Origin of the sequence: Microbacterium sp., from assembly GCF_031180975.1 — a bacterium.
GTDB lineage: Bacteria > Actinomycetota > Actinomycetes > Actinomycetales > Microbacteriaceae > Microbacterium.
Window position 1 is genome coordinate 113030 of the sequence record NZ_JAPSLI010000010.1, and the last position, 44013, is coordinate 157042.

Here is a 44013-nt window from a genome sequence, read left to right on the forward strand (position 1 = left end):
TCGCGTCATCGAAGTCCGCGAAGCTCGTCACCGACAGCACCGGGCCGAAGATCTCCTCCTGGAAGATCCGCATGTCGTTGGTGCCCTCGAACACCGTCGGGGTGACGTAGTAGCCGTCGCTGAGGTCGCCGCCGAGGTCGGCCCGCTCGCCGCCGGTGAGCAGCTTCGCCCCGCCCTCCTTTCCGATCGCGATGTACGACAGGATCTTCTCCAGCTGGTCGTTCGACGCCTGCGCGCCGATCATCGTCTCGGGGTCCAGCGGGTTGCCCTGCTTGATCCGGGAGACCCGCTCAAGGCCGTCCGACAGGAACGAGTCGTAGATCGAGCGCTGGATGAGCGCCCGCGACGGGCAGGTGCACACCTCGCCCTGGTTGAGGGCGAACAGCGTGAAGCCCTCGAGTGTCTTGTCGTAGAACGGGTCGTCCGCTGCGGCGATGTCCTCGAAGAACACGTTCGGGCTCTTGCCGCCCAGTTCGAGGGTGACCGGGATGATGTTCTGCGACGCGTACTGCATGATCAGCCGGCCGGTGGTGGTCTCACCAGTGAAGGCGATCTTGCGGATGCGCTTGTGCTGCGCGAGCGGTGCACCCGCCTCGATCCCGAACCCGTTGACGATGTTCACCACGCCCGCCGGCAGCAGGTCGCCGATGATGTCGAACAGGAACATGATCGACGCCGGCGTCTGCTCGGCGGGCTTGATGACCACGCAGTTTCCCGCGGCGAGCGCCGGCGCCAGCTTCCACGTCGCCATGAGGATCGGGAAGTTCCACGGGATGATCTGACCGACCACACCCAGCGGCTCGTGGAAGTGATAGGCGACGGTGTTCTCGTCGAGCTGGCTGATGCCGCCCTCCTGCGCCCGCAGCACGCCGGCGAAGTAGCGGAAGTGGTCGATGGCCAGCGGGATGTCGGCGGCGAGCGTCTCGCGCACCGGCTTGCCGTTCTCCCACGTCTCGGCGACGGCCAGCTGTTCGAGGTTCTCCTCCATGCGGTCGGCGATGCGGTTGAGGATGACGGCGCGCTCGGCGGGGCTGGTACGGCCCCAGCTCTCGAACGCCTTCCAGGCGACATCGACGGCGCGATCGATGTCCTCGGCGGTGCCTCGCCCGACCTCGCAGAACGGCTTGCCGTTGACGGGGCTGATGTTCTCGAAGTACTGCCCCTTCGCCGGCTCGACGAACTCGCCGCCGATGTAGTGCCCGTAGCGCGACCGGTACTGCGCCGGCGAACCCGGCTGCCCCGGGGCGGCGTACGCGGTCGACACGCTCTCTTCGACGATGGTCATGTGCGTCTCCTTCGACAGTCCGCGGCCTCGATGCCGCGGGTTCGTGTGGGTCGAAGGTAGGACGGCGCACGTTGCACGTGGGTGCGCAACGTTGCATCCGGTTGCGGCCGCAGGCGGATGCCGGGGCCGCTCAGCCCCGCTCGAGCTTCTCGATGCGCGTGACCAGCGCCGCCCGTCGCGGCGATCGCGCGGGCAGCATCTCCAGGCAGAGCCGCAGCACCTCGAGGTCGTCGGCGCCTTCGGGGATGTCCGCATAGGCGAGCAGCACCTCGACGCTCGCCTCGGTCAGCATCGCCTCACGGAGGATGCCGCGGACGCTGTCCCGGAACTCCTCGACGCCGGGTGCCGTCGAGTCGGGCAGCACTGGTCCACGATAGGCGGACAGCGCGACGCGATGCGCGCCGCGGTCGAGCAAGGACAGCACGTTCTGCGCGTCGGTCTCCAGCGGCACGGGCAGCCGGTATGGCCGGGACTGGGGCGCCAGCTCGGGCGCGATGCGCTCCAGCACCTTGCGCAGCCGCACCATCTCGGGCCGCAGCGTGTCGGGTGACGAGCCCTCGCCGTACACCAGTTCGCTGAGCCGTTCCGCCGACAGCCCCTGCCGGTGGACGGCGAGCATGAGCAGGATCTCGGCGTGCCGGGCGGTCAGCTCGACCACGGTCTCCGAATCCTCTGCACCGGCCTCCAGCCGGGCGCGATCCCGGCCCAGCACGCGCAGCGTCGCCTGCCGCAGCGCCTGCGGCCGCCGGGCGGGCGCCCTGCGGGATGCCGGCTGCTCGGCGCGGGCGCGCAGCCGCGCTACGAGGAGCTCCGCCTCGACCGCCTTGACCGTCGCGTCGACCAGCATCCGTGCGTGCGGGGTCGCTGCCTCGTTGCCGCCGGTGACGTCGATGACGCCGAGGATCCGGCGCGTCTCGGGGTCGAGCACCGGTGCCGCCGTGCACGACCAGGGCTGCACCAGCCGGTTGTAGTGCTCTGCCTGGTGGATCTGCACCGGGGCGCCGAGGGCCAGCGCCGTGCCCGGAGCCGCGGTGCCGACGGTCGTCTCCGACCAGTTGGCGCCCTCCACGAAGCCCATCTCGCCCGACAGGACGCGCTGGTGCACGTCGCCCTCGACCCAGAGCAGTCGCCCGGCGTGGTCACCGACGGCCACGATGACGCCGGACTCCTCCGGCGCTCCGGGGAGCAGCAGGGTCCGGATCAGGTCCATCGCGCCGGCGAGCGGATGCGAGGTGCGATACTCCTCCAGCGCTTCGCGCGTGAAGTCCAGCGGCGGCAGCCCCTCGGCGCCGACGCGGTTCTGCCAGGCGCGTTGCCAGGACGCGCGCACCAGCGGGCGCACGTGCTGCAGCCGGGTGTCATCCAGGTTGCCGGCGACGAGTTCCTCGTGGGCGCGCTCGATGAGCAGGCGGGACGCCTCGGGCGAGACGTGACGCGACGAGGACCAGGGCGATGACACGGCGACTCCGTTCGGCGCTGAACGCGTGCCCCCAGTGTAGGTCGGCACACCGCGACGCGGGCATGAATCGTCTTTGGCACACTACTGCGCAAGGCGTGGTAGTGTGCACGACAACGCACCATCGTGGTGCGGGAGGGGGAGCGATGGACACCACGCAGTTGCTCAAGGGAGTGCTCGACCTCGCGGTCCTCGCCGTGGTGCGCGACGAGGACGGTTACGGCTACGACATCGTCCGCCGCCTGCGGGACGCCGGCATCGGCGATGTCGGCGACGCCTCCGTGTACGGCACCCTGCGCCGCCTGTACTCGGGCGGCGCGCTGTCGAGCTACGTGGTGCCGTCCGACGGCGGCCCGCACCGCAAGTACTACGCGATCAACCCCCAGGGCCGGCGGATGCTGGAGGAGCAGACCGACACCTGGATCCAGTTCGCCGTGGCGATGTCCGGACTGCTCAGTCCGCACGCCGCACCGGACCCACTCGTCAAGCCTCGACCGGAAGCTGGAGCGCAGCGATGAACGACACCACCCTTTCGCCCGCGGAGCGCATCCGCGTCTTCGCCGCCGCGGTGCGGTCGGAGCTCGCGGACCTCCCCGAGGACGACCTCGAAGACCTCGTCGGCGGTCTCGTCGGTGACCTCACCGATCAGGCGGCCGACAACGGCGGTGCCATCGACCTCGGTGATCCGATCGTGTACGCGCGGGAGCTGCGCGCCGCGGCCGGGCTGCCGGAACGAACGGATGCCATGGCACAGCCGCCGCTGAGACAGCGCCTGCGCGCGGGGGTCACCGGCTACGCCTCCGACATCCGCTCCTCGCGGTTCGGCTCCTGGCTGCTCGACCTGCTCGTCGCACTGCGGCCGGTGTGGTGGGTGCTGCGCGGTCTCGGGATGTACGGTGCCATCGCGTTCCTGGTGTTCCCAGAGGAGATCAGGGAGCAGTCGCCCGACCGCTGGCTGATACTCCTCGGACTCGTGCTGCTGAGCGTGCAGTGGGGCCGCGGATATTGGCTGCCGAAGAACTGGGTGCGGCACATCCGTACCGTCGCCGGCGCCGTCGCGATCGTCGCGCTTCCGGCCCTGGCGTCGGTCGTCCTGCAACCGCAGTACGTCGACGACGGCGGATACATCCCCGAGGGCCTGCTGCTCGACGGTGTTCAGGTGGAGAACCTCTTCGTGTACGACAGCGAAGGCAACCTCCTCGATGGCGCCCAGATCTACACGGGGCGCGGCACCCCGCTCAACCTCTACGGCGCGAACAGCGCAGAGCTCGAGTTCGGATGGCAGCAGGAGGAGGGCGTGGTCAGTCTTCCGGGCACGGATCTGCGGGGCGATCCGATCTGGAACGTGTACCCGCTGCAGGTTGCGCCGTTCGACCCCACGACCGGGCAACCCGACCGTAACGATGCGGAGTCGCCGACCCCGCCGTTCGTCCGGGCTCCGCAGCGCGCGACCGCTCCGACGCCGACGCCGTCACCTACCCCCGCCCCGGGGTCCGGAGAGCCGACGCCATGACTGAGCCGAAGATCGTCTCGATCGATATCACGCATCTCGTCATCGCGGCCCTGCACGGCGACGCCGATACGCGTCCCCCACTCACCAAGCCGCGGGATCCGCATCCCGGGCCTCCCGACGGCGACTGAATCGCGGGGACTGAATCGGTCAGACCCGCGCGGCCCACCACTCCCGGAGACGCTGCTCGGCGGCATCCGGGCCGATGACGCCCTCGTCGAGCCGCAGCTCCAGCAGGAACCGGTACGCCTCGCCGACCTCCCGGCCGGGCGTGATCCCCAGAATCTCCTGAATGCGGTTGCCGTCCAGCTCAGGGCGGATGCTGTCCAGTTCCTCCTGCTCGCGCAGCTCGACGATGCGCCGCTCGATGTCGTCGTAAGCGGATGCCAGCCGCGCGGCCTTGCGCTTGTTGCGGGTGGTCACGTCGGCGCGCACCAGGATGTGCAGCCGGTCAAGCTGGTCGCCGGCGTCGCGCACGTAACGGCGGACGGCGCTGTCGGTCCAGGCGCCCTCGGCATAACCGAAGAAGCGCAGGTGCAGCTCGATGAGCCGCGCGACGGCATCCGTCGTGTCCCCGTCGAACCGCAGGGCCTGCATGCGCTTGCGGGCCATGCGCGAGCCGACCACGTCGTGGTGGTGGAAGGTGACGGCCCCGCCGGGCTCCAGCTTGCGCGTGCGCGGCTTGCCGATGTCGTGCAACAGCGCGGCCAGGCGCAGAGCCACGTCGGGGGCGGCGCCCGGGTTGCGGGCCTGCTCGAGCTCGATCGCCTGGCGGACGACGGTGAGCGAGTGCTCGTAGACGTCCTTGTGGTGGTGGTGCTCGTCGACCTCGAGGCGCAGCGCGCTCACCTCTGGCAGGAACTCCTCGATGAGTCCCGTCTCGACGAGCAGGCGAATGCCGCGGACCGGATCATCCGTCTGCAGCAGTCGCACGAGCTCCCCCTGCACCCGCTCGGGGCTGACGATCTTGAGCGTCTCGCGGAGGTCCTCGATGGCGGCCCGGGTCGCGTCGTCGACGTCGAAGCCGAGCTGGGCGCTGAAGCGCGCGGCGCGCAGCATCCGCAGCGGGTCGTCGCCGAAGCTGACGGCGGGGTCGATCGGGGTGCGCAGGATGCCGGACAGCAGATCCTCCACACCGCCGGTGGGGTCGATCAGCTTGACCTCTGGGACGCGCAGCGCCATGGCGTTGACCGTGAAGTCGCGGCGCAGCAGGTCGCCGTCGATGCTGTCGCCGAACTCGACGACCGGCTTGCGGGTGGTGCCGTCGTAGCTGTCCGCGCGGTACGTGGTGATCTCGACCTGCTCGCCCTTGACGCGGGCGCCGATGGTGCCGAAGGCGCGGCCGATGTCCCACTGCGCGCTGGACACCGGAGTGACGATCTTGAGGATGTCGTCGGGGAGTGCGTTCGTCGTGAAGTCGAGGTCGTGAGTGGTGCGGCCGAGCAGCGCGTCGCGGACCGGTCCCCCGACGACGGCGAGCTCGAAGCCGGCTGCGGCGAAGGCATCCGCGAGGGTGCGGACGACCGGATGCTGGGCGAGCGCGCCGAGACGGGAGAGGCCTTCGGCCATGTTGAGCATGGGTTCCAGGGTACCGGGGGCGGCGTGCGCGGTTTCGTGCGGCGGGTGCGCGGCGGGGCGGAGGATGCCGGATGCCCGACACCCCGGGTTGGCGCCGACACCCCGCCCTGCGAGCGTCGCCACCCGGGGGTGTCGACGGCAGGGCGGGGTATCAGTGAAGCGCGCGGGCGCGGGCCCGGGTCAGAGCGGGTAGCCCTGCACCGGCCCCTCGGTGTTCGGCTTCCAACCCAAGGCCGGGGCGACGTGCTCGGCGAAGGCCTCCAGGACGTGCAGGTTGTAGGCCGGGCCCAGCTGGTTGGGGATGGTCAGCATCAGGGTGTCGGCGGCCATCACCGCCTCGTCGGCGCGGAGCTGCTCGATCAGCACGTCGGGCTCGGCGGCGTAGGTCTTGCCGAACGTGGAGCGGAATCCGTCGATGATGCCGATCTGGTCGTGGCTGTCCTCCGACCGAAGGCCGAAGTAGGCCCGGTCGATGTCGGACACCAGCGGGAACACGCTGCGGCTCACCGACACGCGTGGCGTGCCGGTGTGGTCGGCGTCTTTGTATGCGGCGCGGAACACGTCGATCTGCTCACGCTGCAACTCGTGGAACGGCACGCCGGTCGCCTCGGTGAGCAGCGTGGAGCTCATCATGTTGAGGCCCATGCGCCCGGTCGCCTCGGCGGTGGCACGCGAGCCGGAGCCCCACCAGATGTGGTCGCGCAGCGTCGGCGACTGCGGCTCGATGTGCAGGTACTGGCCGGGACCGACCATGCGCGGGTCGCCGGGCGCGATGCGCTCGCCGTCGATCGCGCGCAGGAACAGGTCGAACTTCTCGCGGGCCAGCACACTCCCGCGCTCCGCGTCCTCGGCATCCGTGTATCCGAACGCCTCGTACCCGCGCAGCGCCGTCTCGGGTGACCCGCGGCTCACGCCGAGCGCGATGCGGCCGTCGGCGATCAGGTCGAGGGCGGCCGCCTCCTCGGCGAACTGCAGCGGATTCTCATATCGCATGTCGATCACGCCGGTGCCCACCTCGATGCGCTGAGTGCGTGCCGCCATCGCCGACAGCAGCGGCATCGGCGACGCCGCCTGCCGGGCCCAGTGGTGCACGCGCACGTACGCGCCGTTGACGCCGAGCTCGTCGGCGCCCTCGGCGATCTCGATCGTCTGGCGCAGCATGTCGCCCGCAGTGCGGGTCACGGAACCGGGCACATCCGCGTAGTGCCCGAAGGAGAGGAAGCCGAAAGCCTTCATGCTGTATGCGAACGCATGGAGCCGGCGCGGTATTCCGGGCCGTCGACGTCCGGCATCCGCTCCTCAACCGCCCCCGTCCGCTCGTCAGCACCGGCATCCGCCGCTCAGGTCGCAGACGATGCCGCTTTCGCGCCTCCAGAACGGCAGAAATCGCGACCCGAGCGGGCGAGCCTGCCCCTGAACGGCAGAAATCGCGACCCGAAGCGCTCGACAGGACCGGCACGCCGAGCTCGCAGGCATCCGCCGCTCAGGTCGCAAAAAGTGCCGCCTTCCCGCGCCCAGAGCGGCAGATTTCGCGACCCGAGCGCCGTAGTCCGCCCGTAACCGGCAGATTTCGCGACCCGAGCGCCGCCGCGCGCCCTCGTGCCGACGGTCAGGCTGGCGGGACGAGGAAGCCGTCCACCACCAGGGCGCGGATGCGGGGCTCGAGGTCGGCCCACAGGTCGGCGAGCGGCACGTCGAAGAGGTCCGCGAGCGCGGCCACGATCTGCGACACGGTCAGTTCGCCGTCGCACGCTCCGACGAAGCCGGCGAGGCCGGGGTCGACCGACACCGTGCGCCCGAACCCGCCGCCCTGCCGCAGCTCGATGACGCGGGGGTCGTCGTCGCCGGGCATGAAGTGCCGCGCCTCGGTCACGTCCGGCGCGACCACCAGGGTCGACGGGATGCCGTCGGCGAGCCGATCGTGCGCGGCGAGGCCCGCGGCGAGCGCACGGCCGAGGTTCGACACCGGCTGGGCGATCCGCTCGAACCGGCGCAGCCGCTCACCGACTCCTCCGCGGGGCCCGGAGACTCCACCCCGCCGTAGCAGAATGTATCCGAACCCGACCGCTGTGACCTCCCGCTCGGCGAAGTCGTCGAGCCACGCCGACAGCATGCGCGTGAACGCAGCATCCCGGGGCAGCGTGCCTCCGTCGCGGATCCACAGCTCCGCGTAGCCGAGCGGCGTCAGCTGCTCGCGTTCGATCACCCAGGCGTCCAGGTCGTCGCGCACCCAGGACCGCAGCCGGTCGAGTCCGTCCTGACCGCCGCGGGACTCCCAGTTGCCGAGCAGCTGGGCGATCCCGCCCGACGCGAGATGCTCGGGCACGGTGCGGATGAACCGCTCCACCAGCGCGTCGCCGACCAGACCGCCGTCGCGGTACTCGTACTCCGGCACGCCGGCCACCCGCGGCGTGATCACGAACGGCGGGTTCGACACCACCAGGTCGAACGTCTCGCCGGCGACCGGCTCGAACAGGCTGCCGAGCCGGAACTCGATGTCGCGCACGCCGTTCAGCTGCGCGTTCAGCTCGGCGAAGGCGAGGGCCCGCTCCGAGATGTCGGTGGCGATCACGTGTCCCGCGTGCCGGGAGACGAGCAGAGCCTGGATGCCGCATCCGGTGCCCAGGTCGAGCGCGCGGTCCACCTCAGCGGGGACGACCAGCTCGGCGAGCGTCCGGGACGCGCCGCCGACGCCGAGCACGTGATCGGCGGGCAGGGATCCGCCCAGGGCCACCTCGTCGAGATCGCTCGCGATCCACCACTCGCCCACGCCGTCGGCATCCACGAACGACTGCGGCCGGATCAGCGCCTCCGGCACCACCTTCGCCCCGTCGATGCGGCCGAGTCCGAGCGCCAGCATCCCGTCCACGCCGAGACGCGGCAGCGCGCGCTCGACCGCGGGCAATGGCTGCGGCATCCCGAGCACCCACAGCCGTCCGAGCGTGGGAAGCGGGTCGTCGCGCAGGCCCAGCGCACGCAGCACCGGCTCCCACAGACCGCGCCCGAGCGCGTCGTCGGCCTCCTCACCCCACAGTCGGCGCAGGGGGTCCGAACGGAAGTCCGCAGCTCCGAGATCGGCGGCGAGCGCCTCCGCGAGGCGCGCGTCGGGGCGGGGGTGGGCTCGGTCCGGCACGGCCGTCACTCTACGCGCCTTCAGGGTTCGCCGCGGCCCGCGGCCTAGAATCAGGGGCGTCGGCGCACCCGCCATCCCCGGCGGCCGACCAGAACCTATGACTGCGTCCCTCCCCCGCATCGGCATCCGTCCGCGTGCGCAGCGGCTGCTGAGCCGGCTCGCCGCGGCGCTCGTCATCGGCGCACTCGCGTTCGGCGGGGCGGCTCCGGCCCACGGCGCGGCCGAGGAGGCGGCCGAGGATGCCGGTGCGGTCGAACTGACCGTCACGACCGGCAACGGAGCGCCCACGGCGCCGGGCGGTCCGCTCACCGGCGGCATCGACCTGACGAACCGCACCGAGTCGGCGCTCAGCGCGGGGGCGGTCACGGTCGAACTGAACCGCACGGCGATCACCGACAGCAGCGCCCTGGAGGCCTGGCTCGAGGGCGGCACGGCATCCGGGGTGTTCGAGACGATCGCCGTCCAGCCGACGCCGGCGGTCGAGTCGGGATCCTCCACGAGCGCCGACCTGCTGGTCAGCGCGCCCGAGCTGGGAGCCCTCCGCCCCGGCGTCTATCCGGTGCGGGCGCGGCTCTCCGGCGCGAGCATCGACGGGGAGGACGGCCCGGTCGCTCAGCACGCCGCCTCGACCACTGTGCTGGTGATCTCCGACGCGGTACGTCGCACAGGGGTGCTGATCCCGATCACGGCCACACCCGAGGACGGCGCCCTGCTCACCTCCGACGAGCTCGCCGAACTGACCGGCGACGGCGGGGCGCTCGCCGGCCAGCTCGACGCGGTCGCCGGCACGACGGCCATCCTCGCGGTCGACCCCGCGATCCCCACCGCGATCCGGATGCTGGGAACGCGCGCCCCGGCGTCGGCGGTCGACTGGCTCGAACGGCTCGAGTCGCTGCCCAACGACGTCTTCCTGCTGCAGTTCGGTGACGCGGATGCTGCGGTGCAGGCACACGCGGCGCAGCCGACGCTGCTCGCACCGCAGGACCTCTCGCCGCTTCTGCAGGAGTCGGACTTCCCCCCGCCCACGACCGCCCCGACCCCGTCGCCCTCGCCCAGCACCACCCCGGAGCCTGCCGTCCCCGACAACGCGGAGCTCGCCGCACTGCGGGGTGCGACCGACGGCATCCTCTGGCCGCGGGGCGAGGTCACCGCCGACGACCTGGCCACCTTCTCCGGCTACATCGGCGAGCGGCTCACCACCGTGCTGCCCTCCTCGTCGGTCGACGGAGCGACCGGCGCCCACGCGACCGCGGGTGAACACGACCTGCTGATCACCGACGCCCCGGCGTCGGCCCGGCTGTCGTCGGCGGTCGCGCAGCAGAACGGTGCGTCCCGCGACCGTGAGCTCACCGCCGTCACCGCGCATCTCATGCTCGGTGCACAGGGTCCGACCACGGTGCTGCTCGGCCTCGACCGTTCCGAGACCCGGTCGCCGGTGGCCCTGCGCGCCGCGCTCACCGCCTTCGCCGCCCCCGGCGTGACGCTGCCGGCGCTGCGCGGCGAGCCCGCCGCATCCGTCACAGTGCACGGGGAGCCCGACGCCGCCCGCGCCGAGGCGCTGACCGCGATGCTCGCCGACGAGCAGCGGCTGGTGACGTTCTCGACCGTGCTGGAGGAGCCGTCGCTGCTGCTGGCCCCGCACCGGATTCGCATGCTGCGGGCGATCGGCGCCGGCCTCGGCGAGGAGGAGTTCTCGGCCGCGAGCGCAAGGCTGGCGCAGCGCACGATCGACACGCTCAACGCCGTGAGCGTGCAGCAGCCGAAACCCGTGCAGCTGTTCACCTCGGCTGCCCCGCTGCCGGTGTGGGTGCGCAACGATCTGCCGTGGCCGGTGAAGGTCTCGCTGTCCAGCCAGCCGTCGGACCCCCGGCTCGACATCCAGCCGCTGACCGAGGTGGAGGCGCTGGAGTCGAGCAGCACCCGGGTGGACGTGCCGATCGAGGCGCGTGTCGCCAGCGGCGAGGTGCAGGTGACGTTCCGGCTGTTCAGTCCGACCGGGGTGCCGGTGGGGCAGCCGACGACGGCCGACGTCACGCTGCGCGCCGACTGGGAGGGCATCGGCCTGGTCATCCTGGGCGGGCTGATCAGCGTGCTGTTCGTGCTCGGCCTGGTGCGCACCGTGCTGCGCCGGCGCCGGGTGGATGCGGCGGCGACGAAGGGAAACGATGAGTAGTCTCGGCCGCGCCAGCGCCATCCTCGGCGCGGGGACGCTGGTTTCCCGCATCACCGGGCTGCTGCGCACCATCGTGCTGCTGGCGGCGATCGGCTCCCTCGGGCGGGCGAGCGACGCGTTCAGCGTGGCCAACCAGCTGCCGAACAACGTGTTCACGATCATCCAGACCGGCATCCTCACCGCGGTGATCATCCCGCAGATCGTGCGCTCCGCCGGCCACAAGGACGGCGGGCAGGCGTTCATCTCCAAGCTGTTCACGCTCGGCACCGTCGTCTTCCTGGGCGCCACCGCCGTTGCGGTGCTGGTCGCGCCCGGGCTGGTGTTCCTGTACGCCAAGGGGTTCACGCCCGACCAGCTCGCGCTGGCGACCGCGTTCGCGTACTGGTGTCTGCCGCAGATCCTGTTCTACGGGCTGTACGCGCTGATCGGCGAGACGCTCAACGCCAAACGGGTGTTCGGTCCGTACACCTGGGCGCCGATCGCGAACAACGTCATCTCGATCGCCGGCTTCCTGCTGTTCATCGCCCTGTTCGGCGACAACCGCAACCGCGTGGAGATGTGGGATCCGACCATGATCGCCGTGCTCGGCGGCACCGCGACCCTCGGCATCGCCGTGCAGGCGGGTCTGTTGTTGGTCGCCTGGCGGCGCACCGGTCTGCACCTGCGCCCCGACTTCGCCTGGAAAGGGGTCGGCCTGGGCGACATCGGCCGCCTCGCCGGCTGGACGTTCCTGATGGTGATGGCCGGGCAGCTGGCCGGTCTGGTTCAGTCGACCATCGTCTCCGAGGCGTCCGGTGACCACCCCGCCGGGACGATCATGATGGCGGCCTGGCTCGTGTTCATGCTGCCGTACTCGATCTTCGCGGTCTCGATCGGCACCCCCTATTTCACGCAGATCTCCGAGCATGCGTCGGCGGACAAACATGACGAGGTCCGCGGCGACGTGGCCCGCTGCATCCGTGCGGTCGCGCTGTTCATCGTCGTCTCCACGGTTGCGCTGGTGGCGGCATCCGTCCCCGCGACCCGCATCTTCACCGACAGCGGCGCGCAGGCGGTGCAGGCGGCACCCGTCCTCATCGCCAACCTCGTGGGCCTGCTGCCGCTCTCGGTGCTGTTCATCGTGCAGCGCACGTTCTACGCCTACGGCGACACCCGCACCCCGTTCTGGATCACCGTGGTGCAGTGCACGCTTATCGTGCTGTCCGCGCTGATCGCCCCGCTGATCGTCCCGCTCAGCCAGCTCGCCGCCGCGATCGCGCTCGGGCAGTCGCTGGCGTGCCTCGTTCAGACCCTCATCGCCATCTGGATGCTGCGCCGCCGGCTCGGCGGCCTCGAACTCCCGTCGATCCTGGTGTCGCTCGGCCGCTTCACCCTGGCCGCGATCCCGGCCTGCCTCGCGGGCTGGGGCGTGTACCTGCTGCTGGGCGGAGCGGACGGATGGATCGTCGCGGATCCGGGCGCCGTGGCGGGCCGTGTGTTCGGCGCGATCGGCACCGGGATCGTCGGCGGAGCGACCGTGCTGGTCTACCTCGCCGTGCTCGCCCTGCTGCGGGCACCCGAGATGAGCGTGGTCTCCGGGTTCGCGAAGAAGTTCCTGCCGGGCCGCTGAACACCTTCGGTAACGCGGAATGCGGCGCGGTTACCATGGGTTGAAGCAGTCGAGGCGTGCAGCCGCGCGTTCCGCTGCACCAGAGGGAGAAGAAATGCGCCAGGTCATCATCATCGGCTCCGGTCCCGCCGGATTCAGCGCCGCCATCTACGCGGCGCGCGCGAACCTGAAGCCGCTGCTGGTCGCCAGCACGGTCGAGGTCGGCGGCGAGTTGATGAACACGACCGAGGTGGAGAACTTCCCCGGCTTCCCGGAGGGCATCCAGGGGCCGGAGCTGATGGCGAAGCTGCAGGAGCAGGCCGAGAAGTTCGGCACCGAGGTGCTGTACGACGACGTCACCGCGCTCGAGGTCAGCGGCCCCGTCAAGAAGGTCACGCTCGGCAGCGGCGCCACGCACGAGGCATCCACCCTCATCTACGCCACCGGCTCGGCGTACCGCAAGCTGGGCGTCGAGGGCGAGGAGCGCCTGTCGGGCTACGGGGTGTCGTGGTGCGCCACCTGCGACGGGTTCTTCTTCCGCGAGAAGACGATCGCCGTCGTCGGCGGCGGCGACTCGGCGATGGAGGAGGCGACCTTCCTCACGCGCTTCGCCTCGAAGGTGTACGTGATCCACCGCAAGGACACCCTGCGCGCGTCCAAGATCATGCAGGAGCGTGCCTTCGCGAACGAGAAGATCGAGTTCCTGTGGAACAGCGAGGTCGAGGAGGTGCTGGGCGGCGACTCCGTCACCGGCGTCCGCCTGCGCTCGACCACGGACGGCTCGACGCGTGAGCTGGAGCTCGACGGACTGTTCGTCGCGATCGGCAACGACCCGCGCACCCACCTGGTGCACGACAAGCTCGAGCTGACGCCGGAGGGCACCATCTGGGTCGACGGCCGCTCCTCGCGCACCTCGGTGCCGGGCGTGTTCGCCGCCGGCGACGTGATCGATCCCACCTACCGGCAGGCCGCGACCGCCGCGGGATCCGGTGTGGTCGCCGCCCTCGACGCCGAGCACTTCCTCGCCGACCTCGAGGATGGCTCCGTCGAGCAGCCCGCCGCCGAGGCGGCCGAGATCATCGTCGGCTGACGCCGGGGAACACTTTCCGCGCGACCGGTGTTCTTACCGGTGCCACCGAACAAGGAGAATCCATGACTGCCAAGGCAACCACCCAGGCCACCTGGGAGCAGGACGTGCTCCAGGCGGAGGGTCCGGTTCTGGTCGACTTCTGGGCCGCCTGGTGCGGACCGTGCCGTATGGTCGCGCCGGTGCTCGACGAGATCCAGGCCGAGCACCCCGACAAGATCACGATCCTCAAGCTCAACGTCGACGAGAACCCCGAGCTGGCGATGAAGTACCAGATCACGTCGATCCCGGCGATGAAGGTGTTCCAGGGCGGTGAGGTCAAGACGACGATCATCGGCGCCAAGCCGAAGTTCGCCCTCGAGCAGGACCTCGCGCCGTACATCGGCTGAGTTTTTTGGGCCCCAGCCCGAAGCCCGTCACCGTCCGCGGTGGCGGGCTTCGTCGTTTCCGCCGGTCAGGCGACCGTCGGATCCCAGCGGCGATGCCCGTGCTCGCCCAGCAGACCCCACACGGCGTTCGTCAACTCCGGGTACTCCAGGGCGATCTGACGCAGCACGCGGTAGTGGCGGGCGGCGTTCGGTCGCACGCCGTCGTTGGCGGCGATGTTGTCGGCGCGCAGCAGGTACACCACGAGCTCGTCGACGCTCGGCAGGTCTTCCATGAAATCCCACGGATCCTCACCGCCGCGCAGGCGCTCCTGGACGAGCACCGCGAGTTCGTCGGTCGCCTCGGCCCGCAGCACTTCGAGGCTGGCGCGGCGCGAGACGGAGTCGGACATGGATCAAGCCTAAACGTGCTCGGGAACCGGGGCGCGATCCGCCCCGAAAGGCCCCCGGTCAGCGGGAGGCCGGCGGCGCGACGGACGCCCGCTCGATGAACCGCGTCTCGAGGGTGTGCAGCCCGCCGGGGGCCTGGTGCCCTTCGATCGCCGCGAACAGCACTTCGGCCGCGCGCGTGCCAAGTGCCTGCATCGGCTGCTCGATCATGGTCAGCGGCGGCTCCATGACCGCCGCCCACGAACTGTCGTCGAATCCGATCAGCGACACGTCGGTGGCGACACGCAGCCCGGCCTCGCGCATCGCCCACAGCGACCCGGTCAGGGCGTCGGTCTCGGTGCAGAACAGCGCGGTGGGCGGGTCGGGCTGGGCGAGCATCTTCGCCACCTCGGTGCGGGCGCGGTCTTCGGTCTTCGGCCCGACCATGATGAGGTCTGCGTCGAACACGATGCCCTCGTCGTCGAGGGCGTCGAGGTATCCCTGCAGTCGCTCCCCGTCGGTCCACAGGTTCCGTGCGGCGAGTTCCACCATCTCGCGGCGCCGGCGCGGTCGCTCCTCGACGGGCGGGCCCCACACGAAGCCGATCCGGCGATGGCCCTCGGCGATGAGCCGCTCGACCGCGTCGCGCGCGGCGGCCCGGTTGTCGATGACGACGGCGTCGATCTCCAGCCCCGGCACGGCGCGGTCGACCAGCACCACCGGGATGCCGTGCGCCCGTGCCTGCTCGAGGTGCGCAGCCGATGCGATGTCGAGGGCGGTGGACGCGACGATGATGCCGTCCACGCGCTTGTCGATGAGCACGTTCGTCGCGGCCACCTCCTCTGCCAGCTCCTCGTAGGTGCTGATCACGAGGGTGTCGAAGCCGCGTGCCCGTGAGGCGTCGGAGATGCCACGGACGACGCCGCCGAAGAACGGGTTGGCGATGTCGGCGACGATCACGCCGATGGTGTGGGTCACGCCGGTCGACATGCTGCGCGCGAGCGCGTTGGCACGGTAGCCGATGCGCTCCGCGGCGGCGAGCACCCGCGCCTTCACCTCAGGGCTGACGTACCCGTAGCCGCCCAAGGTGCGCGCCGCCGTCGAGCGGCCCACGCCCGCCTCGGCGGCGACCTCCGAGATCGTGGGGGGAGCGGAGCGCTCGGATGTCATCGCTCTCGCCCCCTTCCACGTGCTCACCACATGTTAGCCGCGACGGGATCACCGCTCGGCCTGCCCCGCTCGAAGGCCCCCTCGACGAAGCACTGCTGGTGTGCGGCATCCGCACCCGCCACCAGCGCGCGCTGAAGTGCGTCGGCGGGCGGGATGCTGTCGCGCCGCCAGCCCTCGCCGTGCAGCGCGACCAGGAAGCCGGCCAGGAACGCGTCCCCGCACCCCATTGTGTCGACCAGTCCCCCGCCGTCGGGGATGACTCGCGCCGGTGCGGAGCAGCGCACGCGACCGTCGGTGACAAGTGCGCCGTCGGTGCCGCGGGTCCCCAGCGCCAGCCCGGCGCCGCGCGAGATCGCCTCATCCAGCAGCGCGAAGGACGCGTCCTCATCCAGCCCGGCGCACGAGAACAGCACGAGGTCCGCGTAAGGGGCGGTCCTGTCCAGGTAATCCGGTGCGCGGAATTCGTCCTCGCTGGACAGGTCGTAGCTGACCAGCACCTCGTGTTTGCGCAGCCGCGGCAGCTGCGACTCCGTGCGGGAGTAGACGCTGGAGTGCACCAGGTCGAACCCGGCGGCGTACTCCTCGCGGCCGTCGTCGAGGTCGATCGGCTCGCGAACGGTGACGCCACCGCCGTTCCAGCCGACGAAGACGCGGTCGCCGTCGACGACCCGCAGGGAGGAGACTCCCGACTCCCCCCTGCGGATCACGCTGCGCGGCGTCGGCACGCCGGCATCCTCGATCGACGCTCGCAGGAACGCGCCCCGCTCGTCGTCACCGAAGACGCCGAGGTACTCGGCGTGCGCGCCGAGGCGGCGCGCGTACACCGCGACGTTGACGGCGTTGCCCCCCGGATACTCGAGCGCGCGATCCAGGAAGCGGTCGACGATGTTGTCACCGAAACCCAGTACACGCATCATCGGTCTCCTCGCTCAGTACGCCATCACGCGGTAGTAGCGGCGCAGGTCGAGCGAGTGGTCGCGCACGCGCTCGAGGTGCTTGCTGACCCGGCCCATCACCGTGTCCAGCACGATCGGCGCGATCAGGGCACGGTTCTCGGGGCTGAAGCCCTCGAGGGCGTAGTCGCGGGTGTCGAAGACCGACACGTCGTTGGAGACGCGCTTGGCGAACGCCTCGGCGCGGTCGGTGAGCGGCCGGGTGCTGTCCTCGCCTTGGAAGATGATGACCGAGGTGTCCTCCTCGAGCAGCTCGAGCGAGCCGTGGAAGAACTCGGCGCTGTGCACGCGGGTGGTGCGCAGCCACTGCATCTCCTCGAGGATGCACATCGAGTACAGGTAGGTGAACGCCCACAGGGGCCCGCCGCCGATGAGGAAGTGGTAATCGGTGTCCTTGTGCGCCTCGGCGAAGGCCGCGGCGGCTGGCTCGGCCTGCTGTGCGGCGGCGACCAGCGCGTCGGGCAGGTGCACGAGCTCGTCGGCGAGCGAGGTGTAGCCGTCGAACTCGCCGCGGCGCTCCAGGATCCGCCCGACCAGCAGCAGCAGCTGCATGTCGAACGGCCAGGTCTTCGGCTCGGAGATCAGGGCGTGGTCGACGCCCAGGGCGATCGGGGAGTCGCCGTAACCGGTGAAGGCGATCGTGGTCGCGCCCTTCTCGCGGACGTACTCGATGGCACGGATGACGTCCTCGGTGGTGCCGCTGACGGAGGTGAACACGGCGGCGGTGCGCTCACCCAGCAGGGCGTCGCCGGCGACCACGAGCTCCGCGGCGATGGCGGCCCGGATCGGCATCGTCGAGCGCTCGCGGGCGAGCAGCTCGTACGGCCACATCTGCGCGTAGGTGCCGCCGGCGCCGATGAGCAGGACGTTGTCGATGCCCTTCGCGAGCAGGTCGTCGACGAGCTGCTCGATCTGCGGGCGGAGGGCGACGGCGCTGGCCGTCTGAGTTCGGAATGCGGTCTCGTCGAAGCCGAGCATCATTGATCCTTTCGCGAGGGGCGGGTGCGCCCTGTCAGAGGTGTGGTACCGGTACCAGGTCGGGATCATGCTGACACACACCGGCGAATCCGTCAATCACATCGCGGAATCACGCGGCTCCATCAAGGTCAGCTCGGCTGTTACAGAATCCGAGTGGTACCGGTACCAGAATTTGTACTACACTCGCCGCCAAGGCATGCACCGACAATCCAACGGCGGATCGGTGGCCGCACCCGCGGCAGGCGGACCGCCCCCTCAGAGAGGCAGACCATGCGCACCACACGCATCCTCGCGATCGCCGCGACCGCCGCGGCGACCGCTCTCACGCTCGCCGGCTGTGCCGGCAGCGCCCCTCAGCCTGCGGCGAACGTCGCAGACGAGCCCGTCCACGAGGGCAAGCTCTCGATCCTGACGAAGTTCGCCGGCGAGCCGCTGGAGAGCTACTTCGCGGATCTGGCGAAGGCCTACGAGGCCGAGCACCCCGAGGTCGAGATCGAGCTGATCCAGGAGACGGATCAGTCCATCAAGGACAAGACCAAGACCCTCACCGCCTCCCAGGCGCTGCCGGACATCTACTTCACGTGGACCGGCAACTGGGCCGAGAACTTCGTCAACGGCGGCCTCGCCGCCGACCTCACCGAGGTGATCGCCCCCGGCACCGAGTGGGGCGACCGGTTCGGCGAGGCGTCGCTGGAGGCGTTCCAGTACGACGGCAAGTACTACGGCATCCCGCTGTACAACAACGGCAAGTTCATGGGCTACAGCAAGTCCGCGTTCGCGAAGGCGGGCGTCGAGGTGCCCACCTCGTTCGAGGGCCTGATCGAGGCGTGCGGTCCGCTGCGCGCGGCCGGGTACGAGCCGATCGCGTTCGGCAACAAGGACGGCTGGCCGGCGCTGCACTACCTGCAGCAGCTGTTCGCCTACAACGTGCCCTCCGACGTGCTGAAGGCCGACTTCGATCCCGAGATGGCGGAGTGGACGCACGAAGGCTACGTCCGCGCGCTCGAGCAGTTCAAGACCCTGGTCGACGAGTGCACCGACACCGGCAAGGGCACGAACGGCGTGCTGTACACCACCGCGCAGGAGGCCCTGGCCGGTGGGCGCGCGGCGATGTACTACCAGGAGGTGCTCGAGTTCGACACCGTCACGGCCGAGGGCTCGAAGCTGTCCGTCGACGACTTCGGCCTCTTCCCACTGCCGGTTCCGGAGGGCGCCGAGGGCGACCCGGATGCCATCGAGGGCTCCCCCGAGGGCTACCTGATCAACGCGAAGTCGCCGCAGGCCGCCCTGGCCGTCGACTTCATGAAGTTCGTCACCGAGCCCGAGAACGCCAAGACCCTGTCCTCCCCGCCCTACGGCCAGCCCAGCGCCGTCGACGGAGGTGTGACCGAGGAGACCTCGAGCAAGGCCGTGTTCGAGGGGATCACCAAGGTGAACGAGGCGTCGCAGCTGGTCGTCTGGCTGGACACGGTCACCGTGCCCGAGGTCGCCGACGCGTGGCTGGCCGGCGGCGAGGCGCTGATCAGCGGCAGCGCCACCCCTGAAGAGGTGCTCGAGAGTGTTCGCGCAGCGAACGACGACGCCAAGTGACGTCGAGTCGGGGGCCGGCTTCCGCCGGCCCCCGACGGTCACCGAGACGATCCTCACGGCCGAGCGGCGCGACCGCCCGCCGGTGCGGAGGCCCGAGAGTGGCCGGCTGAAGCGCATCGCCGGCCTCGCCTGGGTGCTGCCCGCACTCGTCGTGCTCGGGGTGTTCGTCTACCTGCCGCTGGTGCAGAACCTGGCGTTCTCCACCCAGGAGTGGGACATCTACTCGGGAGCGTCCGAGTTCGTCGGCCTGGAGAACTACGAGAAGCTCGTCGGCGACCCGGTGTTCTGGACCGCGCTGGGCAACAACGTGCTGTACGCGCTGCTCTCCATCGTGTTCCAGGTCGCCGGCGCACTGGTGCTCGCCGCCATGATCGAGAGCCTCCGCGGGATCCGCTGGCGCAAGATCCTGCGCGCGATCTACTTCGTGCCCTCCGCCATCTCGCTCACCGTCGCCGGTCTGCTGTTCTACTTCATCTACGAGCCCCGGCTCGGGATGCTGAACCACCTGCTCGACGGCATCGGCCTGGGCGCGCTCGCGCAGCCGTGGCTGGGACAGGAGTCGACGGCCATGGTCGCGATCATCGCGATGAGCCAGTGGCAGGGCTTCGGCTATTCCACCCTGCTGTTCGCCGTGGCCATCCAGCGCATCCCGTCCGAGCTGTACGAGGCGGCCGCCCTCGACGGCATCGGACCGATCAGGCGCTTCTTCCACGTCACCGTCCCGCTGGTGCGCGAGATGACGGGGCTCATGGTCATCGTCACCATCTCCGGCGCGTTCCAGGTGTTCAACGAGGTCATGGTGATGACCAGCGGCGGGCCCAACAACTCGACGCAGGTGCTCGCCACCTGGCTGTACCGCAGCGGCTTCGTACGCAACGACTTCGGGTACGCCGCGGCGATCGCGACCGTCATCTTCGTGGTGACCCTCGCCATCGCGCTCGGTCAGCTCTGGTACACGCGCCGCAGAAGGGTGGAGTTCTGATGACCCGCACCGGATTCCTGGGCGCCGTGGGGCGCCTGTTCGTCTGGTCGTTCCTGCTCGCACTCGTCGTGGTGGTGGTCTACCCGCTGCTGTGGATGGTGATGAACGGGTTCAAGTCGAACGCCGAGCTGTTCGGCAACCCGTTCGCACTTCCCGTGCAGTGGGACTGGCAGAACTACGCCGACGCGTGGAATCGCGGCGTGAGCGACTACCTCACGGCCAGCATCCTGGTCACCGTCACGTCGACCATCGCGACGGTGTTCATCAGCGCGTGGGCCGCGTACGGCCTCACCCGGGTGCGGATGCCGTTCGGCCGCGTCATGTCCGGGCTGATCCTGGGCGGACTGATGCTGGCCCCTGCGGTCGCGCTCGTCCCGCTGGTGCGGATGTTCCAGGCGATGGGGCTGTACAACACGTTCTGGGCACTGCTCATCCTGTACACCGCGTTCCGCATCCCGTTCACGACGTTCCTCATCCGGGCGTACATGATCGACCTCCCGCGCGAGGTCGACGAGGCGGCGGAGGTCGACGGCGCGAGCCGATGGACGACGTTCTGGCGCATCACGATGCCCATGTGCAAGCCGATCATCATCTCGACGATCATCCTGCACGTGCTTTTCGCGTGGAACGAGTACCTGTTCGCCATGGTGTTCACCAGCGGCACGAGCGTACAGACCCTGCCGGTCGGACTGACCAGCCTCATGAGCAAGCACGGCACCGACTACCCGGTCGTGTTCGCCGGCATGGTCGTCGCGGCTCTTCCGGTGATCGTGCTGTTCTTCGCCAGCCAGCGCTACTTCATTAAGGGACTCTCGGAGGGGATCGGCAAGTGACCGCCGCACTCGTCGACCGGGTCACCGGCTCGAACTTCTCCTACCAGCACCTGCCGCTCGAGCGCTGCTTCGACGACATGGCCGCGCTCGGGCGGACCGAGTTCGAGCTGTGGGGTGTCGCCCCGCACGCGCACGTGCCGTGGTTGACGGATGCCGACGCCCGTGGCATCCGTCATGCCGCCGCCGCGCGCGGCCTGCGCATCGCGTGTTTCACGCCGGAGCAGGTGGCGTATCCGGTCAACATCGCCTCTCCCTCGCCACGATTGCGGGACGAGAGCGTGGCGATGTTCCGCCGGGCCGCCGAGATCGCCGTCGAGCTCGGCGCCGGCATCCTGTTCCTCACCGCCGGCCGGGGTGGGGAGGACGAGCCGAGGGATGCCGGATGGGCGCGCGCCGTCGATGCGCTGGGAGCGATCGCTGAGCGCGCGGCCGAGCTGGGTCTGGAGTGCGTGCTCGAGCCGCTGCAACGGATCGAGTCGAACCTGGTGACGACGGCCGCCGATGCGGAGCGGATGCTGGCGGATGTCGGCGCCCCGAATCTCGGTGTCGCGCTCGACACGGTCGCGGCCGCTGTGGCGGGTGACACGGTCGCCGACTACTTCACGCGGCTCGGCGACCGGGTGCGGCACGTGCATCTCATCGACGGCGAACCCGCCGGACACCTGGCGTGGGGCGACGGCGAGCTGCCTCTGGTGGACATCGTGGCCGCGCTCGACCGGCACGGGTACGCCGGACTGGCCACGGTCGAGCTGTTCGGCGACGGCACCTACGCGTGGAATCCGCGTCCGGCGCTGGAACGGTCGCTGGCGGCGATCGCTCAGGCGTGCGACGTCAGTGCCCGGCGGGGATGATCACCGACTCGGTCATGTCCTCGAGCGCCTTGCCCTTCGTCTCGCGCACGAACTTCCACACGAACAGCAGGGAGAGCAGCGCGAAGGTGGCGTACAGGCCGTAGGCGAGGCCGAGTGAGAGATCCTTCAGGCCGGGGAACGACACGGTGATCACCCAGTTCGCGACCCACTGACCGCCGGCCGCGAGCGACAGAGCGGCCGCGCGCATGCGGTTCGGGAACATCTCGCCGAGCAGCACCCAGACGACGGGCCCCCACGACATGCCGAAGGCGATGACGAACAGGTTCGCGGCGATCAGCGCGATCGGTCCTGCGGCACCCTCCAGCACGGGCGCACCGCCGACGACAGGGGCGGTCCCGAAGATGAACGCCATGGTCGCGAGGGTCACGGTCATCCCCGTCGACCCGATGATCAGCAGCGGCTTGCGGCCGAACTTGTCCACGGTGGCGATGGCGATCAGGGTGGTCAGGATGTTGATCGTCGCGCTGATCACCGTGATCACGAACGCCTGAGACTCGTCGAAGCCGACGGCCTCCCAGAGGATGTTGGAGTAGTAGAAGATCACGTTGATGCCGACGAACTGCTGGAAGATCGACAGCAGCAGACCCACCCAGACGATGCCGGCGACCCGGCCACTGGGCGACTTCAGGTCGCGCCACGACGGGGCGGTCGAGCGCTCCATGGTCTCGCGGATGCGGATGATCGTGGTTTCGATCTTCTCGGGTCCGAGCAGGCGGGAGAGCACCTCCCGTGCCTCCTCCACCCGATGCGTGGCGACGAGGTAGCGGGGGGATTCCGGGATCGTCAGCGCCAGGCCGCCGTAGATCACGGCGGGGACGGCCATGGCCAGGAACATCCACTGCCAGGCATCCAGCCCGAACCAGAACGGCTCGCTGGAGCCGCCGGCGCCGAGGGCGAAGAGGAAGTCGACGAGCAGCGAGATGAAGATGCCGGTGACGATGGCGAGCTGCTGCAGGGAGCCGAGGCGTCCGCGGATTCTCGCGGGCGCGATCTCGGCGATGTAGGCGGGGGCGATGACGGATGCCATGCCGACGCCGACCCCGCCGATCACACGCCCGACGACGAGCACCCAGAGCTCCGGCGCGAAGCCGGTGACGATCGCGGAGATCAGGAACAGCACCGCCGCGACCTTCATGACCGCGAGGCGACCCATGCGATCGGCGACACGCCCGGCGACCAGCGCGCCCGCCGCCGCGCCGAGCAGCGCGGAGGCCACGGCGAAGCCGAGGGAGACGGAGTCGGCGTTGAACTCTCGTTCCACGGCGGCGACCGCGCCGTTGATCACCGCACTGTCGTAGCCGAAGAGGAACCCGCCGAGCGCCGCGACGATCGCGATCCGGACGACGCCCGCGCTGTGGCCGTCATCGCCGTCATCGAAGACGGATTCCTCCTCGAGGGGAGCCCCGCCATGTGCTGCCATGATCCGCCTCCGTTCTCGTCGCCGTCGACTGCGGCGACGTCGCCGTGTTCCCCCGATTGCACACCCGCGGAGGGTGTCGGGGCAAGCACGAATCGCCGTCGGGACGAGATTCGGATGCCGTGCGTCAGCGAGAGCCGTACTCCTCCTCACCGATCTCGGCGAGGATCCGGTTCAGATCCTGGATCGACGCGAAATCGATCTTGAGCTGGCCTTTTCGCGCACCTAGGCTGATCTGCACACGCGTGTTGAGGCGGTCGCCGAGCTTGGTGGACACCTCGTCGAGGTAGGCCCGACGCGCTCCCGGCGTCGGCTTCGGCGTACGCCCTGGGGCGGTCGGCAGCGCCTTGGCGGCCTGCTCGGTGGCGCGTACGCTGAGGTCCTCGTTCACGACCTTGTCGGCGAGTTGCTGCATCCGCTCGGGGTCCTCGACCGAGAGGATCGCGCGTGCATGACCGGCGGACAGGACGCCGGCGGCGACGCGCTGCTGCACGGGGACGGGAAGACGGAGCAGGCGGATGGTGTTGCTGATCTGCGGCCGGGACCGCCCGATGCGGCTGGCGAGTTCCTCCTGGGTGATGCCGAAGTCCTCGAGCAGCTGCTGGTAGGCGGACGCTTCTTCGAGCGGGTTCAGCTGCGAACGGTGCAGGTTCTCGAGCAGCGCGTCGCGCAGCAGGTCCTCGTCGGCCGTCTCACGCAGGATGGCGGGGATCGACTCGAGACCCGCCTCGCGGGCGGCGCGGGTGCGCCGCTCCCCCATGATCAACTCGTAGTCGCCATCGGCGTTCTTGCGCACGACGACGGGCTGGAGGACGCCGAACTCCTTGACGCTGTGCACGAGCTCGGCGAGATGATCCTCGTCGAAGTGGGTGCGCGGCTGGCGCGGGTTGGGGACGATCTGCTTCGGGTCGACCTGAATGAGGCGGATGCCGGGGACAGCGGCGAGCTCCCCCTCATCCGGGGTGGGCGCCGATTCCGGCGCCGGCGCCGCATCGGCCGCAGGGGCCGTCGGGGCGGCATCCTGCTTCTGCTTCGAAGCGCCGGGGAAGAAGACGTCCACCGGACGCTCGGCCTGGTCCGCCGTCGGGATGAGGGCGCCGATCCCCCGGCCGAGACCCGTACGTTTGGCCATCATTTCTCCTTGTCCTGCGCGGTTGCCTGCCCGCGCTGTGCGATCTCCACAGCGGCCTCGCGGTATGCGATGGCGCCGGCCGACGTGCCGTCGTACGCGATGACGGTCTGCCCGAAGCTGGGAGCTTCGGAGACGCGCACGGATCGCGGAATGACGGTGTTCAGGACCTGCTGCGGGAAGTGGTTGCGCACCTCGTCGGCGACCTGCTGCGCGAGACGGGTTCGTCCGTCGTACATCGTCAACAGGATCGTGGAGAGGTGCAGTTCGGGGTTGAGGTGCTTCTGGATCATCTGGATGCTGCCGAGCAGCTGGCTCAGTCCCTCAAGCGCGTAGTACTCGCACTGGATGGGGATCAGCACCTCGGATGCCGCAGTGAACGCGTTGATGGTCAGCAGACCCAGCGAGGGCGGACAGTCGATGATCACGACGTCGATCGGACGCTCGGCCAGGTAGGACTCAAGTGCGCGGCGGAGTCGGAACTCCCGTGCGACCTGGGAGACGAGCTCGATCTCAGCGCCGGCCAGGTGGATGGTGCTGGGCGCGCAGAACAGATTCGGCGACTCCGGGCTCTGCTGGACGATGCTCGCAAACGGGGAGTCATCGATGAGCACGTCGTAAACGCTGGGAGTGTCGGCGGAGTGCGCGACGCCCAGGGCGGTGGACGCGTTTCCCTGCGGGTCGAGGTCGACCACGAGGACCTGCGCGCCGAGTTGGGCCAAGGCGGATGCCAGATTGACCGCTGTGGTGGTCTTACCCACACCGCCCTTCTGGTTCGACACTGTGAAGACGCGAGTCTCGCCCGTGAATGAGACGGTGACCTTCTCGAGCGCCCTGCGGCGCGAGGACAGATCGGCCAGTTCCCGCGCGAGCGGGGTGTCCATCCCGAAGTCGTTGTTCGGCGATGCCTTTTCGGGTTGTTTCACGTGAAACATCCACTCCTTCCGGGACCGCCTTCCACTCTAACCGAGCCCACCGACTCCCCCGTCCCGCACCCTTCCCCCACCGTTGAGCGAGGCGCACCCCGCTGAGCCAGCACCCCTTCCTTCCGGTCGTTGAGGCGCAAAGCCCCGAGACGAAACGCCTTTCCTCCCGGTCGTTGAGCGGGGGCAACGCCCCGAGACGAAACACCTTCCCTTCCGGTCGTTGAGCGAGGCGCGAAGCCCCGAGACGAAACGCCCCTCCTTCCGGCCGTTGAGCGAGACGCGAAGCCCCGAGACGAAACGCCCCTCCTTCCGGCCGTTGAGCGAGGGGCAGAGCCCCGAGACGAAACGCCACTGTTTCACGTGAAACGCCGCCGCACGCCCCCTCACGTGTTCGTCGTTTCGTCTCGCTCCGCTCGCTCAACGACCACCACGCCCCTCGGTCGTTGAGCCCCGGGGCGAAACGACGATGTTTCACGTGAAACCGCGTAGTCCACTCGCTAGATCGTCGTTTCGTCTCGCTCCGCTCGCTCAACGACCGCTACGCCCCTCGGTCGTTGAGCGAGCGGCAGAGCCCCGAGACGAAACGCCACTGTTTCACGTGAAACGCCGCCGCACGCCCCCTCACGTGTTCGTCGTTTCGTCTCGCTCGCTCAACCACCGCCACATCCCTCGGTCATCGAGCCCCGAGACGAAAAACGCGCGCGTTTCACGTGAAACACAACGGTAGTGTCCGAGGCCCTCCCTACAGTTCCCGCATGATCGGCTACACCTACATCCTGCGTTGCTCCGACGGCACCTTCTACGTCGGCAGCACCAACGACCTCGCCCGCCGGATCGAGACCCACGCACAGGGCCTCGGCAGCGAGTACACCTCAACTCGACTGCCTGTAGAACTGGTCTGGTTCGAGGAGTTCTCTCGCGTCGACGAGGCATTCCGCTGGGAGAAGCGCATCCAGGGATGGAGCCATGCGAAACGTCAGGAGTTCATCAACGGAGGCCTTGACGCCGTCAAAGGCTGGAGCGCCCGCGAGCGGGCACAGCGGAAGGCTGCTGCAGATCGTTGAGTCACGACCGCGCCACGAGACGAACGGTGTGAGGCGCCGCGTTTCGTTTCGTCGCTACGCTCTTCGCTCAACGACCGGGTTTGACTCCATCTCAATGATCCGCGGTGCAATGTTTCACGTGAAACGCAGCCGCGTTTCGTCTCGTCGCTACGCTCCTCGCTCAACGACCAAGTTGACCTTTGCGTTTTTTCTCGCCACTTCGCCCGCCCGCGCCGAAGGACCGTATCGCGATGTTTCACGTGAAACGCGGCAACGCGCCTGGCTCAGCGACCGGGGATACGGACGCGGGCGCGAACCACACGGGTGGTCTCGCTGAGCAGGCCCTCCCCGAGGACCTCGACGGTGACGTCGGTCACCTTGAACTTCTTCAGCACCTTCTGCGCGGCCTCGATCTCGGTGGGCACGTTATGGCCCTTGAGGAGGATCAGCTCACCGGCATCCTTCACCAGCGGCGCGGTGATCGGAATGAGCGTCCGCATCGCACTCACCGCGCGTGCCGTCACCACGTCGAACTCGAGTCCGACGTCTTCCGCGCGCGCCCGCATGACAGTGACGTTGTCCAATCCCAGCGCGTCGACCTGCTCATTGAGCCAGCTGACGCGACGGTCCATCGGCTCGATCAGGGTGAACCGTACATCGGGGCGTGCAATCGCCAACACCAGACCGGGCAGACCGGCACCCGATCCCACATCCGCCACCGAGCCGTGGAACAACCGAGCCGCGATCGCCGAGTTGAGGATGTGTCGCGTCCAGAGCCGCGGGAGCTCCAGCGGACCGATCAGCCCCCGCAGTTCGCCTTCCGCGGCGAGGGATGCAGTGTACTGGCGCGCCACGTCGAGACGGTCGCCGAACACCTGAGCCGCGACGGCGGGTTCGAGTTCAACGGGGGAGTCTGACATGGGTTCCTCCGAGTATTGGACCGTTTCGTCTCGCTGCGCTCGCTCAACGACCGGGGAGTGGCGCTCGCTGCACGACCGGGGAGTGGCGCTCGCTGCACGACCGGAAGCCGATCACGGCCGCTTCACGTGAAACATCTCAGTGGCGAGAGATCACCGTGTGGCGATCAGCGCCTTCACCGTAGGACTCGGACACCAGTCCACGCTCGGAGACGATGTCGTGGACGAGCTTGCGCTCGTAGCTGGACATCGCCGGCAGCGAAGCCTGCGAAGCGCCCTCGTCGAGCTTGGCGACGGCCGCGTTCACGAGCGCCTCCAACTGGCGACGACGGGTGTCGCGCGACCCGCCGATGTCCAGGATCAGTCGAGAGAACGACCCGGTCTTGCTCTGCACCGCCAGGCGCGTGAGCTCCTGCAGGGCCTGCACGGTGTCGGGCGCCGACAGCACCGACAGGCCGTCGCCGTCGGCTTCGACCGAGACATAGGCGCGACCCTGTCGCACATCCAGTGTCAGATCCCCGTCGATGTCAGCGATGTCCAGCAGCTCCTCGATGAAGTCCGCCGCGATGTCGCCCTCGCGCTCCAGGTCTTCCACCGATGGCTCGGTCCGCACGTTGTCAACGCTCACGCGCCGCTCCCCTTCTTCTTCGCCCGCTTCTTGCCGATGGGCTGCTCACGCTTCGGCGCCGTCGCCTTCGCGCGCTCCGCCTCTTCCAGCTTGCGGCGCTGCTCTTCCTCATACACCGAGATCGGCACGACCTTGCCCTCGGAGTTGATGGCCTTCCCCTTGCGAGCCAGGCGCTCCTCGCGGGCCTTGGCGGCCTCGGAACCGGGGGTCGGCATCTCGCGGATGACGAGGAACTGCTGCCCCATGGTCCACAGGTTGGAGATGAACCAGTAGATGACGACGCCGAGCGGGAAGAACACACCCGAGAAGATGAAGCCCAGCGGCAGCACGTAGAGCATGATCTTCTGCATCTGGTACGCCTGGCCGGTCTTGGCCTCGGGGGACAGGTTCTTCGAGATGATCTGCAGCTGGGTGATGAACTGCGACACGATCATCAGCACGACCAGCACGGCGAGGATCGTGATCGCCAGGGCGTTCTGGTTCTCCCATGCCACGCTGAGGGTCTCGTGCAACGAGACGCTGCCGAACAGCTTCGCGTCGTAGAACTCGCGGGTCAGCTCGTTGTTGAGCAGGCCGACGCCGCTGAAGTCGGGGTTGTCGCGGATCTTCTGGACATCCACCAGCACGCTGTACAGCGAGAAGAAGATCGGCATCTGCACGAGCAGCGGAAGGCAGCTGGACATCGGCGTCGTGCCGTGCTTCTTGTACAGCGCCATCGTCTCGCGGCTCATCGCCTCTCGAGAGAGCTGATCGCGCTTGCCCTTGTACTTCTCCTGAACTTTTCGCAGCTCAGGAGCGATTTCCATCATCTTCCGCTGGCTCTTGATCTGCTTCACGAACAGCGGGAACACCGCGGCACGCACCACGATCACCAGACCGACGATCGACAGCACCCAGGTGATGCCGGCAGCTGCCGGCATGCCCATCAGCGTCAGCAGAGCGTGCCACGCGACGAGGATCAGCTCCACGACCCACTTGAGCGGCCACAGGATCAGGCCGAACAGGTCGAAGCCGCCGCCGGACGGGGCAGGTGTTGAGGTGCTTGCGAGCAGAAGGTCAAGACCCACTGTTCAGTCCTTTCGAGCAGGTACGACGAACCCGCGGGGGGTCAGGTCGTATCGGAAGTGAGCGTGCGGACGGACGTCGTCGACGCCGCCTTTGCTCCACGGGTTGCATCGCAGAACGCGCCAGGCCGAGAGCACCGCTCCCCGCACAGCACCATGCTGCTGAACCGCCCCTACAGCGTACGCCGAGCAGGACGGGTAATACCTGCACACGTCCCCGTACAGCGGGGAGATCACGGCGCGATAGGCGACGAGGAACGCCAAGACGGCGTTGCGGGGGAGCAGCGGGATGCTGCGGGGCAGATCCTTCGCCCGGATGCCGGCGGCGCCGAACGCATACGACGGCAGCGCGCTCATGAACGGTCCGGCCCGGGCGCGAGCCGATTCAGGCAGCGGGCCACATCGGCGCGCAGCTGCGCGAAATCGGCGGCCGCAGACGCAGGAAGGGCACGGATGACGACATCCGTGCCCTGAGGAACCGTGTCACGGAACTCCGCGCAGACCGCCTTGAGGCGACGGCGAACGGTGTTGCGAACCACAGCGGTTCCTACCTGCTTGCTGATGATGAACCCGAACCGGGGTGCCCGATCATCCGTCGTGGTCAGCAGTGAGGTGACCAGACGGGCGCCGCCGCACCGCTGTCCGCGTCGGACCACCTGTCGGTAGTCGTCGCCGCGGGTGAGACGGTTCGGCCGCGCGAGCACAGGGGGTTACGCCGAGAGTTCGGTGCGACCCTTCGCACGGCGTGCCGACAGGATGGCGCGGCCGGCGCGGGTGCGCATGCGAGCACGGAAACCGTGCTTCTTGGCGCGACGACGGTTGTTGGGCTGGAAGGTGCGCTTGCTCATGGAATCACTCCGGAAATGGTTGTCACCGGGGCTGTTTCATCCGGAGACAGGGGGTATCTGCCAAAAGGCATAAGTCAACCGATTAAGGGTACGACCTGGTTCGGCGCAGGGCAAATCCGCCGCCCGATGCCTCGACGCACCGGCGACTTGCGCACAGCCATTATCCACAACTGTGGAGACGAGACGTCATCGCGACACACCCGCGTCGTTCCGCGGGCGGCTTGCCGAACTCCCCGGTGGTGACTACCGTGGCATCGGACGTTATCCACAGGGGAAAGCCGCTCGCCGCGCGCGACCTTTCCACAGGGCGCCACCCACCCCCGAACACCACAGCCGGAGCACCATGACCTCTGAAGCCCAGCCCGACGTGCCGATCTGGTCGACGGTGCTGGAGCGCCTCTCCGCGGACGAGCGCGTCACTCCTCAGCTGCACGGGTTCATCAGCCTGGTCGTGCCCGCCGGCGTGATGGGCGGAGTCCTGTATCTCGACGTGCCCAACGACCTCACCGCGGCGCAGATCAACAAGCGTCTCCGCCTTCCCCTCATGGAGGCGCTCTCCACCATCGGAGACGAGGTCACCTCGTACCGCACGGTCGTGAACCACGAACTCGCCGACCAGCCGATCGCCCCGATCTCGGTCCCCGACTTCGCCTCGGAACCCGCCCGTGTCGAGTCGCCTATGGAGCAGCAGTCCGCACCGGTGCGGCACGAGTCGCGCCTGAACCCGAAGTACACCTTCGACAACTTCGTCATCGGCCAGTCCAACCGCTTCGCGCACGCCGCAGCCGTCGCCGTAGCCGAGGCGCCGGCCAAGGCGTACAACCCGCTGTTCATCTACGGCGACTCCGGTCTGGGAAAAACGCACCTGTTGCACGCGATCGGTGACTACGCGCAGTCGCTGTACGCCGGTGTCAAGGTGCGCTACGTCTCGAGCGAGGAGTTCACGAACGACTTCATCAACTCGATCGCCAACAACCGGGGCGCCGCATTCCAGAGCCGGTACCGCGAAGTCGACATCCTGCTCATCGACGACATCCAGTTCCTGCAGGGTCGAGCCGAGACGCAGGAGGCGTTCTTCCACACCTTCAACCAGCTGCACGACCACAACAAGCAGGTCGTGATCACGAGCGACGTCGCACCCAAGCTGCTCACCGGATTCGAGGACCGGATGCGCAGCCGCTTCGAGTGGGGTCTGATCACCGACGTGCAGGCGCCCGACCTCGAGACGCGCATCGCGATCCTCCGCAAGAAGGCGCAGAGCGAATCACTGCACATCCCCGACGAGGTGCTCGAGTACATCGCGACGGTGGTCTCGTCCAACATCCGCGAACTCGAGGGCGCGCTGATCCGCGTCTCGGCGTTCGCCAGCCTGAACCGCTCCGCCCTGGACATCTCGCTCGCCCAGACCGTCCTGCGCGACATCGTCGACACCGCCGAAGACAACGTCGTCTCGCCGACCGACATCATCACGGCGACCGCGGCGTACTTCAAACTCACCGTCGACGACCTGTACGGCTCGAGCCGCTCGCAGCAGATCGCGACCGCCCGCCAGATCGCGATGTACCTCTGCCGGGAGCGCACCAGCCTGTCCCTTCCGAAGATCGGTCAGCTGTTCGGCAACCGCGACCACACCACGGTGATGTACGCCTACAAGAAGATCAGCGAGCTCATGAAGGAGCGGCGCTCGATCTACAACCAGGTGACCGAGATCACCACCCAGATCGGCCGTCGCTGACAGGGATCCGCCCGGTTTTCCGCATGGGTTGTGGATAACTTGTGGAAACTCCGCCTCGCGATGCCCTTCGGATGCCGGATGCTGTGGATAACTCCGCAGAGCAATGCGAAGGCGTGACACGCGTAAACCCGCGGATTCCTCAGGGATTCCACATCTGACACGCGTGTAGTTCCCTACAGCCGACTGATATCCACCGGGTTATCCACAGTATCCACAGCTGTTAACACCGTTAAGAGATCAATCTTCATGAAGGGCTCTCCGATGACCGGAAGGGATGTGGACGGAACGGAGCTCGGCGGGACTGGCGCCCTCGCCGCGTACCACTAGCATGGGAAAGCCTGCAGTGGGTGCACTGCGCTGCAGGGGGTGAACGACAACGAGGGAGCGCCCGTGAGGTTCCAGGTCAACCGCGATGTGTTCAGCGAGGCTGTGTCCTTCGTCGTGAAGCTGCTTCCGCAGCGCAATCCTCAGCCGATCCTCGCGGGAGTCCTGATCGAGGCATCCGATGAGGGACTCACTCTGTCGGCCTTCGACTACGAGGCGTCCGCACGCACCACGATCGAGGCCGCGGTCGAGACGCCGGGCACGATCCTGGTCCACGGCCGACTTCTCTCCGACATCGCCAGCCGTCTGCCGAACGCCCCCATCGAAGTCGCGGTCGAGGAGGACGGCGGCATCGCAGTCACCTGCGGCTCCGCTCGCTTCACTCTCGCGGCCATGCCTGTCGAGGAATATCCCTCGATCCCCGAGGTATCAGGCTCGACCGGCGTCGTGCCAGCGGAGGACTTCGGCACCGCGATCGCTCAGGTCGCCTTCGCCGCCTCCCGCGACGATGTCACCCCGGTGCTCACCGGCGTGCAGCTCGAGGTGTCCGGCACCAGCCTCAGCCTCGTCGCCACCGACCGCTACCGCGTCTCGCTGCGCGACGTCCCCTGGGACGGCCAGGCCGGCGAGCAGACCGCGCTCGTGCCGGCACGCACGCTGACCGAAGTCGGGAAGACCTTCGCGCACGCCGGGAACATCGAGGTCGCGTTCTCCGGAGCCGGCGACCGGGAGATCATCGCGTTCACCGCGGGCAACAAGACTGTGACGTCGCTGCTGATCAAGGGCAACTTCCCCCCGGTGCGCCGACTGTTCCCCGAGCAGACCGACCACTACGCGGTCGTGAACACCGCCGACCTCATCGAGGCCGTACGTCGTGTCTCGCTGGTGCTCGACCGTTCCGCGCCGCTGCGCTTCACCTTCGGCACCGACAGCGTCACGATGGACGCCTCCGGCAGCGAGCAGGCGCGCGCGTCCGAGTCGGTCGACGCGCATCTCAACGGCGGCGACGAGGTGACCCTCGGCCTCAACCCGCAGTACCTGCTCGAGGCGCTCGGTGCTGTGAAGAGCGAGTTCACTCGCGTGACGTTCACCTCGAGCGACAACGCGAACAAGCTCAGCCCTGTGCTGATCACCAGCCAGACCTCGGTCGACCAGGCCGGCTCCGACTCGTTCAAGTACCTGCTGCAGCCCAACCTGCTCCTCCGCTGACACGGCAGCCGGCGGCGCGGATGCCGGATACCCGGTGCGACCGGGAAGCGTCCGTTTCGTCTCGTCGCTGCGCTCCTCGCTCAACGACCGGGGCGGCGCGTCGCACCGAAACGTAAGGGCGGAGGGGATGTCATCGGAACGAGCATCGGGGTGCCGCGAAGCGGCGGGGCCCCGCTCTGCGAGTGAAGATGACGTCCCGCAGCCCGGGCTCACCGTCCGCCCGACACCATCGTTTCGTCTCGTCGCTTCGCTCCTCGCTCAACGGCCGGGGAGACCCAGCGTCCGACCCCGAAGGTAGGCTGAACCGGTGATTGTGGAGCACCTGAACCTGGTCGACTTCCGCAATTATGCGACCGCTGACCTCCGCCTCCATGCCGGTCCGAACGTCCTCGTCGGCCGCAACGGACAGGGCAAGACGAATCTGGCCGAGGCGATCGTGTTCCTCGCGACCTTGGGCTCGCATCGAGTGTCGTCCGACGCCCCGATGGTGCGCGACGGGCACGAGTTCGCCGTCATCCGAGCCCGCCTCGCCCACGGCCGGCGCAACGTGCTGGTCGAGGTGCAGCTGAACCGGCAGGGTTCGAACAAGGCGCGCATCAACGGATCCCCCGCGAAGACGAACGAACTCCCCCGTTATGCCCACGTCGTCCTGTTCGCTCCGGAGGACCTCCAGATCGTCCGCGGCGACCCGTCCTCCCGGCGCCGGTTCGCCGATCAGCTTCTCATCCAGCGCGCGCCACGCATGGCCGCCGTCATCGGTGACTACGAACGCGTTCTCCGCCAGCGAACCGCGCTGCTGAAATCGGCCCGCGCCCGTGGCATCCGCGGTGACGCGCTGTCGACCCTCGACATCTGGGACGACAAGCTCGTCGCCCTCGGATCCGAGATCATCCACGCGCGCCTGCGTCTGGCATCCGATCTGCAGCAGCCGCTCACCGATGCCTATTCCGCGATCGCCGGCGCCGATCACCGTCCGCAGCTGGAGTGGGCGCTCTCGGTGCGTGGCGGCGACCCCGAAGAGGGTGAAGCGGAGTCGCAGGATGCCAGGGGCGAGATCGAGGATCTGTTCCGCACCGCACTCGCCGAACGCCGGAGCAACGAGATCGAGCGCGGCCTCACCCTCGTCGGCCCGCATCGTGACGACCTGATCCTGCGCGTGCGCGACCTGCCGGTGAAGGGATACGCGTCGCACGGCGAATCGTGGTCGGTGGCGCTCGCGCTGCGCCTGGCATCCGCCGAACTGCTGCGTGCCGAGTCCCCGGCCGGCGACCCGGTGCTGATCCTTGACGATGTGTTCGCCGAGCTGGATGCCGACCGCCGCAAGCGACTGGCGAATCTGACCGCCGGCTACGAGCAGGTGCTCGTCACCGCCGCCGTCGAGGAGGACATCCCCGATGTGCTGCACCGGCACGTCGTGCGCATCCACGCGGGTACCATCACCGATGAGCGCCCTTCGACCGGCTCAGGGACGCAGGCCGCGCCGGGCTCGCCGAGCGACACCGACGAGGAGGATGCCGGATGACCGAGCCGCAGCCTCCCGAGACGGTCGCGACCTACCTGCGCCTGCGCGGCCTGAAGCCGAGCGCGAAGAACTGGAAGCGCAAACGCCGCCTCGCCGTCGACGACGACAACGCCCCGTTCACGCCGGGTCGAGACCCCGGCACCCTCGGCGATGTGCTGGCGAAGCTGACGAAGGATGCCGGTTGGGAGAAGACCCTCGCCGCCGAGGACCTGGTGCGGCAGTGGGCGGAGCTCGCCGGCGCCGACACCGCGAAGCACTCCGAACCGGTCTCGCTGGAGCGCGGCGTGCTGACCGTGAAGTGCGATTCCACGGCCTGGGCGAAGAACCTGCAGTTCATGCGCGGCGTGATCATGACCGAGATCTCCAACCGCTATCCGGATGCCGGAGTGCAGAACATCCGCTTCATCGGACCGGACGTCCCGTCCTGGAAATGGGGACCGCGCGTCGTCCCCGGACGCGGTCCACGGGACACCTACGGGTAGGGCACCACAGCCGACCCTTCACGCGCTCAGAACGCCATACACGGCGTCCTAGGCGATATCCGCGATGCGAAACCCGCTAGAATGAACGGGACCCCTTCGATGTGGAGAATCTCTTCTGATGACGCCTGAATCCCCCGCTGACGAGAACGACCCCTCGACGAACCCAGGGACCGAAGGCGGTGGAGCAGACGCACCCGAGACGCCCTCCCGCAAGGTGCAGGGCGACTACGGCGCCGACGCGATCCAGATCCTCGAGGGGCTCGAGGCGGTCCGCAAGCGTCCCGGTATGTACATCGGATCCACCGGTCCGCGCGGTCTGCACCACCTCGTGTACGAGATCGTCGACAACTCCGTCGACGAGGCCCTCGCCGGCTACTGCGACACGATCCTCGTGACGATCCTCGAGGACGGCGGCATCCGTGTCGTCGACAACGGCCGCGGCATCCCGGTCGATCCGCACTCGTCCGACCCGACCAAGTCCACCGTCGAGGTGGTGCTGACGATCCTGCACGCCGGCGGCAAGTTCGGCGGCGGGGGGTACGCGGTCTCGGGCGGTCTGCACGGCGTCGGCTCTTCGGTCGTGAACGCGCTGTCCACCCGGTTCGAGGTGGAGATCAAGCGTCAGGGGCACGTCTGGCGGCACAGCTTCGCCGACGGCGGCGTGCCCCAGCAGTCCCTGGAGAAGGGTGAGGAGACCGACGAGACCGGGACGACGATCACGTTCTGGCCTGACCCGGCGATCTTCACCGAGACCGTCGACTTCGACTACGACACCCTGCGGACCCGGTTCCAGCAGATGGCCTTCCTCAACAAGGGCCTGCGCATCGCGCTGCGCGACGAGCGACCCGACTCTGCGCTGGAGGTCGAGGTCGACGGCGCCCTCGAGCTGAAGCAGCCGGCGGACGACTACCTGTACGAGCGCGGTCTCGTCGACTACGTGGAGTACCTGAACCGGGTACGTCACGCCGAGGTGGTCAACGACGAGATCATCGCGTTCGAGTCCGAGGACACCGACCGCAAGATCTCCCTCGAGATCGCCATGCAGTGGACCACGTCGTACACCGAGAACGTCTTCACCTACGCGAACACGATCAACACGCACGAGGGCGGCACTCACGAGGAGGGCTTCCGTGCGGCGCTCACCAGCCTGGTGAACCGCTACGCGCGCGCAAACAACCTCCTCAAGGAGAAGGACGAGAACCTCTCCGGCGACGACGTCCGCGAGGGTCTCACCGCCGTCATCTCCATCAAGCTCGGTGAGCCGCAGTTCGAGGGCCAGACCAAGACGAAGCTCGGCAACACCGAGGCGAAGGCGTTCGTGCAGAAGGTGGTGAACGAGCAGCTCGGCGCCTGGTTCGACCGCAATCCGAACCAGGCGAAGAACATCATCCGCAAGGCGATCGACGCCGCCACCGCCCGACTCGCCGCTCGCAAGGCCCGCGAGACCGCGCGCCGTAAGAGCGTGTTCGAGTCGGCGGCGATGCCGGACAAGCTCAAGGACTGCACAAGCAAGGACCCGTCGATCAGTGAGATCTTCCTCGTCGAGGGCGACTCCGCCGGCGGCTCGGCGGTGCAGGGGCGCGACCCGCACACGCAAGCGATCCTGGCCCTGCGCGGCAAGATCCTGAACGTCGAGCGCGCGCGCCTCGACAAGGCCCTTGGCAACAAGGAAGTCCAGGCGATGATCCAGGCCTTCGGCACGGGCATCGGCGAGGAGTTCGACATCGAGAAGGCCCGCTATCACAAGATCGTGCTGATGGCGGATGCCGACGTCGACGGCCAGCACATCACGACGCTGCTTCTCACGCTGCTGTTCCGGTACATGCGCGGGCTGATCGAGGCCGGTTTCGTCTACCTCGCGATGCCGCCGCTGTACCGCCTGAAGTGGACGAACGCGCCGCACGAGTACGTGTACTCGGATGCCGAGCGCGACGCGCTGCTGCGAGACGGGCTCGCCAACGGCAAGCGGATCCCGAAGGATGCCGGCATCCAGCGCTACAAGGGTCTCGGCGAGATGAACGCCAAGGAGCTGTGGGAGACCACGATGGACCACACCACGCGGACCCTCCGCCAGGTGACCATCGACGACGCCGCCGCGGCGGACGAGATCTTCAGCGTGCTGATGGGCGAGGACGTCGAGTCGCGCCGGAGCTTCATCCAGCGCAACGCCAAGGACGTCCGCTTCCTCGACATCTAACCCCACACCGCTGATCGCGGTGACCACAACGACATACACAGAGGGCGGAGGATTCCTCTCCGAACGAGCATCGGGGTGGCGCGAAGCGCCCGGGCCCCCGCTCTGCGAGTGAGGAGAGGAATCCGGAGCCCGGCACATACGGAGAAGAAGCGGGCGTTTCGTCTCGCTTCGCTCGCTCAACGACCGGAGCCGAAGACATGACTGACGAAGAACGCCCCGACCCGAACGCTGCGCACGAGCACGGCCGTATCGACCAGGTCGACCTGCAGTCCGAGATGCAGCGGTCCTACCTCGACTATGCGATGGCCGTCATCGTCGGCCGCGCGCTGCCCGACGTGCGCGACGGTCTCAAGCCCGTGCACCGCCGCGTCATCTACGGCATGTACGACGGCGGCTTCCGCCCCGACAAGTCGTTCTCGAAGTGCGCGCGCGTCGTCGGCGAGGTCATGGGTCAGTACCACCCGCACGGCGACTCGGCGATCTACGACGCTCTGGTCCGCCTCGTGCAGCCGTGGTCCCTGCGCTACCCGCTCGCTCTCGGCCAGGGCAACTTCGGCTCCCCCGGCAACATGGGTGCCGCGGCTCCCCGGTACACCGAGACGAAGATGGCTCCGCTCGCGCTCGAGATGGTGCGCGACATCGAAGAGGAGACCGTCGACTTCTCCGACAACTACGACGGACAGACCCAGGAGCCCGACGTCCTGCCGTCGCGCTTCCCGAACCTGCTCGTCAACGGCTCGGTGGGCATCGCGGTCGGCATGGCCACCAACATCCCCCCGCACAACCTGCGTGAGGTGGCGGATGCCGCGCTGTGGGCGCTCGATCACCCCGACCTGCCCCGTGACGAGCTGCTCGAGGGTCTGATCCAGCGCATCCCCGGCCCCGACTTCCCGACCGGCGCCCAGATCCTCGGCACCAAGGGCATCCACGAGGCGTACCGCACCGGACGCGGCTCGATCACGATGCGCGCGGTGGTCAACGTCGAGGAGATCCAGGGTCGCACCTGCCTGGTGATCACCGAGCTGCCGTACCAGGTCAACCCCGACAACCTCGCGGTCAAGATCGGCGAGCTCGCCCGTGACGGCAAGATCACCGGCATCGCCGACATCCGCGATGAGTCCTCCGACCGCACCGGCCAGCGCCTGGTGGTCGTGCTCAAGCGCGACGCCGTCGCGAAGGTCGTGCTGAACAACCTGTACAAGCACACCCAGCTGCAGGACAATTTCGGCGCGAACATGCTCGCCATCGTCGACGGCGTGCCGCGCACGCTCGCCCTGGACGGTTTCATCAGCCACTGGCTGACCCACCAGATCGAGGTCATCGTCCGACGCACGGGCTTCCGCCTGCGCAAGGCCGAGGCCAGGATGCACATCCTGCGCGGGTACCTCAAGGCGCTCGACGCCCTCGACGAGGTCATCGCGCTGATCCGCCGCTCCCCCACGGTCGACGAGGCGCGGGAAGGCCTGAAGGGTCTGCTCGACATCGACAACGACCAGGCGGATGCCATCCTTGCGATGCAGCTGCGTCGCCTGGCGGCGCTGGAGCGTCAGAAGATCATCGACGAGGCGAACGAGCTCGAGTCGCAGATCGCCGACTACAAGGAGATCATCGCGAACGTGTCGCGCCAGCGCGACATCGTCCGTCAGGAGCTCACCGAGATCGTCGACCGCTTCGGCGACGAGCGCCGCACGCACATCCTGCACGGCTTCGACGGCGACATGTCCATGGAGGACCTCATCCCCCAGGAGGAGATGGTCGTCACCGTCACCCGCGAGGGGTACATCAAGCGCACCCGCAGCGACAACTACCGGTCTCAGCACCGCGGCGGCAAGGGCATCAAGGGTGCGCAGCTGCGCGCCGACGACATCGTCGAGCACTTCTTCGTCACCACGACGCACCACTGGCTGCTGTTCTTCACCGACAAGGGTCGTGTCTACCGCTCGAAGGCGTACGAGATCCCCGAGGCCGGCCGCGACGCCAAGGGCCAGCATGTCGCGAACCTGCTCGCGCTGCAGCCGGAGGAGAAGATCGCCCAGATCCTCGACATCCGCGACTACCAGGCGGCGCAGTACCTCGTGCTCGCCACCCGCGGCGGACTGGTGAAGAAGACCCGCCTGGCCGAGTACGACACCAACCGTCAGGGCGGCGTCATCGCGATCCGCCTGCGTGAGGGCGACGAACTGGTCAGCGCGTTCACCGCGGACGACAGCGACGACATCCTGCTGATCAGCCGACACGGCATGTCGCTGCGCTTCCACGCCACCGACGAGGCGCTGCGTCCGATGGGCCGCGCCACCGAGGGAGTGAAGGGAATGAAGTTCCGCGAGGGCGACAGCCTGCTGTCGGCATCCCTCGTCACCGAGGGCGGCTACGTGTTCGTCGTCACCGACGGCGGCTACGCGAAGCGCACCGCGGTGGACGAATACCGGGTGCAGGGACGCGGTGGTCAGGGCATCAAGGTGGCCAAGCTCAACGACGACCGGGGCGTCCTGGCGGGCGGTCTGATCGTCGCCGAGGACGACGAGGTCTTGGTGGTTCTGTCCAGCGGCAAGGTGGTACGCTCTGCCGTGGCCGAGGTGCCCGCCAAGGGCCGCGACACCATGGGAGTCGTGTTCGCCCGTACCAAGGGAGACGACCGCATCCTCGCGATCGCCAGGAACGGCGAGCGGGGCCTCGCAGAAGAAGACGAGGCGGACTCCGAGACCTCCGAGCCCGAGACACCCGAAGCCTGAACCCCGGAGAGAGCCAACGCATGAGCACGGTAGCCGACAAGCTGGCGAAGAAGTCCACGCGCAAGACCAGCGGAAAGCAGGTCCGGCTGCGCCTGGTCTACATCGACTTCTGGTCGGCCGTGAAGCTGTCCTTCCTCGGGGCGGTCGCGCTCGCCATCGTGACGATGGTGTCGTTCTTCCTCATCTACATGGTGCTGCAGGCGACGAACGTGCTCGCCGAGTCCGGTGAGTTCCTCGACACCATCACCGACGGCGCGATCGACCTGCAGAGCCTGATCGGGCTGCCCCAGGTGATGGCGTTCGCCGCGGTCGTGTCGATCCTCAACCTCATCGTGTTCACGGTGCTCGGGGCGGTCGTGGCGGGGATCTACAATCTGGCGGTCAAGGTGACGGGCGGACTGCTCGTCGGCTTCATGTCGAACTGATTTCGTTTCCGGCGCCGGATATGGGCGCCGGCGCTGGGGCATTCCCTTTGCTCGCAGAGCGGGGGCCCCGCCCGCTTCGCGGGCACCCCGATGCTCGCTCACGGGACTGCGCCAGCGCCTCTCCGCGTGGGTGCAGCCGACGAGCATGTGTGGGGATACGGGTAGGGGAAACCGGAAGAGAGAGTCCGGGTGACTGCGTAGTCGCCGGATGAGGGCCGACGTAGCGTGGGGGACATGACCACGAACGCGTCTTCGATGACACCTCCACCGCCTCCTAGAACGGTGGCCGCTGGCGCGGCGCCGACCGCACCGGGTGCTGCCACGAATGTTGGACGAGCGCCGCTGCGGATCGTGCTGACCGTGCTGGAGTTGGCGGCGCTGGGCGCGATCGGCAGTGGCGTGCTCGCGGCGCTCACCGCCATGCTCGGCACCGGGCTGCTGCTCCTCTTCGTCTTCGGCATCGGCCTGCTGCTGCTCGTCGGGCTGGTGTACGCGCTGTACGGCGTGGCCTGGTTCGAGGTGCGCCGCGTCAGCGGGCTGTACAGCCTGGAACTGGCACCACTGCGCCCCCGTCCCCGCACCCGCCCCGGCTTCGGCGGATGGCTGCGCTCGCTCGGCCGCCAGGCGATCGACGGGCCCATGTGGCGGGCGCTCGCGAACCTCGTCCTGGCCTGCATCGCCGGCACCATCGTGCTGCGCCTGGCCTGGAGCCTGGTGTGGAGCGGGTTCATCTCCTTCGCTCCCCTCACGGATGCCGGCGACATCGAGGGCCTGTTCGGATCGATGATCGCCGTGGAATGGGCGCCGGTGGTCGGCATCCTCGGCGTGCTCGCGTCGGCTGCGGGGATCGTCGGCATCGCGCTCCTGCACCGAGTCCTGTCGCTCGCGATCGTCGTGCCCAGCCGTGAGGCCGAGCTCACCGAGCAGGTGCGCGCGACCAGCGCGCAGCGCGCCGGCGCGGTGCGCGCCGCCGACGTGGAGCGCACCCGGATCGAACGCGACCTGCACGACGGCGTCCAGCCCCGGCTCGTCTCGGTCGGGATGACGCTGGGCCTGGCCCAGCAGAAGATCGACGCCGACCCCGCCGCGGCGAAGGCGCTCATCGAGGAGGCGCACACCTCCACCAAGGCGGCCATCACCGAACTGCGTCAGCTCGCCCGCGGCATCCACACCTCGGTGCTCGACGACCGAGGCTTGGACGCAGCCCTCTCGGCGCTGGCCGCGCGCTCGCACGTGCCGGTGCATCTCGACATCCGCACCGACCCGCCCCCCGCGGGCGACCCGGGTCGGCGACGGGATGCCGAGGCCGCGGTCTACTTCGCGATCGCCGAGTCACTCACCAACGCCGCCAAGCACTCCCGCGCCAGCGAGGCCCGCGTCATCGTTCGCACTCGTGACGGGGAGATCTGGGCGCGCGTCGAGGACAACGGCGTCGGCGGTGCGCAGGTGCAGCCGGGCGGTGGGCTCGACGGCATCACCAACCGGGTGCTCGCCGCCGGCGGGACGTTCCGCCTGGAGAGCCCGGTCGGCGGACCGACCGCCCTGGAGGTGACGGTGCCGTGCGCATCCTGATCTGCGAGGACTCCGTCCTGCTCCGCGAGGGCCTGGTGCGACTCCTCGAAGACGCCGGCCACCAGGTGGTCGCCGCCCTCCCCGATACGAACGGCCTGGGCGAGGCGGTCGCCGCGCAGCAGCCCGACCTGTGCATCCTCGATGTGCGGCTGCCTCCCACGTTCACCGACGAGGGCATCCGTGCGGCACTCGACCTGCGGACCGCGCATGCCGCCCTCCCCCTGCTGGTGCTGTCGCAGTACGTCGAGGAGCGCTACGCGTCGGAACTCATCGCCGCGCAGGGCGGGCCGCTCGGCTACCTGCTCAAGGACCGGGTCGCCGACGTCGCCGAGTTCCTGGAGTCCGTGCACCGGATCGCCGGTGGCGCGACGGTGCTCGACCCCGAAGTGGTCGCGCAGCTGCTCACCCGCCGCAACCGCGACGAGCGGATGCTGCGCCTCACCGAACGGGAACGTACAGTGCTCGCGCTGATCGCCGAGGGCAAGTCGAACAGCGCGATCGCCGGCGTTCTCTTCCTCAGTGAGGCGAGCGTCGAGAAGCACATCAGCTCCATCTTTCAGAAGCTGGGGCTCGAGCCCGAGGACGGCAACCGCCGGGTCCTCGCCGCGCTCGCTCACATTGAGAACACCGGAGGCGCCGCGCCGAACGGCGCCGCCACGACGCATCCAGGAGGCATGCGATGAACACCACGACACACGCCGGCATCGGCGCGATCACCGTCGTCACGGCCGCCATCGGCGGGGTCGTGCTGCTCGGCACCGCGGCATCCGCCGCCGTCACCGGCTCAGCCCAGCTCAGCCGCAGCGATGAGACGCGCACCTCCGACGTCCGCGGTGTGCGGACCATCGACGTGGACGTCGACGGGGCGGACCTCACCGTCCGCTTCGACGGCAGCGACGAGGCGCGCCTCGACGTCAGCGGGGTGGACGCCCGCGGCTGGAGCCTGGAGCGCGACGGCGACCGGCTGGTCGTTCGCGGACCGGACCACCGCTGGGACTGGTTCGGCCCCGACTGGCTGCGCGCCGGCACCACCGCGACCCTGCTGCTTCCGGACGAGCTGGAGGGCGCGGACGCGGACCTGTCCCTACAGGCGGGCGCGCTGGACGTGGACGGCGAGTTCGGTGCCATCGGCGTCGACGTCGGCGCGGGATCGCTCACCCTCGATGGTGCGGCGACCTCGCTGGACGCCCGGGTCTCCGCCGGCCGTGCCGACATCACCCTCGACGGCGTCGAACAGGCCGAGTACCGCGTCAGCGCGGGGCGCCTGGTCTCGGAGCTGACGACGGTGCCGGATGCCGTCGACCTCACGGTCGAGGCCGGGTCGCTCGTGCTGACCATCCCCGACGCGGAGTACGACGTTCGCGCGAACCGCGAGGCCGGATCGTTCCGCAGCGACCTCACCGAGGCGGATGACGCCGCCAGCACGATCACCGCGACCGTGTCGGCGGGCAGCATCGAGCTGCACCCGGCGCGCTGAACGGCTCGATTCGGATTTTTCGTCAGCTTCCGGTAAAGTCTTGGAGGTTGACGGGGCTATAGCTCAGGCGGTTAGAGCGCTTCACTGATAATGAAGAGGTCCCAGGTTCAAGTCCTGGTAGCCCCACTCCGTTCGCGGAATCCCGCGGTGTCCGCACCGTACGGGGCCTTAGCTCAGTTGGTAGAGCGCTTGCTTTGCAAGCAAGATGTCAGGAGTTCGAATCTCCTAGGCTCCACACTGTGTTGAGACAGTGAGTGAAGGCCCTGCTCCGGCGGGGCCTTCACTGCGTCCGCGGTCGGGTTATCGGCAAGAAAGTGTGGACGGGTTCTCGTATTAGCCGCGTGATTTCGCGGTAGAACGGGGATCGGTATGGTTCACGATCCATAGTCGTGAAGCCTCCGACGAACTCGGCACGTTGTTTGG

The 44013-nt window shown here is 68.7% G+C and carries 40 protein-coding genes and 2 tRNA genes (1 of these 42 running past the window's edge); 24 read left to right on the plus strand and 18 right to left on the minus strand.

Translation table 11 applies throughout. The features are described 5' to 3' along the window. Both exaC and RIF65_RS13430 read right to left on the minus strand, forming a co-directional pair. On the minus strand, positions 1-1285 hold the 5' portion of the coding sequence (gene exaC, locus RIF65_RS13425; RefSeq protein ID WP_309065998.1) for an acetaldehyde dehydrogenase ExaC. Its footprint begins 263 nt before the window's first position; the window shows 1285 of its 1548 coding nt (coding positions 1-1285); it begins with the start codon at positions 1283-1285; the stop codon falls past the left edge of the window. A 130-nt stretch (positions 1286-1415) separates the two neighbouring features. Continuing rightward, positions 1416-2744 (minus strand): GAF domain-containing protein, encoded by a 1329-nt coding sequence (locus RIF65_RS13430; RefSeq protein ID WP_309065997.1) that lies wholly within the window; start codon positions 2742-2744, stop codon positions 1416-1418. A 143-nt stretch (positions 2745-2887) separates the two neighbouring features. Here RIF65_RS13430 and RIF65_RS13435 point away from each other — a divergent pair, with 143 nt between their 5' ends. From RIF65_RS13435 to RIF65_RS13445, 3 genes are read left to right on the plus strand one after another with little or no spacing between them, the layout of a single operon-like run. Continuing rightward, positions 2888-3259 (plus strand): PadR family transcriptional regulator, encoded by a 372-nt coding sequence (locus RIF65_RS13435; RefSeq protein WP_309065996.1) that lies wholly within the window; start codon positions 2888-2890, stop codon positions 3257-3259. Further along, on the plus strand, positions 3256-4254 hold the full coding sequence (locus RIF65_RS13440) for a hypothetical protein (protein WP_309065995.1): 999 nt from the start codon (positions 3256-3258) through the stop codon (positions 4252-4254). The genes RIF65_RS13435 and RIF65_RS13440 overlap by 4 nt, the downstream gene beginning before the upstream one ends. Next, on the plus strand, positions 4251-4382 hold the full coding sequence (locus RIF65_RS13445; protein ID WP_309065994.1) for a hypothetical protein: 132 nt from the start codon (positions 4251-4253) through the stop codon (positions 4380-4382). The genes RIF65_RS13440 and RIF65_RS13445 overlap by 4 nt, the downstream gene beginning before the upstream one ends. Positions 4383-4401: 19 nt before the next feature. On the opposite strand, the gene RIF65_RS13450 is transcribed toward RIF65_RS13445, so the two are convergent. The 3 genes from RIF65_RS13450 to RIF65_RS13460 form a co-directional block, all read right to left on the minus strand. Continuing rightward, positions 4402-5829, minus strand: coding sequence for a CCA tRNA nucleotidyltransferase (locus RIF65_RS13450; RefSeq protein ID WP_309065993.1), 1428 nt, complete (start codon positions 5827-5829; stop codon positions 4402-4404). A 180-nt stretch (positions 5830-6009) separates the two neighbouring features. After that, on the minus strand, positions 6010-7065 hold the full coding sequence (locus RIF65_RS13455) for an LLM class flavin-dependent oxidoreductase (RefSeq protein WP_309065992.1): 1056 nt from the start codon (positions 7063-7065) through the stop codon (positions 6010-6012). 373 nt (positions 7066-7438) lie between these two features. Beyond that, positions 7439-8971 (minus strand): class I SAM-dependent methyltransferase, encoded by a 1533-nt coding sequence (locus tag RIF65_RS13460; protein ID WP_375142201.1) that lies wholly within the window; start codon positions 8969-8971, stop codon positions 7439-7441. A gap of 88 nt (positions 8972-9059) precedes the next feature. Here RIF65_RS13460 and RIF65_RS13465 point away from each other — a divergent pair, with 88 nt between their 5' ends. The 4 genes from RIF65_RS13465 to trxA all read left to right on the plus strand — a co-directional run bounded on the left by RIF65_RS13465 (position 9060) and on the right by trxA (position 14199). Beyond that, positions 9060-11135, plus strand: coding sequence for a DUF6049 family protein (locus RIF65_RS13465; RefSeq protein WP_309065990.1), 2076 nt, complete (start codon positions 9060-9062; stop codon positions 11133-11135). After that, on the plus strand, positions 11128-12744 hold the full coding sequence (murJ, locus tag RIF65_RS13470) for a murein biosynthesis integral membrane protein MurJ (RefSeq protein ID WP_309065989.1): 1617 nt from the start codon (positions 11128-11130) through the stop codon (positions 12742-12744). Before RIF65_RS13465 ends, murJ begins: the two co-directional genes overlap by 8 nt. 94 nt (positions 12745-12838) lie before the next feature. Further along, positions 12839-13813 carry a thioredoxin-disulfide reductase gene (trxB, locus tag RIF65_RS13475; protein WP_309065988.1) on the plus strand — a complete coding sequence of 325 codons (975 nt, stop codon included), beginning with the start codon at positions 12839-12841 and terminating at the stop codon, positions 13811-13813. A 62-nt stretch (positions 13814-13875) separates the two neighbouring features. Continuing rightward, positions 13876-14199, plus strand: a complete 324-nt coding sequence (gene trxA, locus RIF65_RS13480; protein ID WP_309065987.1) for a thioredoxin — start codon at positions 13876-13878, stop codon at positions 14197-14199. Between the two features lie 65 nt (positions 14200-14264). Here the strand turns inward: trxA and RIF65_RS13485 are convergent, their stop codons facing one another. From RIF65_RS13485 to RIF65_RS13500, 4 genes are read right to left on the minus strand one after another with little or no spacing between them, the layout of a single operon-like run. Continuing rightward, positions 14265-14588, minus strand: a complete 324-nt coding sequence (locus RIF65_RS13485; RefSeq protein WP_309065986.1) for a tryptophan synthase subunit alpha — start codon at positions 14586-14588, stop codon at positions 14265-14267. A gap of 58 nt (positions 14589-14646) precedes the next feature. Next, entirely contained in the window at positions 14647-15735 is a 1089-nt protein-coding gene (locus tag RIF65_RS13490) for a LacI family DNA-binding transcriptional regulator (protein WP_309065985.1), read from the minus strand. A 23-nt stretch (positions 15736-15758) separates the two neighbouring features. Then, positions 15759-16652 carry a PfkB family carbohydrate kinase gene (locus tag RIF65_RS13495; protein WP_309065984.1) on the minus strand — a complete coding sequence of 298 codons (894 nt, stop codon included), beginning with the start codon at positions 16650-16652 and terminating at the stop codon, positions 15759-15761. Between the two features lie 12 nt (positions 16653-16664). Beyond that, a complete protein-coding gene (locus RIF65_RS13500; RefSeq protein ID WP_309065983.1) occupies positions 16665-17666 on the minus strand; it encodes an SIS domain-containing protein in 1002 nt (333 codons plus the stop codon). A 270-nt stretch (positions 17667-17936) separates the two neighbouring features. On the opposite strand from RIF65_RS13500, the gene RIF65_RS13505 reads away from it, so the two are divergent. The 4 genes from RIF65_RS13505 to RIF65_RS13520 are packed head-to-tail and all read left to right on the plus strand — an operon-like array spanning position 17937 to position 21922. After that, the gene (locus RIF65_RS13505; protein ID WP_309065982.1) at positions 17937-19256 is read left to right on the plus strand and encodes an ABC transporter substrate-binding protein; all 1320 of its coding nucleotides are present in this window, start codon (positions 17937-17939) and stop codon (positions 19254-19256) included. After that, positions 19225-20238 (plus strand): carbohydrate ABC transporter permease, encoded by a 1014-nt coding sequence (locus tag RIF65_RS13510; RefSeq protein WP_309082718.1) that lies wholly within the window; start codon positions 19225-19227, stop codon positions 20236-20238. Before RIF65_RS13505 ends, RIF65_RS13510 begins: the two co-directional genes overlap by 32 nt. Beyond that, positions 20238-21071: a carbohydrate ABC transporter permease gene (locus RIF65_RS13515; RefSeq protein WP_309065980.1), complete on the plus strand. Its 834-nt coding sequence runs from the start codon at positions 20238-20240 to the stop codon at positions 21069-21071. The genes RIF65_RS13510 and RIF65_RS13515 overlap by 1 nt, the downstream gene beginning before the upstream one ends. Beyond that, the gene (locus RIF65_RS13520; protein ID WP_309065979.1) at positions 21068-21922 is read left to right on the plus strand and encodes a TIM barrel protein; all 855 of its coding nucleotides are present in this window, start codon (positions 21068-21070) and stop codon (positions 21920-21922) included. The genes RIF65_RS13515 and RIF65_RS13520 overlap by 4 nt, the downstream gene beginning before the upstream one ends. Here RIF65_RS13520 and RIF65_RS13525 read toward each other — a convergent pair. From RIF65_RS13525 to RIF65_RS13535, 3 genes are all read right to left on the minus strand, one after another. After that, on the minus strand, positions 21903-23363 hold the full coding sequence (locus RIF65_RS13525; protein ID WP_309065978.1) for a sugar porter family MFS transporter: 1461 nt from the start codon (positions 23361-23363) through the stop codon (positions 21903-21905). The genes RIF65_RS13520 and RIF65_RS13525 overlap by 20 nt on opposite strands. Before the next feature lie 124 nt (positions 23364-23487). Continuing rightward, positions 23488-24492: a ParB/RepB/Spo0J family partition protein gene (locus RIF65_RS13530; protein WP_309065977.1), complete on the minus strand. Its 1005-nt coding sequence runs from the start codon at positions 24490-24492 to the stop codon at positions 23488-23490. After that, entirely contained in the window at positions 24492-25424 is a 933-nt protein-coding gene (locus RIF65_RS13535; protein WP_309065976.1) for a ParA family protein, read from the minus strand. The genes RIF65_RS13530 and RIF65_RS13535 overlap by 1 nt, the downstream gene beginning before the upstream one ends. A gap of 746 nt (positions 25425-26170) precedes the next feature. Here RIF65_RS13535 and RIF65_RS13540 point away from each other — a divergent pair. Then, positions 26171-26479: a GIY-YIG nuclease family protein gene (locus RIF65_RS13540; protein ID WP_309065975.1), complete on the plus strand. Its 309-nt coding sequence runs from the start codon at positions 26171-26173 to the stop codon at positions 26477-26479. Positions 26480-26742: 263 nt separating this feature from the next. Here the strand turns inward: RIF65_RS13540 and rsmG are convergent, their stop codons facing one another. The 6 genes from rsmG to rpmH all read right to left on the minus strand — a co-directional run bounded on the left by rsmG (position 26743) and on the right by rpmH (position 29915). Continuing rightward, positions 26743-27378, minus strand: coding sequence for a 16S rRNA (guanine(527)-N(7))-methyltransferase RsmG (gene rsmG, locus RIF65_RS13545; protein WP_309065974.1), 636 nt, complete (start codon positions 27376-27378; stop codon positions 26743-26745). 136 nt (positions 27379-27514) lie between these two features. Next, positions 27515-28003 (minus strand): Jag family protein, encoded by a 489-nt coding sequence (locus RIF65_RS13550; protein ID WP_309065973.1) that lies wholly within the window; start codon positions 28001-28003, stop codon positions 27515-27517. After that, positions 28000-29070, minus strand: a complete 1071-nt coding sequence (yidC, locus tag RIF65_RS13555; protein ID WP_309065972.1) for a membrane protein insertase YidC — start codon at positions 29068-29070, stop codon at positions 28000-28002. Before yidC ends, RIF65_RS13550 begins: the two co-directional genes overlap by 4 nt. Positions 29071-29073: 3 nt before the next feature. Further along, positions 29074-29424 (minus strand): membrane protein insertion efficiency factor YidD, encoded by a 351-nt coding sequence (gene yidD, locus RIF65_RS13560; protein ID WP_309065971.1) that lies wholly within the window; start codon positions 29422-29424, stop codon positions 29074-29076. Then, complete coding sequence (rnpA, locus tag RIF65_RS13565) at positions 29421-29771, minus strand: ribonuclease P protein component (RefSeq protein WP_309065970.1); 351 nt, start codon at positions 29769-29771, stop codon at positions 29421-29423. The genes yidD and rnpA overlap by 4 nt, the downstream gene beginning before the upstream one ends. Before the next feature lie 6 nt (positions 29772-29777). Next, positions 29778-29915 (minus strand): 50S ribosomal protein L34, encoded by a 138-nt coding sequence (gene rpmH, locus RIF65_RS13570; RefSeq protein ID WP_022879826.1) that lies wholly within the window; start codon positions 29913-29915, stop codon positions 29778-29780. 343 nt (positions 29916-30258) lie between these two features. On the opposite strand from rpmH, the gene dnaA reads away from it, so the two are divergent. The 12 genes from dnaA (at position 30259) to RIF65_RS13630 (ending at position 43825) form a co-directional block, all read left to right on the plus strand. Continuing rightward, positions 30259-31650: a chromosomal replication initiator protein DnaA gene (gene dnaA, locus RIF65_RS13575; RefSeq protein ID WP_309065969.1), complete on the plus strand. Its 1392-nt coding sequence runs from the start codon at positions 30259-30261 to the stop codon at positions 31648-31650. A 390-nt stretch (positions 31651-32040) separates the two neighbouring features. After that, positions 32041-33183: a DNA polymerase III subunit beta gene (dnaN, locus tag RIF65_RS13580; protein ID WP_309065968.1), complete on the plus strand. Its 1143-nt coding sequence runs from the start codon at positions 32041-32043 to the stop codon at positions 33181-33183. A gap of 307 nt (positions 33184-33490) precedes the next feature. Next, a complete protein-coding gene (gene recF, locus RIF65_RS13585; RefSeq protein WP_309065967.1) occupies positions 33491-34705 on the plus strand; it encodes a DNA replication/repair protein RecF in 1215 nt (404 codons plus the stop codon). After that, a complete protein-coding gene (locus tag RIF65_RS13590; RefSeq protein ID WP_309065966.1) occupies positions 34702-35187 on the plus strand; it encodes a DUF721 domain-containing protein in 486 nt (161 codons plus the stop codon). Before recF ends, RIF65_RS13590 begins: the two co-directional genes overlap by 4 nt. Positions 35188-35305: 118 nt before the next feature. Further along, positions 35306-37384 carry a DNA topoisomerase (ATP-hydrolyzing) subunit B gene (gyrB, locus tag RIF65_RS13595; protein ID WP_309065965.1) on the plus strand — a complete coding sequence of 693 codons (2079 nt, stop codon included), beginning with the start codon at positions 35306-35308 and terminating at the stop codon, positions 37382-37384. 197 nt (positions 37385-37581) lie between these two features. After that, positions 37582-40116, plus strand: a complete 2535-nt coding sequence (gene gyrA / locus RIF65_RS13600; protein WP_309065964.1) for a DNA gyrase subunit A — start codon at positions 37582-37584, stop codon at positions 40114-40116. 20 nt (positions 40117-40136) lie between these two features. Next, entirely contained in the window at positions 40137-40541 is a 405-nt protein-coding gene (locus RIF65_RS13605) for a DUF3566 domain-containing protein (protein ID WP_309065963.1), read from the plus strand. 234 nt (positions 40542-40775) lie between these two features. After that, positions 40776-42113: a sensor histidine kinase gene (locus RIF65_RS13610; RefSeq protein ID WP_309065962.1), complete on the plus strand. Its 1338-nt coding sequence runs from the start codon at positions 40776-40778 to the stop codon at positions 42111-42113. Beyond that, positions 42101-42796 carry a response regulator transcription factor gene (locus RIF65_RS13615; protein WP_309065961.1) on the plus strand — a complete coding sequence of 232 codons (696 nt, stop codon included), beginning with the start codon at positions 42101-42103 and terminating at the stop codon, positions 42794-42796. The genes RIF65_RS13610 and RIF65_RS13615 overlap by 13 nt, the downstream gene beginning before the upstream one ends. After that, entirely contained in the window at positions 42793-43590 is a 798-nt protein-coding gene (locus RIF65_RS13620) for a hypothetical protein (protein ID WP_309065960.1), read from the plus strand. Before RIF65_RS13615 ends, RIF65_RS13620 begins: the two co-directional genes overlap by 4 nt. Before the next feature lie 52 nt (positions 43591-43642). After that, positions 43643-43716, plus strand: a tRNA-Ile gene (locus RIF65_RS13625). A 36-nt stretch (positions 43717-43752) separates the two neighbouring features. After that, a tRNA-Ala gene (locus tag RIF65_RS13630) sits at positions 43753-43825 on the plus strand. Positions 43826-44013: the final 188 nt, after the last annotated feature.

What these genes read in the sequence shown, in the direction of transcription:
- RIF65_RS13435 (WP_309065996.1), top strand. Translation starts at nt 2,888, where the DNA reads ATGGACACCACGCAGTTGCTCAAGGGAGTGCTCGACCTCGCGGTCCTC.
- RIF65_RS13440 (WP_309065995.1), top strand. Translation starts at nt 3,256, where the DNA reads ATGAACGACACCACCCTTTCGCCCGCGGAGCGCATCCGCGTCTTCGCC.
- RIF65_RS13445 (WP_309065994.1), top strand. Translation starts at nt 4,251, where the DNA reads ATGACTGAGCCGAAGATCGTCTCGATCGATATCACGCATCTCGTCATC.
- RIF65_RS13450 (WP_309065993.1), bottom strand. Translation starts at nt 5,829, where the DNA reads ATGCTCAACATGGCCGAAGGCCTCTCCCGTCTCGGCGCGCTCGCCCAG.
- RIF65_RS13455 (WP_309065992.1), bottom strand. Translation starts at nt 7,065, where the DNA reads ATGAAGGCTTTCGGCTTCCTCTCCTTCGGGCACTACGCGGATGTGCCC.
- RIF65_RS13465 (WP_309065990.1), top strand. Translation starts at nt 9,060, where the DNA reads ATGACTGCGTCCCTCCCCCGCATCGGCATCCGTCCGCGTGCGCAGCGG.
- murJ (WP_309065989.1), top strand. Translation starts at nt 11,128, where the DNA reads ATGAGTAGTCTCGGCCGCGCCAGCGCCATCCTCGGCGCGGGGACGCTG.
- trxB (WP_309065988.1), top strand. Translation starts at nt 12,839, where the DNA reads ATGCGCCAGGTCATCATCATCGGCTCCGGTCCCGCCGGATTCAGCGCC.
- trxA (WP_309065987.1), top strand. Translation starts at nt 13,876, where the DNA reads ATGACTGCCAAGGCAACCACCCAGGCCACCTGGGAGCAGGACGTGCTC.
- RIF65_RS13485 (WP_309065986.1), bottom strand. Translation starts at nt 14,588, where the DNA reads ATGTCCGACTCCGTCTCGCGCCGCGCCAGCCTCGAAGTGCTGCGGGCC.
- RIF65_RS13490 (WP_309065985.1), bottom strand. Translation starts at nt 15,735, where the DNA reads ATGACATCCGAGCGCTCCGCTCCCCCCACGATCTCGGAGGTCGCCGCC.
- RIF65_RS13495 (WP_309065984.1), bottom strand. Translation starts at nt 16,652, where the DNA reads ATGATGCGTGTACTGGGTTTCGGTGACAACATCGTCGACCGCTTCCTG.
- RIF65_RS13500 (WP_309065983.1), bottom strand. Translation starts at nt 17,666, where the DNA reads ATGCTCGGCTTCGACGAGACCGCATTCCGAACTCAGACGGCCAGCGCC.
- RIF65_RS13505 (WP_309065982.1), top strand. Translation starts at nt 17,937, where the DNA reads ATGCGCACCACACGCATCCTCGCGATCGCCGCGACCGCCGCGGCGACC.
- RIF65_RS13515 (WP_309065980.1), top strand. Translation starts at nt 20,238, where the DNA reads ATGACCCGCACCGGATTCCTGGGCGCCGTGGGGCGCCTGTTCGTCTGG.
- RIF65_RS13525 (WP_309065978.1), bottom strand. Translation starts at nt 23,363, where the DNA reads ATGGCAGCACATGGCGGGGCTCCCCTCGAGGAGGAATCCGTCTTCGAT.
- RIF65_RS13530 (WP_309065977.1), bottom strand. Translation starts at nt 24,492, where the DNA reads ATGGCCAAACGTACGGGTCTCGGCCGGGGGATCGGCGCCCTCATCCCG.
- RIF65_RS13535 (WP_309065976.1), bottom strand. Translation starts at nt 25,424, where the DNA reads ATGTTTCACGTGAAACAACCCGAAAAGGCATCGCCGAACAACGACTTC.
- RIF65_RS13540 (WP_309065975.1), top strand. Translation starts at nt 26,171, where the DNA reads ATGATCGGCTACACCTACATCCTGCGTTGCTCCGACGGCACCTTCTAC.
- rsmG (WP_309065974.1), bottom strand. Translation starts at nt 27,378, where the DNA reads ATGTCAGACTCCCCCGTTGAACTCGAACCCGCCGTCGCGGCTCAGGTG.
- yidD (WP_309065971.1), bottom strand. Translation starts at nt 29,424, where the DNA reads ATGAGCGCGCTGCCGTCGTATGCGTTCGGCGCCGCCGGCATCCGGGCG.
- rpmH (WP_022879826.1), bottom strand. Translation starts at nt 29,915, where the DNA reads ATGAGCAAGCGCACCTTCCAGCCCAACAACCGTCGTCGCGCCAAGAAG.
- dnaA (WP_309065969.1), top strand. Translation starts at nt 30,259, where the DNA reads ATGACCTCTGAAGCCCAGCCCGACGTGCCGATCTGGTCGACGGTGCTG.
- RIF65_RS13590 (WP_309065966.1), top strand. Translation starts at nt 34,702, where the DNA reads ATGACCGAGCCGCAGCCTCCCGAGACGGTCGCGACCTACCTGCGCCTG.
- gyrB (WP_309065965.1), top strand. Translation starts at nt 35,306, where the DNA reads ATGACGCCTGAATCCCCCGCTGACGAGAACGACCCCTCGACGAACCCA.
- gyrA (WP_309065964.1), top strand. Translation starts at nt 37,582, where the DNA reads ATGACTGACGAAGAACGCCCCGACCCGAACGCTGCGCACGAGCACGGC.
- RIF65_RS13605 (WP_309065963.1), top strand. Translation starts at nt 40,137, where the DNA reads ATGAGCACGGTAGCCGACAAGCTGGCGAAGAAGTCCACGCGCAAGACC.
- RIF65_RS13610 (WP_309065962.1), top strand. Translation starts at nt 40,776, where the DNA reads ATGACCACGAACGCGTCTTCGATGACACCTCCACCGCCTCCTAGAACG.
- RIF65_RS13620 (WP_309065960.1), top strand. Translation starts at nt 42,793, where the DNA reads ATGAACACCACGACACACGCCGGCATCGGCGCGATCACCGTCGTCACG.